This window comes from Cellulomonas sp. URHE0023, assembly GCF_000688475.1.
GTDB lineage: Bacteria > Actinomycetota > Actinomycetes > Actinomycetales > Cellulomonadaceae > Cellulomonas.
The window spans coordinates 1-56,775 of the sequence record NZ_JIAN01000006.1 but is presented as its reverse complement, the minus strand read 5'-3'; the positions used below and the strand labels follow the sequence as shown (position 1 = coordinate 56,775).

The following is a 56,775-nucleotide window of genomic DNA, read 5'->3' as shown; positions in this document are numbered from 1 at the left end:
ACTGCATGAACACGAGGTTCCAGATCTCGAGGTAGCGGTCCTCGTCGACGACCGGGCCGCCCTCCGCCCCGAACTCCGGGCCTCGGTCGACGTAGATCTCCGAGCAAGGACCCGCCGGGCCGCGCGCACCCGTCGACCAGTAGTTGTCCTTCCAGCCACGTCGCTGGATCCGCTCGTCGGGCAGCCCTGCGATCTGCTTCCAGAGCGACGCCGCCTCGTCGTCGTCGTGGAAGACCGTCACCCAGATCGAGTCCGGGTCGAAGCCGTAGCCGCCGTTCTCGGGCGAGCCCGTGACCAGCTCCCAGGCGTAGGTGATCGCGCCTTCCTTGAAGTAGTCGCCGAACGAGAAGTTGCCGTTCATCTGGAAGAACGTGCCGTGCCGCGTGGTCTTGCCGACCTCCTCGATGTCGAGGGTGCGCACGCACTTCTGCACGCTCGTCGCGCGGGGCCACGGCGCGGTCTGCTCACCGAGCATGTACGGGATGAACGGCACCATCCCGGCGATCACGAACAGGGTCGAGGGGTCCGGCGAGATCAGCGGGGCCGACGGCACGACCGTGTGGCCGCGGCCCTCGAAGTAGTCGAGCCAACGCTGGCGGATCTCGGCGGTGCGCATCGTGGTCCATCTCTCGGTGGTGGTTCGGGTCGATCCCGACGGGTCGCGCCGGGCACGTTCCAGCCCAGTGTCCCGCGCGGGTCAGAAGAAGGTGTAACCGTCGTCGTCGTCCGGGTCTTCCGTCGGGCCGTAGTCGGCCGGGTCACGCGGGGGCTTCTGCGACGACCACGTGCGCTTCAGGTCCGCGACACGCTCGGGTCGCTCGGCGCGAAGCGTGTCGAGGTCGACGTCGCCGACGAGGTCGTGCCGCAGCTGCTGCTCCCGCTCAGACATCCCGGCGGCGAACTCGCTGCGTGCGGTCCGCAGCGCGGACCCGAACCGGGCGGCGCTGCTCACGGCGTCGGTCGCTCCGGCGGGCACGTAGGCGTCGAGGACTGCGCGCCCCTTGCGGATGACGACGACCGTGGCGACGACGCCGACGCCGATCCAGACCAGGCGTCGCATCAGCGGCTCTTGCGCGCGCTCGCGCCGAGGCCGCTCAGGGCCCGACGGACACCGTACGAGAACGCCGCGACCTTGATCATCGGCGATCCCACGGTCGCGGCGAACAGCGCGGTCAGCGCCGACACGTTCTCGGAGACCTGGGCGGCCGCCGTGGTCACGGTGTCGATGTTCTCCAGCTGGGTGTTGGAGGACGCCACCAGCGTGGCCGTCTCGTCGAGGACGGGGATCGTGTGGTCGGTGATCTCCTTGACCGACGCCGTCGCCGCATCGAACGTCCGCCCGAGCTTGATCAACGGCACCCCGAGGAAGCCCACGAGCACCAGGAACGCTGCTGCTGCGAGCACTCCCGCGATGTCCCCACCCGACATGTCCTGCCTCCCGGTTCTGGGACCCGTCGACCCCGCGGAAACCCTACCCGCGCACGAACGCCCCGCGTGCGCGCAGGCGCAGCGGGGCGTTCGTGTTGGAGCGGTGGGTCAGCGGGCGTAGTACTCGACGACCAGCTGGACCTCGCAGGTCACGGGGACCTCGGCGCGCTTCGGGTGGCGAACCAGCACCGAGCTGAGCTTCTCCAGCTGCACGTCGATGTAGCCCGGGACGGCCGGCAGGACGTCGCGGTGCGCACCGGCGGCCGCGACCTGGAACGGCACGGTGGCCTGGCTCTTCGGCTTGACCTGCAGCGTCTGACCCGGCTTCACGCGGAAGGAGGGGCGGTCCACGATCTTGCCGTCGACCAGGATGTGGCGGTGCACGACGACCTGGCGGGCCTGGAGGATCGTGCGGGCGAAGCCCGAGCGCAGGACGAGTGCGTCCAGGCGGGTCTCGAGGTTCTCGACGAGCGCCTCACCGGTCAGGCCCGGGGCCTTGCGGGCGTCCTCGTACGCACGGGCCATCTGCTTCTCGCGGAGCGCGTACTGCGCACGCAGACGCTGCTTCTCGCGCAGACGGACCGCGTAGTCCGACTCGGTGCGACGACGGGCGCGGCCGTGCTCACCGGGCGGGTAGGGGCGCTTCTCGAAGTGCTTGACGGCCTTGGGCGTCAGGGCCAGGCCGAGTGCGCGGCTCAGGCGAACCTGGCGGCGCGAACGGGTCACACTGCTCACAGAGATACTTCCTGTCGTTGTAGACGTCACACCCGGATGCGGAGATGTTCCGGCGGGCGTGGGACCGACCATGGATGCGCTGCAGATGGTGCGAGCAGCGCGGCTAGGGCCCCAGGTGGCCGTCCGGACGGCAGATGAGCAGCCACAGCTGCACACCCACTCCTCGGACGACCGCACCACTCTACCCTGCGGCGGACTCGATCCCCCAATTCCGCCGCAACGGCCTGTCCTCCGCGCCCCGCACGGGCCTACGGACGGCCCTGGTCGTCGAGGATCGCGCGGATCCGGTCAAGGCGTTCGGTGACCGACCTCTCGTAGCCGCGATCGGTCGGCTGGTAGTAGCGGGTACCGGTCAGCTCGTCGGGCAGGTACTGCTGCGCAGCCACGCCGTGCGGTTCGTCGTGCGCGTACACATATGCCGTCCCGTGCCCGAGGTCCCGGGCACCCGGGTAGTGCGCGTCGCGCAGATGTGCCGGTACCGAGCCGATCCGGCCCGCCCGCACGTCGGCCAGCGCCCGGTCGATCCCCACGTACGCCGCGTTGGACTTCGGTGCCGTGGCCAGGTGCACCACGGCCTCCGCAAGGATGATCCGAGCCTCCGGCATGCCGATCAGGGCGACGGCCTGCGCGGCCGCGACCGCCGTCTGGAGCGCGCTCGGGTCGGCCATCCCGACGTCCTCGGCGGCCGCGATCACGATGCGCCGCGCGATGAACCGGGGGTCCTCCCCCGCGGCGATCATCCGGGCCAGGTAGTGCAAGGACGCGTCGACGTCGGAGCCGCGCATCGACTTGATGAACGCGCTGATCACGTCGTAGTGCTGGTCGCCGTCACGGTCGTAGCGCACAGCGGCCACGTCGATCGCGCGCTCCATGGTCGCGAGGTCGACGAGCACCGGCTCGACCGCGTCGTCCTCGGAGAGCGCCGCACCGGCCGCCGCCTCGAGGATGGTCAGCGCCTTGCGGGCATCGCCGCCCGACAGGCGGAGCAGGTGGTCCTCGGCGTCGGGGTCGAGCGCGACCGCACCCGCCAGACCGCGCTCGTCCGCGACGGCACGGCGCACGAGCCGTCGGACGTCGTCGGTGCCGAGCGGCTGGAGCGTCAGGAGCAACGAACGAGACAGCAGAGGCGAGTTGACGGAGAACGACGGGTTCTCCGTCGTCGCGGCCACCAGCGTCACCCAGCGGTTCTCGACGCTCGGCAGCAGGGCGTCCTGCTGCGCCTTGGTGAACCGGTGGACCTCGTCGATGAACAGGACGGTCTCGGTCCCACCCGTGGCCAGGCGTCGTCGTGCGTCCTCGATCACTGCCCGGACGTCCTTGACGCCCGCCGTCACCGCGGACAGCTCGACGAACCGTCGGCCCGAGGTCGCCGCGATCAGGTACGCGAGCGTCGTCTTCCCGGTTCCCGGCGGTCCCCACAGGACCACCGAGGTCGGCGCCGCCCGGCGGGCCGCGTCGTTCGACGGCTCCACGAGCCTGCGCAGCGGCGAGCCCCCGACGAGCAGGTGCTCCTGCCCCGCGACCTCCTCGAGGGAGCGCGGCCGCATGCGCACCGCGAGCGGCGCGCCGTCGCCGACCGACGGGAGTCCCGCAGTCGTCGACGTCACCGCATCGAACAGGTCCATCCGGGCAGGGTACGCATGCCCACCGACGGACGCGGCACGCGGGCACGACCACGTCGTGCGGGTTGTCGCGTCCACCTGCGACGATGGCGGACGTGTTCGTCCAAATCGGTCGTATCGTCGCCCACCGCCCGCGCCTCACGGTCTCCGTGTGGCTCGTGCTCGTCGTGCTCGGCTACGGCTTTGCCGTCGTCGGCGTGCACGGAGAGAACCTGTTCGACCGGCTCACCACCGGTGCTCCCGAGGTGCCGGGCTCGCAGAGCGCGCAGGGCCGCGCCATCCTCGACGACGCCGACGAGAGCGGCGCGTCACTGACCCTGGCGCTGCAGGGTGTCGACCCGGCCGACGCGGACGTGGCCACCGCGATGGAGCCTGTGCGCGCCGAGCTTGCCGCGATCGACGGCGTCGTCGCGGTGATCGACCCGCTCGGACTGCCCGGAGGTGCGACGAACCCCGCCGCCGCCCCGCTCGTGGCCAACGATGGCGACGGGTTCCTGGTCGTCGTCGAGCTGGATCCTGACCTGACCGACGCGGAGCAGGCCGACGCGCTGACCGCGGTGCACACCCGACTGAACCAGGTGCCCGAGGACCTGCAGGACGCAGCGCCGGGCGTGACGGGCCTCGTCGGGGGCACAGCACTGATCATCGACGCGATCACAGAGCAGGTGGAGACCGACCTGCGCACCGGCGAGGCCATCGCGCTGCCTATCGCACTCATCATCATGGTGTTCGTCTTCGGTGGCTTCCTTGCCGCGTCGATGCCGATGGCCGGTGCCATCGCGTCGATCGCCGGCGGGCTCGCGTCACTGCTCGGCTTCTCCTACTGGATCGACCTCGACTCGTCTGTCGTCAACATCGTCACCGTGCTGGGGCTGGGCCTCTCGATCGACTACGGCCTGCTCATGGTGTCCCGGTTCCGCGAGGAGCTCCACAAGCTCGTCGACGAGGACGACGGACGCTCCAGCCGACGGCGTCGCGGCGACGGAGCGGTGCTGACCGCGATCGAGCACACGATGGCGACCGCCGGGCGCACCGTCACCTTCTCCGCGCTGACCGTGGCCATCTCGATCGCCGGGCTCCTGGTCTTCGAGCCACCGATCCTGCGCGCCTTCGGCCTGGCCGGTGTCGCCGTCATCGTCGTGGCGGTCCTCTCTGCCCTCACGCTCATGCCGGCCCTCCTGGCCCTCGCGGGCCGGCGGCTGATCCGTCCGAGCATCCTCGACCGGGTGCCCGGCCTGCGGACTGTGCTGGCGCGCACGGCGGACGTCCAGACCGAGGAAGGGGTCTTCTCGCGGCTGACCGGGCGAGTGCAGCGACGGCCCTGGTGGGTGCTCGGCGGGACGCTCGTGCTCCTCGGTGTCCTGGCCGTGCCGCTGGCGCACCTCGAGCTGCGCAACTCGACGACCGAGCTCTTGCCCGCCGGGAGCACGCAGCGCGAGTTCGTGGAGCTGCTGGCCAGCGACTACACGGCTGCCTCGACGCCGGCCGTCACGGTCGTCGCCCAGAGCTCGCTCGAGGAGGCCACCGCGTGGGCCGCGACTCTCGAGGAACTGGACGGCGTCGACTCCGTGGACGCCCCGACTCCGGTCGGCTCGTACGTCACGATCGGCGTGCGCCCGGCGAGCGACGACCCCGGTGACGCGACGTCACGGCAGGTCGTCCAGGAGATCCGTGACCTCGACGCCCCCTTCCCCACCTGGGTCGTGGGCCAGGCGGCCGCCCAGATCGACTTCACGGACGCAGTCGTCGCGCGTGCCCCGTTCGCGGTCGCGATCGTCGCGCTGGCCACCTTCGTCCTGCTGTTCCTCATGACCGGCTCGGTCGTCGTCCCGGTCAAGGCGCTGGTCACGAGCGCGCTGTCGCTGGCGGCGTCGCTGGGCGTGATGGTGTGGGTGTTCCAGGACGGCCACCTGACCGGCTTGCTGGACTTCACGCCGACAGGCGGCATCGAGACGTACGTCGTGGTCCTCGTGATCGCGTTCGGCTTCGGCCTGGCCATGGACTACGAGGTGTTCCTGCTGTCCCGGATCAAGGAGCTGGTGGACGCAGGAGTCCCCAACGACGACGCCGTCCGGCTCGGCATGCAGCGCTCTGGTCGGATCATCACCTCGGCGGCCCTGATCGTCATCGTCGTCTTCGCCGGGTTCGTCGCGGGCAAGCTCCTCGTGATCAAGGAGGTCGGCTTCTCGCTCGCGTTCGCGGTGCTGATCGACGCCACCATCGTCCGGCTCCTCCTGGTTCCGGCGACCATGACCGTCCTGGGCGCCCGGAACTGGTGGGCCCCGCGATTCCTGAGCCGGCTGCACGAGCGGCTCGGCATCATCCACTGACCAGTTGGCTCGTCCCCTGGACGGGGCCGGTCGGGTGACTCCCCTGCCCCGGCCAGCTCGTCGTTGCTACGGTGCCCGAACACTCGGACAGCGGGGGCTTCGTGGCCTGGCATGGCACAGCAGGACCGGACGGCCCACGGAGGCGTCAGCTGTCCGGACGCGTCCTCCTGGCCGCACTGGCGACGGCCGCTGTCGTAGGGCCGCTGCTCGTGCTGACCGTCCTCCTGTGCGTGGCCGTCGGGATCGGCTGGACCGGGCTGCTCGTTGCCGCCGCCGCGCTCTTCGTCTGGATCGCAGAGAAGTGGTGGGTCGTACTGGATCCTCAGAACCCGCTCATCTGGCTCCGGTTCCTCCCCGGCATCTGGCGCTGGGCGCACGAGGACGAGACCGCACCCCCGATGGATGCACGTCCCCACCCGGCCTTCACCCGAGTGACTCCTCCGGACTGAGTCCGCAGGACCCGTCTCGAGCGGCGAGCTCCGGCGTCGTCACCCCGTACTGCAGCGGTCCGCTCGCCGGCGGGCGAGCGGACCGCCGGCCGACAGCCGTGGAGGCGGCCGTTGTCAGGCCGCCGGCGGAGCCTTCGGCGTGAAGTCGACGCCTGCCTCGCGGCGCTGCTCCGGCGTGATCGGGCCCGGCGCAGCAGTCAGCGGGTCGTAGCCGCCTCCCGACTTCGGGAACGCGATGACGTCGCGGATCGACTCCGACCCGGTCAGCAGCGCGAGGATGCGGTCCCAGCCGAACGCGATCCCGCCGTGCGGCGGGGCACCGAACTGGAAGGCGTCGAGCAGGAAGCCGAACTTCTCCTGCGCCTCCTCCGGACCGATCCCCATGATGTCGAAGACGCGCTCCTGGACATCGCGGCGGTGGATACGAATGGATCCGCCGCCGATCTCGTTGCCGTTGCAGACGATGTCGTAGGCGTACGCCAGCGCGGCGCCCGGGTCCTGCTCGAACGTGTCGATCCACTCCGGCGTCGGGGACGTGAACGCGTGGTGCACCGCAGTCCATGCGCCGCCACCGACCGCGACGTCGTCGTCCTCACCCGTGGGCTTGAACAGCGGTGCGTCGACCACCCACACGAACTTCCAGTCGTTCTCGTCGACCAGGCCACCACGGCGGCCGATCTCGAGGCGGGCAGCGCCGAGCAGGGCGCGCGCCTCGCTCGTCTTGCCGGCGGCGAAGAAGACGGCATCGCCGGGGTTGGCGCCCACGGCGGCGACGAGGCCCGCACGTTCGGCGTCAGAGAGGTTCTTGGCGACCGGGCCCCCGAGCTCGCCGTCCTCACCGACGGTGACGTAGGCGAGGCCCTTGGCGCCGCGCTGCTTCGCCCACTCCTGCCAGGCGTCGAAGCCACGACGTGGCGTCGCACCACCGCCCGGCTGGACGACGGCACCGACGTACGGCGCCTGGAAGACCCGGAACGGGGTGTCGACGAAGTACTCGGTCAGCTCCACGAGCTCGAGCCCGAAGCGCAGGTCCGGCTTGTCGTTGCCGTAGCGGGCCATCGACTCCGCGAACGTGATGCGCGGGATGGGCGTCGGGATGGTCACGCCGATCAGGCCCCACAGCGCAACAAGGATCTGCTCCCCGAGCGCGATGACGTCGTCCTGCTCGACGAAGCTCATCTCGACATCGAGCTGCGTGAACTCCGGCTGGCGGTCCGCCCGGAAGTCCTCGTCCCGGTAGCAGCGGGCGATCTGGTAGTACCGCTCGAGCCCACCGACCATGAGGAGCTGCTTGAACAGCTGGGGCGACTGCGGAAGCGCGTACCAGGACCCCGGGCTCAGGCGGGCCGGCACCAGGAAGTCTCGTGCACCCTCGGGCGTCGAGCGCGTCAGCGTCGGCGTCTCCACCTCGACGAAGTCCTGGGCGTCGAGCACACGCCTCGCGGCCTGGTTGGCCTTGGCTCGCAGCCGCATGGCCGCGGCCGGTGCCGGCCGGCGCAGGTCGAGGTAGCGGTACTTGAGACGCGCCTCCTCGCCGACAGTCTCGTCGAGGGAGGACGACACCTGGAAGGGCAGCGCCGCGGACTCGTTGAGCACGACGACGTCTGCGGCGACGAGCTCGATCTCACCCGTCGCCAGGTTCGGGTTCTCGTTGCCGGCGGGACGCCGACCGACCTCACCGGTGACCTGCAGCACGAACTCTGCGCGCAGGCCGTGCGCGACGGCCTCGTCGCGGATGACCACCTGGGAGATGCCCGAGGCGTCACGCAGGTCCACGAACGCGACGCCGCCGTGATCACGCCGCCGGTCCACCCAACCCGTGAGGGTGACGGTGGTGCCGATGTGCTCGGCTCGCAGAGAGCCGGCCGTGTGGGTGCGGAGCACGGGTCGTCCTTCGTTCCGGGGTGCAGGGAACCCTCGCGGGCACGGACGATCCTAGTGGGGTCCGGTCCTTGCTGCGGTCCTGGTGCCTGCGATGCCGAGGCCCGTCGACGACCTCGCGGCGGTGCTCCGGGGCGAGGCGTGCGCCTCGGGGATCCGGCGGCTCAGAAGAGAACCGGCTGGACCGAGGCGACGGTCGGCTCGAGGACCGGAGCCTCAGCGATGCTGCCGGTCGGGTACGAGCCCTCTGCGTCGGCGGGCCGCCTGCCCGTCCGGTGCCCCGCGCGGTCGGCGAACCCGTGCCGCAGGAGCAGCGGCCGGACGCGATCGTCGAGCCACTGCGCGTACTCGCGAGGCACGTACGCGCCGCGCCCGTACAGGTTCTCGTAGCGACGGACCAGGGCGGGTGCGTGCTGCGCCAGCCACGCGAGGAACAAGGGCTTGACCGCGCCCCGCAGGTGCAGGGGCAGGATCGTCACACCCGTGGCTCCCACCTCCGCCAGCTCGCTCAACAGCTCGTCGAGCTCAGCGCGTCCGTCCGTGAGCCACGGCAGCACGGGCGCGACCATCACGCCGCACGGCAGCCCTGCCTCCCGGACTGCGCGGATCAGCGCCAGTCGCGCCCGTGGGGTCGGGGTTCCCGGTTCGACCGCCTGCTGAAGCGCTTCGTCACCGACGGCCAACGAGATCCCGATCCCGACCCGGACATGCTGCGCCGCCTCGGCGAGCTGGGGCAGGTCGCGACGCAGCAGGGTGCCCTTGGTCAGGATCGACAGCGGAGTACCGGAGTGCACGAGGGCGTCGATGATCCCCGGCATGAACGCGTACCGGCCCTCGACCCGCTGGTACGGGTCGGTGTTGGTCCCGAGCGCCACCGCCTCCCGCTTCCAGGACGCGCGGCCGAGCTCCGCCCGCAGGACGTCGACGACGTTGGTCTTGACGACGATCTGGGTCTCGAAGTCCCGGCCCGCCCCCAGGTCGAGGTACTCGTGCGTGGGACGGGCGAAACAGTACGTGCACGCGTGCAGGCACCCCCGGGTCGGGTTCACCGTCCAACGGAAGGGCATCCGCGAGGCGTCCGGAACCTTGTTCAGAGCGCTCTTGCAGGTGACCTCGTGGAACGTGACGCCCGCGAACTCGGGCGTCCGCACGCTCCGCACGAGCCCGGCCAGCGCGAGGCCCGGGAGCGCAGCGTCATCCGCCGCCAGCTTCTGCCCGTCCCATCGCATGCATCGATTCGAACATGTGTTCTATACCATGTCAAGAAGAGGTAGCACTCCGCTGGGACGCGGCTCCCCGAGGTCACGGGCCACGCGATCGGTCGTTCAGCCCGCGGGCACCACGCGCGGCCAGAGGTCCGCCTCGTCGGGTGCCCACGTGGATGCGTCGGCCTCCACCTGGTCGCCGGAGCGGATGTCCTTGACCTGGTCGGGCGCACCGTCCTCGCCCGCGAACCACACGAACGGGATCCCCCGCCGATCCGCGTGCCGGATCTGCTTGCCGAACTTGGCCGCCGACGGCGCCACCTCGACCGGGATGCCGCGGAGGCGGAGCTGGGCCGCAACCTCGTCGGAACGCTCCCGGTCGTCCTCCGACGAGACGGCGACCAGCACCGCACTGGGCACCGACCGCGTCGCCCGGACCAGACCAGCCCCGAGGAGGCGGGAGACCAGCCGCGAGACGCCGATCGACAGCCCCACGCCGGGGTAGGTGTTCGCCCCGTCCGAGGCCAGCGTGTCGTAGCGACCGCCCGAGCAGATCGAGCCGAGCTGTTCGTGGCCGACCAGCACCGTCTCGTACACCGAGCCTGTGTAGTAGTCGAGCCCACGCGCGATCTTCAGGTCCGCGACGACGACGCCCGGTGCCCGCACCGAGGCCGCACGGATCAGCGCACCGAGCTCGCCCAGACCCTCCTCGAGCAGCTCGCTGACCACGCCATGGCTGCTCGCGAGGGCGCGTACGGCGGCGATGACGCTGTCGTCCGACCCGCTGATCGCCGCCAGCGACAGGCACGCGCGCGCCTGTGCCTCATCAGCACCGGCCTCAGCGACGAGCAGGGCCGCCACCTTGTCCGGACCGATCTTGTCGAGCTTGTCGATGTTGCGCAGGACCGCCTCGACGTCACCCAGGCCCAGGCCCCGGTAGAAGCCTTCGGCGACCTTCCGGTTGTTCACCAGGATCCGTACCGGCGGCACGCCGATCTCCTGCAGGGCCCCGAGCGCCGCAGCCATGACGAGCGGCAGCTCCACCTCGTAGTGGTACGGCAGTGCACCGGCGCCGACGACGTCGATGTCGGCCTGCACGAACTCTCGGAAGCGGCCGTCCTGGGGACGCTCGCCGCGCCAGACCTTCTGGATCTGGTAGCGGCGGAACGGGAACGCCAGATGACCGGCGTTCTCCAGCACGTAGCGCGCGAACGGCACCGTGAGGTCGAAGTGCAGACCGAGCCCCGCCGTCCGGTCCGCCTCCTCCTGCAGCCGGCTCAGGACGTAGACCTCCTTGGAGGTCTCCCCCTTGCGCAGCAGCTGGTCGAGCGGCTCGACGGCCCGCGTCTCGATACCGGCGAACCCGTGCAGCTCGAAGGTGCGGCGAAAGACGTCGAGCACGTGCTGCTCGACGAGGCGCCCGTCGGGCAGCCACTCAGGAAATCCGGACAGGGGGGTGGGTCGCGCCATGGGGCCCGATCCTTCCAGACGTGTCAGCCGTTCAAGAACGGGTTGTGCGCCAGCTCGGCGGCGACCGTGCTCGTCGGACCGTGGCCCGGCACGACGACCGTCTCGGGCGGAAGGTGGGCGACGACCTCGAGGAGCGTCCGCTCCATCGTCTCGTGATCTCCCCCGGGGAGGTCGGTGCGACCGATCGTGCCAGCGAACAGGACGTCTCCAGTGAATGCGAGCCGGTCCTCGTCGGACCCGACCAGGTACAGCGTCGAGCCCTCGGTGTGCCCGGGCGCGTGCCGTGCCACGATGCGCAGCCCACCGAGCTCGAGCGCCACGTCGGGGCTGCGTCGGTCGGCGGCGGCCCCGAACGTCTCCACCCGGCTGGGCGCGACGTAGGTCGACGGGTCCACACCCGCCGCGGCAAGAGCCTGCGCGAGCGGACCGTGCGGGTCATGCACGGCATGGCCGAGGACACCGAGGGTGCCGAACGGGTCGGCGAGCCGGTATGCGTCGGCCGCGTGCAGGACGACGGGCACGTCGAACGCGTTCGAGAGGTGCGCGGCATCCCAGGTGTGGTCGACGTGACCGTGGGTGGCCAGGACAGCCGCAGGTCGCAGTCGACGCGCCGCGACGAGCTCGAGGACGTCGTCGGCCACCCCCGCTCCCGCGTCGATGACGACGCACGAGCCGTCGTCATGGACGAGGACGCTGCATCGAGCGCCGAACACAGGGGCGACGACCGTGATCACCTGCATGCGACGCACCGTAGCCCGGTCCACGGCCCACCGGGTGGCCACGATGGCGGCACGCGCCCCCGCCTTGCCTAGACTGTCCCGGGTTGCTTCGTGCAGTGCGGCAGGTGAGGTGCCTGTCGTCGACGCACCACGACGCGAGGAGTTGGCGTGACCATCAAGCGCGAGCGCGAGTACGAGCGCCGCCGTTACGAGAAGTGGCAGCAACGGCAGGCGCAGGCGAAGGCGCGCAGGACCCGCCAGCGCTGGATCGCCGGCAGCATCGTCGCCGCTCTCGTCCTCGTGATCGGGGTCAGCGCGCTCGTCCTCCTCAACGAGGACGACAGCACGCCGGACGCCTCGGCCACGCCCTCGGCAACGGATCCGGCCACCAACTCCGCCGAGGTGCCGGACCCGTCCCTGGCACAGGGCCGCACCTGGACCGGGGGCATCACCCTGACGCAGGGCGACCTCGGCATCGAGCTCGACGGTGCCGCCGCACCGCAGGCCGTCGCCAACTTCGTCACGCTGGCGGGCGACGGTTTCTTCGACCAGACGAAGTGCCACCGCCTCACCACCGAGGGCATCTTCGTGCTCCAGTGCGGCGATCCCGAGGGAACCGGCAGCGGCGGTCCGGGCTACTCCTGGGGACCGATCGAGAACGCACCCGCCGACAACGTCTACCCCGCCGGAACCATCGCCATGGCCCGCCAGGGTGGCAACGGCTCCTCCATGGGCAGCCAGTTCTTCATCGTCTACGAGGACTCAACGATCCCCGCGGACACCGCGGGCGGCTACACCGTGTTCGGCCACCTCACGTCCGGTCTGGACGTGGTGCAGGCCATCGCCGACGCGGGCACCACCGAGGGGACCGAGTCCCCGGTGTCCGACGTCATCATCGAGGGAGTGAACATCCAGTGACTCAGACCCCGACGCCCGGATCCGAGCCCGACGACGCTGTGGTGACCCCCGGGTCCGAACCGCTCGACGTGCCGGCAGAGGCTGCCGCCGTGTCCGACGCTCCCGAGGACTCCGAGACGGAACCGGAGGGCGTCGCTGACGACACGGCTCCGGACGAGACGGCCCCGGCCGAGGAGACGGTCGCCGACGACCCCGTCGCCGAGACGCCATCCGAGGCTCCGCTCGACGAGACGCCATCCGAGGCTCCGCACGATCCGACGCCATCCGAGGCTCCGCTCGGTGAAGCCGTCACCGACGATGCCGGCCCCGGCGATGCGGTCGCGGACGACGCCGTGACCGTCGGTGCGGTCTCCGCCGACCAGACGCCCGTGCCTGCCGCCCCTGCACCGCGGCCGACGCCGACCCCGCGCCCGCGCCCCGTCCCCCACCCACCGGCGCACCCGGCGCCGACCGCCGCGACGGCGGCCCCTGCTCCGGTCGCTCCCCCGCAGGACGCCGCCGAGGCTGCGATCGCTGCGACGTTCGGCAGCGTCGACGAGGAGGGCACGGTGTCCGTGCGCGAGGCGGCCGGCGAGCGGGTGGTCGGGCAGTTCCCCGGCGCGACCAAGGACGAGGCGCTTGCGCTCTACGTGCGACGGTTCCTCGATCTCCAGGCCAAGGTGGCCCTGTTCGAGGCCCGTCTCGGTGCCGCCGACCTCTCCGTCAAGGAGATCGACCAGACGCTCGCCAAGCTGACCGAGGAGGTCGCCGAGCCGGCAGCCGTCGGCGATCTCGACGGTCTGCGCAACCGGCTCGAGGCCCTGCGGGCGCACGCCGCCGAGCGCCGGGCAGTCGCCGAGGCCGAGCGGGCCGCCGCCCGGGAGGCTGCCGTCGTCGCACGGACCGAGATCGTCGAGCAGGCCGAGAAGATCGCGGGCACAGACCCGTCGCGCATCCAGTGGCGGCCGGCGGGCGAGCAGCTGCGCACGCTGCTCGACCAGTGGAAGGAAGCGCAGCGCTCGGGTCCGCGGCTCGACCGTCCCACCGAGGAGTCCTTGTGGAAGCGGTTCAGCCACGCACGGACGACGTTCGACCGTGAACGCCGACACTTCTTCGCCGAGCTCGAGAGCCGGAACGCCTCGTCGAAGCAGGTCAAGGAGTCCCTGGTCGCCGAGGCCGAGCGTCTCCAGACCAGCACCGACTGGGGTGCGACCGCCGGGGTCTTCCGGGACCTGATGGTCCAGTGGAAGGCAGCCGGCCGTGCAAGCCGCGCCGACGACGATGCCCTGTGGGCCCGGTTCCGTGCCGCCCAGGACGCGTTCTTCGCCGCCCGCGACGCGCAGTCCGCCGCGACCGACGAGGAGTTCCGAGCGAACCTCGAGGTCAAGGAGGCACTGCTGGTCGAGGCGGAGGCGCTCCTGCCGGTCACCAACCTGGCTGCCGCTAAGCAGAGCCTGAACCGGATCCAGGACCGCTGGGAAGCAGCCGGCAAGGTGCCTCGTGGTGACGTCCAGCGCATCGAGGCGCGCCTTCGGGCGGTCGAGACCGCCGTCCGGGACAGCGACCAGGCACAGTGGCGGCGCACCAACCCCGAGACGCGCGCACGCGCCGAGGGCGCCGCTGCTCAGCTCGAGCAGGCGATCGCCGGCCTCGAGGCCGACCTCGAGAAGGCGAAGTCCGTCGGGGACGCCCGCAAGATCGCCGACGCGCAGGCAGCGCTCGACGCACGTCGCGCGTGGCTGGAGCAGGTTCAGCGAGCGGCACAGGACGCGCGCGGCTGACACAGCGGGGTCGTGATCGTCGCAGGGACCGGGCCCGTCGGCTCGGTCCCTGCGTCGTTGGCGCCGCGCCGCCCGAACCCGTCGGCTGCCGTTGTCCACAGTTCCCGCCGAGGTCCCCACCAGCACCTCGGTGCCGTGATGCTCGTCGGATGGACGTCCTTGCTCCGTATCGTGCCCGCACCGTCGAGCTCCCTGAGACGCTCAGGCGGGCGGACGTCGGAGCGGCCGCATGGTGGCGCCTCCTCGATGACGGCGTCGTCCGGTCGCTGTGGGGCGACGTGGCCATCGCTGCCGATCTGGAGGAGACGCCGGCCCGACGGTCGGGCGCGATCGCCGAGCTCGTGCCGGCGCGAGGTGTCGTCGGGCGCCGGAGCGCGGTGTGGCTGCACACAGGGCAGTGCCCGCCGCGACGGATCGATGTACTCGTGCCAACCCGCACGCGACGCGCAGATCCGCACCCGTTGCGGGTGACGGCCGAGTCGACGTTTGCCGCGGACGACGTGATCCAGGTCGGTTCCGTGCGCGCCACGACGGTTCAGCGCACCGGCCTCGACATCTGCCGCCACCTGCCGCTCGCTCAGGCACTGGAACTGCTGGAACCGCTCCTCGCCGCGGGGTTCGATCCCGCGCTCGCTCGCACCCAGCTCGAGCAGCTCGGCGGCCATCGGGGCATCCTGGGCGCGAGGGAGGTACTCCGACACCTGACCGACCCACCCGAACCGGCACCCCGCGCCCAGGTCGCGGCACCTTCCCGCGCTGCGAACGTCGACGAAGTCGTCAGGCGCGCATGACCGGGCCGTCGGCCGTGCGCGCGCCCGTGACACGGTAGACGTCGAAGACGCCCTCCACCTTGCGGACCGCGGCGAGCACGGACGCCAGGTGCGAGGGTTCGGCCATCTCGAAGACGAACCGGGACAGCGCGACGCGGTCCCGTGACGTCGACACCGAAGCCGACAGGATGTTGACGTGCGAGTCGGACAGCACACGGGTCACGTCCGACAGGAGCCTGCTGCGGTCGAGGGCCTCGACCTGGATCTGCACCAGGAAGAGCGACGAGCTCGTCTGGCTCCACTGCACGTCCACCATGCGCTCGGGCTCGGTCCGAAGGCTCGCGACGTTGATGCAGTCGGACCGGTGGACACTGACGCCGGCGCCCCGGGTGACGAAGCCGACGATGTCGTCGCCAGGCACGGGCGTACAGCACTTCGCGAGCTTGACCCAGATGTCGTCGACACCCTTGACGATGACCCCCGGGTCGCCCGTGCGTACGCGGCGCTGCGTCGACCCCGGCCGGGCGACCTCGGCGAGGTCCTCCTCATTGGCGCTCTCGCCGCCCATCGACTGGACGAGACGCTGGACGACGGTCGCAGCGGACACCTGACCCTCGCCGATCGCGGCGTACAGCGACGACACGTCCGCGTAACGCATCTCGTTGGCGACCGCGACGAGCGACTCGTGCGACAGCAGGCGCTGGATGGGCAGGTTCTGCTTGCGCATCGCCTTCGCGATCGCGTCCTTGCCGTGCTCGATCGCCTCTTCGCGACGTTCCTTGGAGAACCACTGGCGGATCTTGTTCCGGGCGCGCGGACTCTTGACGAAACCCAGCCAGTCCCGTGACGGGCCGGCGGTCTCTGACTTGGAGGTGAAGACGTCGACGACGTCCCCGTTCTCGAGCGAGGAGTCGAGCGGCACGAGCCGGCCGTTCACGCGGGCGCCCATCGTGCGGTGGCCGACCTCGGTGTGCACCGCGTAGGCGAAGTCGACGGGGGTAGAGCCGGACGGGAGCCCGATGACATCGCCCTTGGGCGTGAACACGTAGACCTCGGACCCGGCGATCTCGAACCGCAGGGAGTCCAGGAACTCGCTGGGGTCGGCGGTCTCCTTCTGCCAGTCGACGAGCTGCCGGAGCCACTGCATGTCGTTGCCGGCAGCATCCGGCACCGCACCCTTGGTGCTCTCCTTGTACTTCCAGTGCGCTGCGACGCCGTACTCCGCGCGACGGTGCATGTCATGCGTGCGGATCTGGATCTCGACGGGCTTGCCCTCGGGACCGATGACCGTGGTGTGCAACGACTGGTACAGGTTGAACTTCGGCATCGCGATGTAGTCCTTGAACCGGCCAGGGACCGGGTTCCATCGCGCGTGCAGAGCACCGAGCGCCGCATAGCAGTCGCGGACCGTGTCGACCAGGACGCGGACACCGACGAGGTCGTAGATGTCTGCGAAGTCGCGGCCGCGGACGATCATCTTCTGGTAGATCGAGTAGTAGTGCTTCGGGCGGCCCGTGACCGTGGCCTTAATCTTGGCCTTGCCCAGGTCGTCTCCCACCTGGTCCCGGACGATCGCCAGGTACTCCTCGCGAGCCGGCGCACGTTCCGCGACCAGGTGCACGATCTCGTCGTAGACCTTGGGGTAGAGCGTGGCGAACGAGAGGTCCTCGAGCTCCCACTTGATCGTGTTCATACCGAGGCGATGCGCCAGCGGTGCGTAGATCTCGAGGGTCTCGCGGGCCTTCTTCTCCGCGGACGCGGCCGCGACGAACTTCCAGGTGCGGGCGTTGTGCAGGCGGTCCGCGAGCTTGATGACCAGCACGCGGATGTCGCGCGACATGGCCACGACCATCTTGCGGACGGTCTCGGCCTGTGCGGCGTCACCGTAGGTGACCTTGTCGAGCTTGGTCACACCGTCGACGAGCATCGCGATCTCAGGCCCGAACTCACGGCGCAGCTGGTCCAGCGAGTAGTCGGTGTCCTCGACCGTGTCGTGCATGAGGGCGGCGGCCAGCGTGGACGGCGTCATGCCCAGCTCAGCCAGGATCGTCGCGACGGCGACGGGGTGAGTGATGTACGGGTCGCCGCTCTTGCGCAGCTGGCCCCGGTGCGCCTTCTCCGCGACGACGTACGCCTGCTCGACGACGGAGAGGTCAGCCTTGGGGTGGTTCGTGCGGGCGGCCTGCAGCACGGGCTCGAGCGCGGGGAACGCCGCGCCGCTGCGTGCACCGAACCGTCCGAGGCGTGACCGCATCCGGCTCGACGACGAACCGGGGGGTGCGTCGGGGCCGTCGATACCGGTCTCTGGCGTGCGGACGTCCTCGGTCATCGCCCCCCTTCCCACGGTCGAGGCGTCAGTCTACGACCGCGGCGGCACCGACAACGCACCTAGGGCATCTCAGGGGACGGTGACCAGCACGTCGATCGGGTGCCCCCCGAGCTGTTCACGACCGCGCAGTGCCTCCAGCTCCACGAGGAACGCGAGCCCGACGACGACCGCACCGCACCGCTCGAGCAGCTCGACCGTCGCGGCCGCGGTACCTCCGGTGGCCAGGACGTCGTCGATCACGAGGACGCGCGCGCCCGCCGGGATCGTGTCCGGGTGGACCTCGATCGTGGCGGTGCCGTACTCGAGGGCGTAGGACTGCGAGGCCGTCGGGCCGGGAAGCTTTCCTGCCTTGCGCACCGGCAGCACACCGGCGCCCAGCGCGAGCGCGACGGGGGCTGCGAACAGGAAGCCTCGCGCCTCCATGCCGGCGACCAGGTCGACAGGCCCGTCGACGGCGGCCGCGATCGCGTCGATGACGGCGGCGAACGCCGGGGCGTCGGCCAGCAGCGGAGTGATGTCCCGGAAGAGGATGCCTGGCTCGGGATAGTCAGGGACGAGCCGGACGAGCTCGTCGATGCGACGCAGCACGTCGGTCCGGGCAAGGAGCGGGCCCGGACGCTCGACCGGGGAGCCCTCTGTCGAGGCGCGTTCGAGATCGGTCACTTCTTGGTCGGCCGTCGCTTCGGCTGGGCTGTGACGCCCTGGTGCGAGCCGGCCTTGAGCGCTCCGGCCGGGACGTACGTCGGCCCAGCTGCGGCCAGGTCGCCCTCGTCGGAGGAGCCGCTGCCGACCGCGGCGCGCCCGGCGTGGATCTTCGCCGTGTGCGCCTTGATGGCCGGCTCGCGCTGACGGAGCACCACCTCGAACGGTGTGGCCAGGAAGACCGAGGAGAACGTGCCGATGAGCATGCCGACGAACAGCGCGAGCGCGATGTCACGCAGCGTTCCTGCACCGAGGACGACCGCGCCGACGAACAGGATGGCGCCGACGGGCAGAAGCGCCACGATCGACGTGTTGATCGACCGGACCAGTGTCTGGTTGACCGCCAGGTTCGCCTTCTCCGCATAGGTCCACCGGGACTGCAGGAGCGTGTCCGCGGTGTTCTCGCGCACCTTGTCGAACACGACCACCGTGTCGTAGATCGAGTACCCGAGGATCGTCAGGAAGCCGATGACGGTCGCGGGCGTGACCTCCCAGCCGACGGCGGCGTAGACCCCGACCGTGATGACCAGGTCGTGGAACAGAGCGATCAGGGCTGCCAGCGCCATCCGCCAGTTCCGGAAGTAGATCGACATCACGACGGTGACCAGGAGCAGGAAGACGATGATGCCGATGACGGCCTTCTGGGAGATGTCCTTGCCCCAGGAGGCACCGATGTACGACGTCGAGATGTTGCCTACAGGGACGTCGTAGGCCTCGGCGAGCGCGGCCTTGACCTCACCGAGCTCTTCGCTCTCGAGCTTGGACGTCTGGATCCGCATGCTGTCTTCACCGATGGTGGTGACGCGCGGCTCCTCGTCGGGCGCGACGCTCTTGACCGTGTCGATGGCCAGCTGCTGGTCCTTGTCCGCGACGTCCGCGACGACGAACTCCGAGCCTCCGCGGAACTCGATGCCCGGGTTGAGGCCGGGCTTGACCAGGAAGATCGCCGACATGATCACGAGGATCGTGGAGATCGTGAACCAGATCTTGCGCCGACCGACGATGTTGTACGAGCGGCGACCGGTGTAGAGGTCGTTGCCCCACTGGGCGAATCCGGCGGCCATCAGTGCTCGTTCCCCTCGGTGCGCCCGGACTCGGGCTCGGACTCAATCGCCGCGCTGTCGACCGGCGCGTCGGTCGGCTCGACCGTGGCCTTCTTCGCCGCCGCACGGCGCTCCGCGATGGTCAGACCCGCCTCGTTCGCCGCACCGACGGCGACGGGAACACGCGGACCGGCTTCGACCTTGTCCGGCTGAGCAGCAGCGTCCTCGGTGCCCGTTCCGGCGGGAGCCACCGCGACCACGCGCCCACGGCCCGCGTACCGGGTGCCCGGAACGCCCAGGCGCCGCGGGTCGAGGCCGGACAGGACGTGGCCCTGACCGAAGAACTTGGTCTTGGACAGCAGCTCCAGGACGGGATGCGTGAACATGAACACCACGACGATGTCAAGGATCGTGGTCAGCCCGAGCGTGAACGCGAAGCCCTTCACGCCACCGACGGCCAGGAGGTACAGCACGACGGCCGCAAGGAGGTTGACCGCGTCGGACGCAAGGATCGTGCGCCTCGCACGCTCCCAGCCCCGTTCCACGGCAGCCACCAGCACGCGGCCCTCACGCAGCTCGTCCCGGATGCGCTCGAAGTACACGATGAACGAGTCCGCGGTGATGCCGATGGCCACGATCAGGCCGGCCACACCGGGCAACGAGAGCCGGTAGCCGTAGAGCCACGACAGCAGGGTGATCACCGCGTAGGTCATCGTCGCCGAGACCAGGAGCGAGCTGACGGTCACGAGACCGAGCGCCCGGTACTGGAACATCGAGTAGACGACGACCAGGAGCAGACCGATCAGACCGGCGATCAGACCCATCCGCAGCTGCTCGGATCCGAGCGTCGCCGAGATCTGCTCCTCACTCTGGACCGTGAAGCTGATGGGCAAGGAGCCGAAGTTCAGCTGGTTGGCGAGGCTGGCAGCCGACTCACGCGTGAAGTTGCCCGAGATCTCCGCCTTGCCGTCGGCGATGATGACGCCGGGCGCAAGGCTCGGTGCCGAGATCACGAGACCGTCCAGGACCATGGCGAACTGGTTCTGCGGCGCGGTCTGGCTCTGCAGGCGCGTGGTGACCTCTGTGAACTGGTCGGTGCCCTTGGAGTCGAACGAGATGTTGACGACCCACTCGTTGCTCGTGCCGCCACCCGACAGCTGCTTGAGGCCGGAGCTCGCGCCGCTGATGCGTGCACCTTCGATCTCGACCGGACCGAGGATGTACTTGGCCGTGCCGTCCTGCTCGCAGGTGACGAACGCCTTCGTCGGGTCACCGGGCACTCCGCCGGTCCGGTTGGCCGGATCCGTGCAGTCCAGTGCGTCGTAGTCGGCCTGGACCTTCGGTGTGACGTAGTACGCGGCGTCGCTCGGCGAGTCCGGGGTCGCCTTCGTCGGCTCGTCGGACGGGGCGGCATCCGTCGGCGTCGGCGTCGGGTCCGGGGCAGCCGCCTCGACCCCGTTCGCGGGGATCGTCGACGACGGGCTGGGCGTGTCCGCGGCCGGCGTGGGAGCACCCTGCACGAGAACGGGACGGAACTCCATCTGCGCAGACGTCCGAACCAGCTCGAGGGTCTCCTCGCTCGGGTGACCCGGCAGGGCGACGACGATGTTGTCGCCCTGGCTCGTGATCTCCGCCTCGGAGACACCCGAGGAGTCCACGCGCTGGCGGATCACCCCGATGGCCTGGTCGATCGTGCCGCTGGGAAGGTCCTCGCCGTCGGTCGCGACCGGTGTCAGGATGATCTGCGTGCCGCCCTCGAGGTCGAGGGCGAGGTTCGGCGTCCAGGACGCGTCGGACCACTTCACGCCGGCGGCGATCGTGCCGAACAGCGCGGCGATGATGATCCCGAGCACGACGAGCGTGCGGACGGGCCTGCGGCGGCGGGTGGGAGGAGCCAACGGAGTTTCTTCTCTCGTGCGCGCACCTCCTGCCGGAGCAGGGGGTGGGGTCAAGGTCCGGGCAGCGTCGCCCGGACCGGTGGCTTACTTGCTGTCTGCGTCCCCGTCCTTGCGGGCAGGGGGAAGGGAGGACAGGTCGTCCGGGACGTCGATGACGTCGTCGTCGGTGCTCTCGATCAGCCTCGCGTCGGTCTCGGCGTCCTCGATCTCGTCGTCGTCCTCCTCGGACTCGTCCTCGACCTCGTCGACCGGCGGCTCGATCTTCTTCGAGATCGCGGCGCGGATCCAACGGCTACGGCTGCCGGGTGTGGACTCGAGCGTGATGACGTCGTCCTCGACGTCGACGACCGTGCCGAGCAGGCCCGAGTGCGTCATGACCTCGTCGCCGGGCGCCAGGTGGTTGCGGAACTCGGAGGCGGCACGCTGCTGCTTCTTCGTCCGGTTCGACATGAACAGCAGGCCGGCCACGGCGATGACGATGAAGATCAGGATGGGGTCCACAGCTCAGTGCTCCGATCAGGGTGGTGTGTCCGCCGCAGTCTAGGCGTAGCGGCTCGCCGCTCCAACGCACGACCACCAACGAGGGTTCCGTGCTGCGTCGCTCGCCCGGGGCGAAGGGCTGTCGAGAGTCCTGAACCTACCCGAACAGTGTCCCGGCGCTCTGCGGCACGTCGAGCCCGAGGTGCGCCCACGCCGCCGGCATGGCGATCCGGCCGCGCGGTGTGCGTCCGACCAGACCCTCGCGCACCAGGAACGGCTCAGCGACCGTCTCCACGGTCTCAGGCTCCTCGCCCACGGCGACCGCCAGGGTGGTCAACCCGACCGGTCCCCCACCGAAGCGCGTGCACAGCGCCGTGAGAACCGCGCGGTCGAGCCGGTCGAGGCCGAGCTCGTCGACCTCGTACACCTCGAGCGCGGCGCGTGCGGCAGCCAGGCTCAGCGTGCCGTCGCCACGGATCTCCGCCCAGTCGCGCACCCGTCGCAGCAGCCGGTTCGAGATCCGGGGTGTCCCCCTCGACCGTGAGGCGATCTCAGCGGCGGCCTCGTGTGCGAGCGGTACGCCCAGCAGGCCGGACGACCGAAGGAGCACGCGCTCCAGCTCGTCGGTCGAGTAGAAGTCGAGGTGGCCCGTGAAGCCGAACCGGTCGCGCAGAGGAGCCGGCAGCAGGCCGGCCCTCGTGGTCGCGCCGACGACGGTGAACGGCGGGAGCGACAGCGGGATCGCGCTCGCACCAGCGCCCTTGCCCACGATCACGTCGACCCGGAAGTCCTCCATCGCGACGTAGAGCAGCTCCTCTGCAGGGCGCGCGAGCCGGTGGATCTCGTCGATGAAGAGGACTTCTCCCTCCTCGAGCGACGACAGCACTGCGGCGAGGTCACCCGCGTGCTGGATGGCCGGCCCGCTCGTGACGCGCAAGGAGGTGGCCAGCTCGGCGGCGATGATCATGGCCAAGGTCGTCTTGCCGAGGCCGGGCGGTCCGGACAGCAGGACGTGATCGGGTGCGCGACCGCGGGCGCGCGCGGCCTGCAGCACGAGCGACAGCTGGTCGCGGACCACACGCTGACCGACGAACTCCCCGAGGTTGCGCGGCCGCAGGGCCGCCTCGGCAGCACGCTCGATGTCGTCGGCGGCAGTACGGACGAGCGACTCCGCTCCGAACCGCTCGGTCACGAGCTCGTCGTCGTCAGGCATGCCCGCCACCCAGTGTCCGAAGGGCGGCACGCAGCACGCCCGCGATCTCGTCCTCGGCGACCGGGCCCTCGGAACCCTCCAGGACCATCGCGACCGCGTCGCCCGCGGCTCGCGCCGTCCAGCCGAGCCCGACGAGCGCCTCGACCACCATGTCACGACGGTCGCCCGGAGCCGCCTGGGCGGGAGCGGACGACACGACGGCCGGGACACCGATCCGGTCCTTGAGCTCGAGGATGATGCGCTGGGCACCCTTGAGGCCGATCCCCGGGACGCGCTGCAGGGCCTTAACATCGGCGTCGAGCACCGCCCGGCGCAGGCCGTCGGGGGTGTGCACGGCGAGCATCGCGAGGGCGAGCCTCGGCCCGACACCGCTGACGGTCTGCACCACCTCGAACACCTCACGCTCGTCCTCGTCGGCGAACCCGAAGAGTGTCAGCGCGTCCTCCCGCACGAGCAGCGACGTCGCGAGCCGGGCCGACGAGCCGACGCGCAGCCCGGCGAGCGTCGCGGGCGTCGCGTGCACCAGGAGCCCGACACCGCCGACCTCGACGACCGCCGCGTCGAGCCGCACCGCCAGCACCGTGCCATGCACCGACGCGATCACCTGGCTGCTCCGTCACGACGGTCGTTGCTCATGCGCCCATGCTGGCACATCGAGACGAACACGTGTACGAGTGACACGCGCCGGGCGCGTGCCCGTGGCGCCCTCAACCGCGGCGCCGAGCCGCCTGCTCGGCCGACGCCCAGGCACGCTGCGCCGGTGTGAGGGATCCGGGCGCGCGCTGCGGCGCACCGAGCGTTCCCGCGGGCCGCCAGATGTGGCAGACGGCGAGCGCCAGGGCGTCGGCGGCGTCCGCCGGACGCGGCAGCTCCTCGAGGCGAAGCAGGCGCTGCACCATCGTCTGGACCTGGGCCTTCTCGGCCCGTCCGCTGCCCGTCACCGCCGCCTTGACCTCGCTGGGGGTGTGCAGGGCGACGGGGATCCGCCGACGCGCCGCCGCCACCATCGCGATGCCCGCGACCTGAGCGGTACCCATGACCGTCCGCAGGTTCTGCTGGGCGAACACGCGCTCGACCGCGACGGCGTCCGGTGCGTGCTCCTCGAGCCACTCCTCGATCTGCTTCTCGATGTGCAGCAGGCGCTGGTCGACGTCCCAGAGCGCGTCGGAGGTGGCGACACCGACCGCGACCATCGCAAGTCGGCGACCGGGCAGACCGTCGACGACGCCCAGGCCGCACCGGGTCAGACCGGGATCGACTCCGAGGACGCGCACCGGGTCATGGTCGCAGCACGACCGGCCGGTTCCCGGGAGGCGCGACGACAGAGGGACCCGGCCGACGTGCGGCGGGTCCCTCTGTCAGGAACGGAGATCGGGCGACCTCAGTCGTCCTCGAGCTCGGCCATGACCTCGTCCGAGGCGTCGAAGTTCGCGTAGACGTTCTGCACGTCGTCGGAGTCCTCGAGCGCGTCGATGAGCCGCAGGATCTTGCGTGCGCCCTCGGCGTCCACCTCGATCTGGGTGGCGGGCCAGAAGACGACGTCGGCCGAGTCGTACTCGATTCCCGCAGCCTGCAAGGCCGTCCGCACGGGAACCAGGTCGGTGGCCTCGGAGAGCACCTCGAACGCCTCGCCGAGGTCGTTCACCTCCTCGCCGCCCGCGTCCAGCACGGCCTCCATCACGGCGTCCTCGTCCGTGCCGTCCTTGGGGACGATGACGACACCCTTGCGCGAGAACAGGTAGGAGACGGAGCCCGGGTCGGCCATCTGACCGCCGTTGCGCGTGAACGCGACGCGCACGTCGGACGCTGCACGGTTGCGGTTGTCCGTCAGGCACTCGACGAGCACGGCGATGCCACCGGCGCCGTAGCCCTCGTACATGATCGTCGCGTAGTCGGCGCCGCCGGCCTCCTGGCCGGACCCACGCTTGACGGCGCGGTTGATGTTGTCGATGGGGACCGACGACTTCTTGGCCTTCTGCACGGCGTCGAACAACGTGGGGTTGCCCGCGAGGTCACCCCCGCCGGTGCGCGCGGCGACCTCGATGTTCTTGATCAGCTTGGCGAAGAGCTTGCTCCGCTTGGCGTCGACGACGGCCTTCTTGTGCTTGGTGGTGGCCCACTTGGAGTGACCCGACATCGCTTCAGCTACCCCTTCGTCTCTGTGCATGCCCGGCACTGGCTACCGCGCCGGGGCGTCACAGGGTGTCGCGGACGATCTGTACGAACAGTTGATGCACCCGGGTGTCTCCCGTGACCTCCGGATGGAACGAGGTCACCAGGAGCGCACCCTGGCGAACGGCAACGATCCTACCGGCGGCCGGACCCGACTCCACTCGCCCCAGCACCGTGGCGGCCGGACCGACCTCCTCGACCCACGGCGCGCGGATGAACACCCCGTGCACCGATCCGTCGACACCCTCGATGTCGAGGTCGGTCTCGAACGACTCGACCTGCCGTCCGAACGCGTTGCGACGGACCGTCACGTCCACTCCGCCGAGGGTCTGCTGCCCTTCGATACTGCCGAGCACGCGGTCGGCGAGCAGGATCATGCCGGCGCACGACCCGTATGCCGGCATGCCCCCGCGCAGCCGCGTTCGGACTGGCTCGAAGAGGTCGAACGCGCGCAGCAGCTTGTCCATGGTCGTGGACTCACCACCCGGCAGCACGAGGGCGTCCACCGCGTCGAGCTCGCTCTCGCGGCGCACAGGTACGGCGGTGGCACCGACGGCGGTCAGGGCGTGCACGTGCTCGCGCACGTCTCCCTGCAGGGCGAGGACTCCGACGGTCACGGTCACGACGCGCGATCCTAGTTCTCGAACACCTCCGGCGACGTGGCGGTCCACGACCGCCGGGCCGGGCACGCCCACCCCGTCGCGGCCCTGGCGGGCGATCCGCTGCTCCGGAGGCAGCTGCCCCAGGCCCGTAGGCTCCGCGATGTGACCGACGACCTCGACCGGCGCGCCGCCGAGCTCGACGACGCCCATGCCGCCACCGACCTGCGGACGCGGTTCCTGCTGCCCGCCGGGGTGATCTACCTGGACGGCAACTCCCTCGGCGCCCTGCCGCGGGCCGTGCCGGACGCGATCGAGCGTGTCGTCCGTGAGCAGTGGGGCTCGGATCTCATCGCGTCCTGGAACAGGCACGGCTGGTGGGACGCACCGGGACGGGTCGGCGACGCGATCGGCCGCCTCGTCGGTGCCGCCCCCGGGCAGGTCGTCGTCGGGGACTCGACAAGCGTCCGGCTCTTTCAGAGCCTGCACGCCGTAGCGGCCCTGCGGCCCGGTGCCTCCGTCGTGGTCACCGAGCCCGACGGCTTCCCCACGGACCGGTACGTCGTCGACGGGGTCGCCGCGCAGGTCGGCTGGCGGGTCGTGCACGCTCGGCCCGACGAGATCCCCGGGCTGCTCGACGAGGACGTGGCCGCCGTCGTCCTGTCCCACGTCGACTACCGCACCGGCGAGCTTCTCGACCTGCCACGCCTCACCGCCGCCACCCGTGCGGCGGGCGCCCTGGCCGTGTGGGACCTGTGCCACTCGGCGGGTGCGGTCCCGGTGGACCTGGACCGGCACGGCGTGGACCTGGCGGTCGGCTGCGGCTACAAGTACCTCAACGGCGGACCGGGTGCACCGGCGTTCGGCTACGTCGCGAGCCGGCACCAGGACCGGTTCGTCAACGTCGTTCCCGGTTGGCACGGGCACGCCCAGCCGTTCGAGATGGCCGACGACTACCAGGGGGCGCCGGGGATCGCGCGCGCCCGCATCGGGACTCCCCCGCTGCTGTCCCTTCTCGCGCTGGAGGCGGCCCTCGACGCGTTCGCCGGCGTGACGGTCGAGGCCGTGCGGGAACGCTCGCTGAGCCTGACCCGCTTCCTGCGGAATTGCATCGACCGGCTCGTCCCCGGGACGGACTTTGCCTCACCGCTGGACGACGCTGCACGTGGTTCACAGGTCGCCGTCCGCCACGAGGCGGCGTACGGGATCGTGCAGGCGCTCGCCGCCCGGGGCGTGGTCGGCGACTTCCGGACACCGGACATCGTGCGTCTGGGTGTGGCAGCCCCGTACCTGACGCACGCCGACCTGGTCACCGCCGCGCGTGCCCTGCGCGAGGTGCTGACCACCGGCGAGCACCTGGACCCGGCCTGGGCGGCACGCAACGCCGTCACGTGAGCGGCTGGATCACTCGCGCGCGAGCCCCAGGTGCACGGTGACCCCGTCCCAGGCGGGTAGGAGCCCGCGTACGAGCGCGACCAGGCTGTCTGGGAACACCTCGATGTCGACCCGTTCCAGGTCGTCCAGCGACCACCAGCGCAGCTCGTCGATGACGTCGTGCTCGAGGTCGGTCCAGCCGGCACGGTTCTCGGCGGCGAACACAGATGCCGGGACCCGGGCAAGGTAGAGCACCTCGTCCTGGCGGCAGTGCTCCGCGAAGAAGTCGAAGATCGCGGACCGTGTGAACACGGGGCCGACGAGGTCGCGGATGTCGAGCACGATGCCGGTCTCCTCGCGCACCTCGCGCACCGCGGCCGCCGCCGAGTCCTCGCCGTCGTCGATGCCGCCACCGACGGTGAACCACCAGCTGCGTTCCGGCTGGTCCACGTCATGGCCGCGGATGAGCAGGACGCGGTCGTCCTCGTCCAGAAGGATCACCCTCGCGGCCTCCCGGAACAGCAGACCGTCGTCACCGCGTCGCCACTCCGGACCGAGGCCGTGCACGGGACCTCCGCCGGCCGACCCGGACCGTGGAGAGACGGCTGAGGCCGCGGACGGGTCGTCCGCGGCCTCCACCAGGGGGTCCTGCGTCACCAGCCGCGCTCGGCCAGACGGTGCGGCTCCGGCACGTCCTCGACGTTGATGCCGACCATGGCCTCGCCCAGGCCGCGCGACACCTTGGCGATGACATCGGGGTCGTCGAAGAACGTGGTCGCCTTGACGATGGCGGCTGCGCGCTCGGCCGGGTTGCCGGACTTGAAGATGCCCGACCCGACGAACACGCCCTCGGCACCGAGCTGCATCATCATCGCCGCGTCCGCGGGGGTCGCGATGCCACCGGCGGTGAACAGCACCACGGGGAGCTTCCCGGCGAGTGCGACCTCCTTGACCAGGTCGTACGGCGCCTGCAGCTCCTTGGCGGCGACGAACAGCTCGTCCTCCGGCAGCGAGGTCAGGCGCCGGATCTGGTCGCGCAGCGTGCGCATGTGGGTCGTCGCGTTCGAGACGTCACCCGTGCCGGCCTCACCCTTGGAGCGGATCATCGCCGCACCCTCGGTGATGCGGCGCAGCGCCTCGCCCAGGTTGGTCGCACCGCACACGAAGGGAACCGTGAAGCCCCACTTGTCGATGTGGTGCGCGTAGTCGGCCGGCGTCAGCACCTCGGACTCGTCGATGTAGTCGACGCCGAGCGACTGGAGCACCTGGGCCTCGACGAAGTGCCCGATGCGCGCCTTCGCCATGACCGGGATCGAGACGGCCTCGATGATGCCGTCGATCAGGTCGGGGTCGCTCATGCGGGCGACACCGCCCTGCGCGCGGATGTCCGCCGGGACCCGCTCGAGCGCCATGACGGCGACGGCGCCGGCGTCCTCGGCGATCTTCGCCTGGTCGGCGGTGACGACGTCCATGATGACGCCGCCCTTGAGCATCTCGGCCATCCCGCGCTTCACGCGGGCGGTGCCGATGACGCCGGCGTGCGTCGCGGTGGTGGGCTGGCTGTTCTCGCTGGTCACGTCGAGCCTCACAGATCGTGTGCAGGTGGCAGGACGGCCGTGGTGGCCGCAGACGTCAATCCTAGACCGTGCGCCGGAACGCCCCAGGTCGTCTCACGGGAGCGCTGACGCCGCGTCTAGCGGCCCTCGGCGCTCGCTGGGGACCGGGAGCCCGGACGACCGAGGTTCTCGGGCCAGGTGTCGTCGAGCTCGAGCGAGTGCGGGACCGGCGCGTGCCCGGCCAGCCGCAGCAGCCGGACGAGAGGGCCACTGCGGGCGTGCACCGTCTGCGCCACTGCCTCGTTGTGGAACCGGCGTGCGAGCTGCACGCGGTACCACGCCGACGCGAGCGCGTCGGCGAGCTCGTTGCCGGTCGGGTCAGCACGCAGGACGGCGACCTCGTCCGGGTCGTCGAGCGCCTCACGGAGTGTGGACGACAGCTCGCTCTCGATCCGGCCGCGGTCGACGGGCGCGGGGCGCCCGTGGGCAGGGTGGTTCTCGGTCGACGGAAGCGCGCCGCGGTCGGACTCCAGCAACCGGCGCAGGTCGGCGGGCAGCGAGCCGTCGTCGGTCACGTCCGGGCCGCCCGCCGACAGCGCAGCCCAGGCAGCCTCCCCGACGAGCACGGAGCTGACGGGGTCGAACAGCCCGGACGTCGCCAGCTCGGCCGCGACCGTCGCGCGGCGGACCAGCTGCGCGTCGACGACAGCCTTGGACGAGAAGACCTTCCGGTGCAGCCGGTCGAGCCTCGATGCGGCGACCCAGACCCACCACAGCGCCAGGCCGAGAACGATCGTGATGTAGACGAAGATCTCCGACCAGCTCATCGGACCTCCGTCCATCCACGCAGCCGTGCACCACGTTGCGACCAGGGGTCCTCGCCCACGGGCTCGCGTGCGTCGGCCACGACCATCTCGTACACCGTCAGCACCTGGTCCGTGACCACGGACCAGTCGTACTGCGGAACCGCCTCCCGCGCGTGGGTGGTCACCGCGGTGCGCAGGGCGGGGTCGTGCAGGACGCGGATCAGGGTGCTCGCGAGGTCGGCGCTGTCACCCGTCGTGAACAGCACGCCGGCGGCGCCGTCGTCGAGCACGCGGGAGAACGCGCCCAGGTCGCTCGCGACGACCGCTGCGCCGGCACTCATCGCCTCGACGAGCACGATGCCGAAGCTCTCGCCTCCGGTCTGCGGTGCGCAGTAGACGTCGACCGACGAGAGCAGCCGCGCCTTCTCCTCGTCGGAGATCCCACCGAGGAACTCGACCGAGGCCGCCGCCTTCTCACCGAGCATCTCGCGGACCTCGTCGGGACCTGTCTCGCCGCGGCCCGCGACGAGGAACCGCGCTCCCGGGACTGCCGCCAGCACACGAGGGACCGCGTCGAGGAGGACCGGGAGCCCCTTGCGGGCCTCGTCGAGACGGCCGAGGAACGCGATCGTCGGGGCCTCCCGGGTCCCCGTCCACCGAGCGTCGGGCTCGGCGTCGATGAACCCCTGGGTGTAGACGCCGTTCGGGATCACGACGGCGTCGCCACCCATGTGCTCGACGAGCGTGCGGCGCGCGTCCTCGGACACGGCGATGCGTGCGGAGATCTTCTCGAGCGACTGGCGCACGAGCGGGTAGGCCATCTGCAGCGGGCGCGAGCGGATGAGCGCCGTGTGGAAGGTGGCGACGATCGGTCCGTCGGCGATCCACAGGGCCAGCATCCCGAGGCTCGGGGTCACGGGCTCGTGCAGGTGCAGGACGTCGAACTCGCCCGCTGCGAGCCACTTGCGGACGCGGGCCGCGGTGACCGGGCCGAACGTCATGCGGGCCACGGCGCCGTTGTAGCGCACGGGGATCGCGCGGCCCGCGGCCGTCATGTAGTCGGGGATCTCGGTGTCGTCGTCCGCCGGGACCAGGACCGACACGGTGTGCCCGCGGGCGATGAGAGCCTCGGCGAGGTCACGGACGTGGAACTGCACACCACCAGGCACGTCGTAGGAGTAGGGGCAGACGATGCCGACCCGCAGCGGACGCACGGCGCCAGGCACGCTCATGCCGGTCGTTCCGCGCGGTCCAGCATGGCTGCGTACCGCGAGGGGTCGAGGTCCTCGACGAACACCTTCTGCAGCATGTGCCAGTCCTGGGGGTTCTGCCGGATGCCCGCGCCGAGCTCGTCGACCCATGCCTGCGTCAGCACCCGCACCTGGTCGGCACGTGCGACGCCCACGGGCACCGGGATGGGCTTGTGGAAGTCGATGACGATCCCCCACGGCGACCCGGCCGCCTTGCGACGAGCGCCGGTGAGCCGCTCGTAGGAGATGACCGTGGTCACGAGCGGCGCACCCGTCGAGATCGCCAGGGCGGCGGGCCCGGCAGCGAATCGAGCACGCAGCCCGAAGAGGTCGGCCTCGACACCCGATGCCGTCAGGTCCCGGTCGGCCAGGAGCGGGATCAGGCCGGGTCCCCCTCGGCCGGCACGCACCAGGCCTCGGAAGACGTCACCCGAGCCGGTGAGCGGGAAGATGGTCAGACCGATGCTCTCGCGGAACGCGAGGAACTCCTGAAAGAGCTCCTCCGGCTCGAGTCGCTCCGCGACGGTGGTCACCGGGGCGATCGCCCGCGTGGCCCAGGCACCCGCCAGGTCCCAGTTGCCCAGGTGACCCAGCGCGAGGACGACCGACTTCCCGTTGTCCGTGTACGGACGCAGGTTCTCGACGCCTACCGCGCGGACGCGCGCGTCGACCTGTGCGCTGCTCAACGAGCCGAGCGTGAACGCCTCGCCGAAGTACCGCATGTACGAGCGCATACCCGCGCGGGTGAGCCGACGCAGCGTGCGCGCATCGAGGTCGGGCCGTGCGCGCGAGAGGTTCTTCTCGAGCTGCACGACGCCGCCCGTGCGCCGCAGCCAGGTGACGTCCGCGACGAGGGTGAACGTGCCGCGCAGCAGTGCTCCGGGGACCTTTCCCGCGACCTTCCAGCCGAAGGCGTAGAGCCGAGCGACGTCCGCCTTCACGGTGTGGTTCCCGCGGCGGCCTGGCGGTAGACCTTGCTCACCCGCTGCACGATGGTGATGGCCGACGCCACCGCCAGCAGGACCAGGATGATCGTGAGCACGACGGTCGGCGCACCCATTCCGACGACCGCCGTGGCCACCAGGACCAGGAGCAGCCGGTCGGCCCGCTCGGCGATCCCGCCCGACGCCGTCATGCCCAGGCCCTCCGCCCGCGCTCGCGCGTACGGGACGATGGAGCCGAGGACCAGGCAGACGAGCGCGAGGACGGCGGTCAGTCGGTCGTCGCCCCCCGCGGTGAACCACAGGACGAGCCCCGCGAAGATCGCACCGTCACCGAACCTGTCCATCGTCGAGTCGAGGAACGCGCCCCACGGTCCCGAGCGTCCGGCCTGCCGCGCCATGACGCCGTCGAGCGAGTCGGTGAGCACGAACACCGTGATGATCAAGGTGCCCAGGAGCAGGTTGCCGGTCGGGAACGCCCACAAGGCGGTCGTGACGACGACGAGCGTGCCGCCGATGGTCACCGCGTCCGGCGAGACGCCCAGACGTAGCAGGAGCGTGGCCAGGGGCGTGAAGAGGCGCGTCATGGCGCCCCGCAGTCCGTTCAGCACGTGCCGATCATCCCTTCGATCCGCCTTGCCAGGCTGCTGCCAGCCGTGCCCGCGTGTCGCCCAGGAGCTCTGGCAGGGCACGGCTGCGGCCCACGATCGGCAGGAAGTTGGAGTCGCCACCCCACCGTGGCACGACGTGCTGGTGCAGGTGGGCGGCGATCCCGGCACCCGCGACGTCACCCTGGTTCATCCCCAGGTTGAACCCGTGCGGCGCCGAGACGGCACGCAGCGTCGACATCGCCGTCCGGGTCAGTGCAGCCACCTCGGACACCTCCGCCTCGGTCAGCTCTGTGTAGTCGGCGACGTGCCGGTACGGGCAGACCATCAGGTGCCCCGAGTTGTACGGGTACAGGTTGAGCACCACGAACGCGACCTCGCCACGGGCGACGATCAGCCCGTCCTCGTCGCTGCGCGTGGGCGCCCGGCAGAACGGGCATCCCGGGCCGGCATCGCTGTCGGTCGGCTTGTCCTGGCCGCCGATGTACGCCATCCGGTGCGGCGTCCACAGCCGCTCGAAGCCGTCAGGAACGCCGGCGAGGTCGTCGGCGGGCTCTGGGTCAGGAGACGGCACGCGTCAGACCTGGACCCGGTCGCGCACGGCGGAGACGATGCGCTCGACCGCCTCAGCGACCGGCACCCCGTTCTCCTGATGCCCGTCCCGGTACCGGAACGAGACTGCGCCGGCTTCGGCGTCCTCACCGCCTGCGATGAGCACGAACGGGATCTTCTGCGTGCTCGCGTTGCGGATCTTCTTGCCGAACCTGTCGTCGGAACGGTCGACCTCCGCCCTGATCCCCTGGGCCCTCAGCTGTGCGACGACCTCGTCGAGGTACGGCTCGAACGGCTCCGCGACCGGCACCGCGAGCACCTGCACGGGAGCGAGCCAGGCCGGGAACGCGCCGCCGTAGTGCTCGGTCAGCACCGCGAAGAACCGCTCGACGGAGCCGAACAGCGCGCGGTGGATCATGACGGGCCGCTGCCGGCTGCCGTCCGAGGCGGTGTACTCGAGCTCGAACCTCTCGGGCAGGTTGAAGTCGAGCTGGATCGTCGACATCTGCCAGGTGCGACCGAGGGCGTCCTTGACCTGCACGGAGATCTTCGGGCCGTAGAACGCGGCGCCGCCCGGGTCGGGTACCAGGTCGAGACCAGAGGCCTCAGCGACCGCGCGCAGGGTCTCGGTGGCCTCTTCCCAGACCTCGTCGGAACCCACCGACTTGTCGGGGTTCTTGGTCGAGAGCTCCAGGTAGTAGTCGTCGAGCCCGTAGTCCTTGAGCAGGTCGAGGACGAACTTCAGCGTCGTGGTGAGCTCGTCCGCCATCTGCTCGCGGGTGCAGTAGATGTGGGCGTCGTCCTGCGTGAACCCGCGGGCGCGCGTCATGCCGTGCACCACGCCGGACTTCTCGTACCGGTAGACGGTGCCGAACTCGAAGAGCCGCAACGGCAGCTCCCGGTAGGACCGGCCACGCGCCGCGAAGATCAGGTTGTGCATCGGGCAGTTCATGGGCTTGAGGTAGTACTGCTGCCCGGCCTTGCGCACGTGGCCCTCGGCGTCGCGCTCCTCGTCGAGCGTCATCGGCGGGTACATGCCCTCGGCGTACCAGTCGAGGTGACCCGAGATCTCGTACAGCTTGCTCTTGGTGATGTGCGGGGTGTTCACGAACTCGTAGCCACCCTGCACGTGGCGCAGGCGGCTGTAGTGCTCCATCTCCATGCGGATCACGCCGCCCTTGGGGTGGAACACCGCCAGGCCCGAGCCGATCTCCTCCGGGAAGGAGAACAGGTCGAGCTCGGTGCCCAGCCGCCGGTGGTCACGACGCTCCGCCTCGGCGATGCGCTCGAGGTACGCGCGCAGCTCGTCCTTCGTCGGCCACGCGGTGCCGTAGACGCGCTGCAGCTGGGGGTTCTTCTCGCTGCCCCGCCAGTACGCCGCCGCCGAACGGGTGAGCTGGAACCCGTTGCCCAGCAGACGCGTGCTCGGGATGTGCGGTCCACGGCACAGGTCCTGCCACACGACCTGCTCGGTCTCGCGGCCGGCGCCGCGAACGTTCTGGTAGATGCTCAGGCCGCCCAGGCCTACCTCGACCGACGCGCCCTCGGCTGCGGCCGGGTCGCCCTTCAGGCCGATGAGCTCGAGCTTGTAGGGCTCGTCGCGCAGCTCGTGGCGCGCCTCGTCCTCGGTGACGTCCCACCGACGGAAGGTCTGGCCCTCCTTGGCGATCCGGCCCATGACCTTCTCGATCGCCTTGAGGTCCTCCGGCGTGAACGGCACGTCCACGTCGAAGTCGTAGTAGAAGCCGTCGGTGATCGGCGGACCGATGCCGAGCTTGGCCGTCGGGACGACCTCCTGTACTGCCTGCGCGAGCACGTGAGCCGCAGAGTGCCGCAGGACCGCGAGACCGTCAGGCTCCTCGATGGTCACGGCCTCGACGACCGCGCCTTCGGTCAGGGGCAGGTGCAGGTCGCGCAGCTCGCCGTCCACGCGGACGACGACGACGTCGCGCCGGGCGGAGAACAGGTCGGTACCCGTCGTCCCCGGCTCCACCGTGGTCGCGATCCCGTCGACGGTGAGGGTGATGAGCTCGGGCACCGGTACTGCCTCCTTCGTGGCGCCCGCCCGGGCGGCAGGCCACTCGATGCTACCGGCGGGAAGGTACCGGTCCGACGGCTTACTCGGCGGCCGGGGACGACAGGAGGGGTCGGCCCGCGGGCCGACCCCTCCTGGTGAACGTGGGCGATACCGGACTCGAACCGATGACCTCCTCGGTGTGAACGAGGCGCTCTACCAACTGAGCCAATCGCCCATCCCCCACATGATGTTCACCGTTGCGACACGCGCGTGTCCTGCGGCGAGCATCACCAGCGGGTGATGTCGAGGGAATGCTACCTGGCAGTCGCCGAGATTCCGAACTGGTGCATCCGTGAGGGCGGCAAAGCGCTGATCAGCGCATGTTCGCGCTCTCATGGCTGAGCTCACGTCCGTCCGGTACCGGGTGCCGACACCCTTCACTCGATCGAGAGCGCGTCCCTCCGGGTGAACTAGGGGGCGGTACCGGTCCAATCCGGCATTCGTCCTGCCATGATGGGACCTCCAGCCCTTGCGAACAGGAGGACCCGATGACGAGCTCGACCTACGACGTCGTCGAGGTCGTCGCCATGCAGCTCATCGGATCCGACGCGAGCGTCATCCCGGTGAGTGCAGAGTTCTCGTTCCGAACCACAGATCCGTACACCGTGCGCGCGGTCTTCACCGGCCCGCACACGATGTCGACCTGGCTCGTGGGACGCGAACTGCTCTCCCTGGGGATGCACGCTACCGCCGAAGCTCCGGCGGGAACGGGCGACGTCCAGGTGTGGCGAGACGAAGACCCCGATTACACCCTCGTGTCGCTCAGTGGCGTCGAGGGCAGCGCGCTCCTCGCGGCGCCCACCGAGCCCATCGAAAGGTTCCTCGCCGGAACCGAGGCACTGGTGCCTCTCGGTACCGAGAGTGACCGCATGGAAGGCGAGATCACGGCCCTGATCGCCGCGCTGCTGACCGCCTGACACCTCTATCTCCGACGACCGGCTCCGCTTCAGCGGGACCGGTCGTCGCTGTGTCAGGGGTCGAGGTCGTCGGAGAGGCGCTTCTGGAACAGGATCTGCGCCTCCAGGGAGATCGGGCCGGCAGGCACAGTCACACCATCCAGGCTGACCACCGGTGAGACGTTGCGGATCGAGCCGCTCATCATCAGCTGCGCCGTGCCACTGACCACATCGTCGAGCACCTCGTAGCGGAGCTCGCCTGGTGAAGCCTCGCGCACGGGCAGCCCCTCGTGCTCAGCCCACTCGAGCAGCAGCTCGCGCGTGATGCCCGCGAGGCATCCGCTGGACAGTGGAGGAGTGACGAGCTCGCCGTCCCGTTCCACGAAGACGTTGGACGCAGTTCCCTCGCACAGCTCGCCGACGGTGTTCGCGAGAACCGCCTCGTCTGCGCCGCGACGGTAGGCCTGCGCGACCGCGACGACGTTCTCGGCATACGACGTCGTCTTCAGGCCCGCCACGGCCGATCGCTCGTTACGGACCCACGGCACACGGACGACGCGGGACACCGCGGTCGGGGCTGCCGGACCCGCGAGCACGAGAAGGTTCTGGCGCTGGTCCTGCAGAGGCAGCCGGTTCGAGCCGAGCGGTCCCGTCCCACCCGTGAGAGTGATCCGCAGGCGCCCGACATCCGGGCCGGCGGCAGCCAGCACGGCCCGGACACCCTCACGGACCACGTCGAGATCGGGCTCCGCCAGGCCGAGGCCCAGGGCCGAGCGCCGCAGGCGCTGCAGGTGACGGCTCAGCGCGAACGCCGTGCCGCCGTAGACGGCACACGTCTCGAACACCCCGTCGCCGACCGTCAGCCCGTGGTCCACTCCGCTGACCAGGGGCTCATCAGGGCCGTACAGACGGCCGTCGGACCAGATCACCACGCTCATCGGGTCAGTCTGACACCGGGCCGACATCGACGTTGGACGCGAGGCCGACGAGCCGAGCCGCCTTGAGCTCCGTCTCCGTCCACTCCCCTGCCGCGTCGCTCCCCCACGTGATCCCCGCCCCCGTGCCGAACCGCAGCACACCGTCGGACCACCAGAACGTCCGGATACCGACCGCCAGCTCGGCGCGGACGGAGCCGTCCGGCGCCACCTCGATCCAACCGACCGCGCCGCAGTACGGCCCGCGTGCCTCTCGCTCGAGCTCCTCGATGATCTGCAGCGCCGACGACTTCGGAGCGCCCGAGACCGAACCCGGCGGGTACGTGGCGTCGAGCAACTGGGCCCACAGGTCGGGCGCCGCCAGCACCGTGGGGTCCAGCACCCCCTGAACGGTCGAGACGAGGTGGACGAGCCCAGGGTGACGTTCCTCACCCAGCAACGTCGTCACCTCGACCGTTCCGGGCGCACAGACGCGCTGGAGGTCGTTGCGGACCAGGTCCGTGATCATGACGTTCTCGGCGCGGTCCTTCGCGGTCAACCCTTCCGCCGTTGCCGCCGTGCCCTTGATCGGCCCCGACGAGACGATCCCGTCGGCCACCCGCAGGAACAGCTCGGGAGACGCCGAGACCACCCAGACGGGATCCCCCGACGCACCGACGGGCACGTGCACGCCGCCGGCGTAGGGCGCAGGGTTGCCCGCGTCGAGCACGGCCGCCAACGCGTGGGCGTCAGGCTCGTCGGGAACCCGCGCGGACAGGACGCGGCAGAGATTCGCCTGGTAGACGTCGCCTTCCTGGATGCGGGACCGCACCGCGTCGACCGCCGACATGTACGTCTCGCGGTCCAGCGACGACGCCCACGCCCCGGCACCCGGACCGTTCCACCGCGCCGCTCGACCAGGCTGAGCAGGCCGCACCGTCGCGAAACGCCAGGCGCGCACCCGACCCTCGAAGTCACCGACGACGGCCCACCAGCCCGCCGTCAGACGCTCGGGCTGCACGCGGACGTCGACGACCTCCACCAGATCGGTCGCCTCGACCCCGGCGAACCACGCGCTCCCGGGGGGTCGGACGGATCGCTCAGGCACCCGCACACGCTACAGACACCCACAGAACGGCTGCAGATCCGCTCAGTCACGCGTCTGCCAGGGGCCAGTTGGACTCTCGCCGAGATCGTCAGTTAGAGTTCGGGACGCACACGGAGCACCGGTGAAAACCGGCGGACGTGCTGTGCGGACGTGGCTCAGTGGTAGAGCATCACCTTGCCAAGGTGAGGGTCGCGGGTTCGAATCCCGTCGTCCGCTCGGAGGCAGACATCCTGATCGGCCTGGCAGCCGCTCTGGACTGCGGTCTCAGGGTGGAGTGGCCGAGAGGCGAGGCAGCGGCCTGCAAAGCCGTATACGTGGGTTCGAATCCCATCTCCACCTCGTAGGACAAGTGCAGTTTGTTGTGCCCCGGTCTCACCACCGGGCGATTGGCGCAGCGGTAGCGCGCTTCCCTGACACGGAAGAGGTCACTGGTTCGATCCCAGTATCGCCCACCAGCATTACTGCAGGTCAGAGGCCGTTTCCGGTTCACCGGAGACGGCCTCTCCTCGTCTGGTGGCGCATCTGAACGGCGGAACGACAGCTCGGGACGAGCTGCGGTGCGCACGAGCATTTTCGTTATTCGTGGCGGGTGCTTTCCATCCCTCCTCGGGCCACACGTGTATGTCGACGAAACGGGCTGCAACGGCGACCCGCCGTGCGAGGCTTGGGGCGTGCACTTGTTCCGTCGCAACACACAACCCTTCCGCCTCGTCGAGGGGTTCGAGGCCGCTGAGGGCCGCGCACTGCAGCGGTCAATCACGGCTGCGCTCCTGACCAGCGAGCGGGCCGACGGGCAGGACGTGCCGGACCTGCTCCAGATCGGCCACGGTTCAGGTGATCGCCTCGTGGTCATCTGGCGCAACCTCGTCGTGGGGCTCGTCCCGCCCGAGTGCGTGAAGCAGTTCGATCAGGTGCTGGCTGACAAGCCCCGCGCCGTGGTCGCCGTCCGGGGCGTCGTGCACCTCAGTGGGGACCTGTGGCGCGTGTGGGTCGGCGATCTGCCCGGCGGGGGTTTCCCGGAATCGACCGCGCACCTGGACACTCTTCCCGCCCCGGAGGACAAGGTCCTCGGCATCCCGATCCGCCGGAAGGGCGACCGAGTCCCGGTCTGGCCGGCTGAGGTCAGCCCGGTCACGGACGACGAGAGCGCTGGGTGACGCCTCGCCGGGTCGTCGGCTTGCCGCAGTCACGGCATTGAGCCGCTCTCGTCCAGGACTTCTCGCCGCGCCTGCCGGGGTCGCGTGCTCGCCTGACCCGGTCAGACGGCTGTGCACGACCGTCCACGGGTACCGGTTCTCCGTGCACCAAAACGGCTCTGCGGGGGCATGGTGCCTGGCCGCGAGCCGAGCGTAGCCTCGACGAGTCAGGCGCGACCCCACGGACGAGAGCGGGCACAGTGCGATGAGCATGATGGCGGACATGATGAAGACGATGCCCATGGCGGGCACGTCCGGTATGGACATGGCGATGATGCAGGGGTGCATCGAGGCGTGCTCGGCGGCGTCTATGGCGGCCACGATGTGCGCCGACGCTGACGGCGGTGAGGGAATGGGCCGATGTGCGTCCATGTGCATGAACACCGCGGACGTAGCCGGCACGATGATGCGGATGATGCTGCGCCCCACGGGCTACGAGATGGGCGTCATGACCTCGATGATGTCCAGCTGCATGGCCATGGGTGAGGCCTGTGCGGCCGAGTGCGAGATGCACGCGTCGATGTCCGAGCACTGCCGCGTCTGCGCAGCGGCCTGCCGTGCCATGGTCGCAGCGTGCTCGACGGCCATGGAGGCCATGCAGTCGGCCTAGCGCGGCGTCTCGTCGAGAATCCGCACCGAGAACCGCACCTCACCGAGGGCGACGAGCCCGGCGACCGGGTGCACGGCCACCGGCTCACCCACCTCGGGTGCGGCCAACGTGCCCAAGGTGACCACCTGACCGTCCAGCAGTGCGACGGTCAGGTGACCCTGGTGCCGCGAGACGACCAGGCCGTCGCGCCATGCGCTCGGTGACGCGTTGGCGACGATCGCCTGGAGAGTGAGGACATCGGTGCGGGTACGGTCGGACACGACTGCTCCATCGGTGATTCTGCGCGAAGTGTGGTGATTCGCACCGGCGCCGGCCGATCGGCTCGGGAGTGCGCACGGTGAGATCTGCGCCGCGTGCGGCGGGAGGCCCTCCCCCGGACCAGGTCGATGACCTGCGGGTCAGCCCCTCAGGGCTGCGAGGACGAGCACGACTGGGTCGTCAGCAACAACACATTCGACAGGCAAGCCGGTGCGTCAACATGGCGTTGACGGATCCCGCAGAACGCGGGACCTCGAGCACGGACCTGGCGATGGACATGCTCCGAGTTTCCGCGTCCGTCCACATGCTGTCAAGGCGTCTCACGCCTTGGCGGCCGGGATTCTGGCGCGGTCAGGCATCGGACCGGTCACCGGAGACAAGCTCCTGCGCGGGTCGCTCGAGCCTGGCCGCAGAGGCCTGCGATGGCTCGCCAGGGACCATGACTGCCCGGACGGCCGGCCGGGACCTCGTCGCGAGAGCAAGACCGACCGTCGACACCGCCACGACCAAGGCGGCCGGCACCGGCAGCGCCTCGGTGCCCAGCTGGTCGACGACGACGCTGCCGAGGGCGGCACCCAGGGCGATCCCACCGTTGAAGACGACCGGGATGACCGAGCCGGCCGTGCTCCGGTGCTCCGGTCCGGCGCTCCGCATGATGAGCGTCTGGGCGAGCGGAGGCAGCGTGCCCGTTGCGAGGCCCCACACGACGAGCACCACCATGCCCGCGGCCGGACGACCACCGGCGACGACGAGCGCGAGCAGTGACAACGCGACCAGCGCTGTCGTTGCGACGAGCGCCGCAGCGGTCCGCCTGTCCCCCACCCGCCCGACGAGCACCAGACCGACGGCCGAGGACGCCCCGAACACGAGCAGCGCTCCGCTCACACCACCCGGGAGGTCTGCGGCCGCGTCCGCGACGAGCCGGGTGACGAACGTGAAGGCGGCGAAGTGCCCGACGAGCGCGAGCCCGACCAGCCCTGAGACGACGAGCACCGGACGCATCCGCCCAGGCGCCTCGACGTGCTCGTCACGCCGTGCTGCCGCATCAGCCGCGCGCGCCGGGACGACGAGCCCCGCGGCCTTCGTCGCCACGACCGTCCGGACGAGCACCGCTGCGACCACGCCGAGCAGCCCCAGCGCGCCGAACGCCACCCGCCAGTCCCAGCCGCGGGCCACGAGGCTGGCGAGCGGGACACCGACAACCGTGCCCACCGTCGCCCCACCCAGCACCACCGACACGGCCGTACCGAGGTGCTGCGACGGCACGATGTCGGCGGTGTGCGCGTTGACGGTCGCCCACAGGAGCCCGCACACGGCGGCGCCGAGCAGCCGTCCGCCGGCGGCGATCTCGTACGTGGGGGCGACGGCGGTGACGACGGACGCGGCGCCGAACACGATCAGCGCCGCGGAGGCGACGCTCCGCCGGTCCCAGCGGCGAGTGAGCCGCACCAGGGGGAACGTCGCGAGGACCACGGTCGCGGCCCAGAAGGAGACGAGCAGGCCTGTGCGCGCCTGCGTGACGTCGAGGTCGGCGCTCATCTGCGGCAGCACGGCTGTCGGCAGCATCTCGCCGGTCACCATGACGAACGTGGCGCCGCCGAGCACGGCGAGGCTCGGCCACGGCAGCTCGGTGCGACGGTTCGTCGATACGGCCCGCGAGTTTTCCATGTCTGCGACGCTAGACTTTGACATTGGTGTGAAGGTCAAGCGGACGGGGATCGTCGTGAAGATCGGTGAGCTGTCCCGCCGCACGGGGGTCTCGACCCGGCTGCTGCGGTACTACGAGGAGCAGGGACTCATCGCCCCTGCACGTACGACCAACACGTATCGGACCTACGACGACGCGGACGTCGCGCGCGTCGTGCAGGTGGTCGGGCTCGTGCGGGCTGGTGTGCCGACCCGGCTCACGAAGGTGCTGCTCGACCTGGAAGAGACCCAGGCGGATGACCTCGCCGCCGCCTGCCCGCGGCAGGTCGCCGAGATGCTCGCCGAGGAGCTGACCGGGCTCGACGAGCGGATCGCCTGCCTGACGAGGAGCCGCCAGACGCTGAACGACTACCTGCAACGAACCGAGCATGCGGCGGCCATCCTGGAAGGCGCGCTCGCCAGGTCACCAGATCGGGCCGCTGCGACGCCGTCGATGGCGGACCACTGAGGATAGGCAAACCTGCATAAGTGCAGGTCAGGGCAGGCTTTGCTTCGATGACACCGGCACAACTACGTGCTTATCGTGGCTCCGTGACCATCCTGATGAACCCGTTGGCCCGCCGCGCTGACTCCCCCGCGCCCCTGTCAGGGGCCCGCCTCAACAGCCTCCGAGCGGGAGTCCTCGGCGCCAACGACGGCATCGTCTCGGTCGCGGCGATCGTCGTCGGAGTTGCGGGCGCGTCGTCGTCGCGGAACGCCGTCGTTGCCGCAGGTGTCGCGGGCCTGGTCGCCGGAGCACTGTCCATGGCCGCCGGCGAGTACGTCTCCGTCAGCTCGCAGCGCGACGCCGAGCAGGCCGCAGACGTCCCCGCCGACGCGCAGACCAACCCGTGGCACGCGGCGGGGGCGTCGCTGACCGCGTTCCTCGTCGGCGGGATCATGCCGCTCCTCGTCGTCCTGGTTCCCTGGCCGAGCGCGCTCACCGTTCCCGTGGTCGTCATGGCCGTGGTCCTGGCGCTCGTGGCGACCGGCTGGTTGAGTGCGCGCGTCGGTGGCGCCTCTCCCCGCCGAGCGGTGGTGCGCAACGTGCTCGGCGGCGCGCTCGCCATGGCGGTCACCTTCGGCGTCGGCACGCTGATGGGTCTGGCCGCCTGAGGCCTGGCTCCCTCACCGGCAGGCGGGACATGCGGCCCTGTCTGCGCATTGTTCGTTCCCAGGCCGTCACGCGGGACGACCGCGCACGGCTGGCTAGCCCTCCTTGAGGGCCTTGACGTCGTAGGTGAAGTGGACCCCGACATCGAGCGAGCCGTCTGGACGCTGCGCCTTGTACTCGAGGTCGACCTTCCCGAAGGCGAGCGTGACACTTTCGCTCGTGGCGTCGCTGTCGACACTGGCACTCATCGAGACGCTCGTCACGAGGACGTCCGTCATCGTGATGACGAGGTAGTCGTGCTGGTCCTCGCCCGCCTTGCGGACGCTGATCGTCGCGTCCTTGACGTGCTGGCCCGTGGCGCACGCCTTCATCAGGAGCGGCGACGCCTTGTCGATCTGATGCGTGAAGACGAGGTCGTGGACGGTCGCCTTGCCCGCGCCGCCACCTCCCCCGCGCCCCACCGAGCCTGACTGGGACACACCCCACGACCATGACAGGACGTCGATCGCGTCCTTGTGCTCGGCATCCTGCGACTCACCGCTGATCGTGCCGATGCGGGCGAAGATCGACAGTGCCATGACAGCGTCCTACCCGGGCTCGGTTGGCGGATACCCCCAACCTCGTCCTGCTCGGGACCGGTGTCAACCTCGTGCGCGACGGGTGCGGCTGCGGCGTTCACAGGCCCGCCTGTGACACCCTCCACACGACCCGAGCTCGCGACGGCGTGAGCGCGTGATCGGAAGCGCCGTTGGCCGCCGCGTCACGGGGTGGGCAGGTTCGCGGACGTCCGCACCGCTGGCTACCGTGGCGCCCATGGCCTACCTCCTGAAGTGGACCGAGAACGCGGACGGCACGTTCAGCGCAGAGACGCACAACGCCAAGACGTACCGCGTCGAGCGCATCGACGGCTCCTGGTGGGCACTGACGCCCGACGACACTCGCGGTGGTCCGCACGACTCGTCGATCACTGCCCGATACGCGTGCGACGCGCTTGCGCTCGACCTCGAGGGCTCGGAGAACGTGCTCTAGCAGCCCGCGTCGCACTCCTGGGTCTGAGCACAGCAGGGCGCGAGCGCTACCTCCTGACCGGCCGGTCGACTCGCCGCGCCGCCCACCGACGTGCGTCACCCGGTAAATCCCTCCTGGGTCCGTCGGGATTTGACACCGCCGAAGTAGTCAGTTTGACTGCGGCACGGCACGAGGACCTCTCCTCGATGCCCTCCCACCTGGCCAGACAGCCGGTGGTCGACGGCCATGAGCCGACGAACGGACGAAAGGTCACATCGATGGACACGCGCGTCAGCCGCACCGGGACGATCGAGGCAATGCGCCCGGTCGCCATGTGTGCCGCGCTGGTGTGTCCGTCGGGCTGCATGCTCTGACCTCCTGAGCGCTCGCCCTCTCCGTTCCCGCTGAGCCCTGCTCGGCTCCTGCCTGCGCGGTTCGTTCCGCAGGCTACGCACAAGCCCATCACCACGGTCGCTCACGAGGCGGCCCGCACCAAGGAGATCCCATGTCCGATTCTGTGCCCGTCCTCCCACCCAAGAACACGTCCAACCGACGCACCGGACTCATCGTCGGCGCGATCATCGTCGTCCTGGCTGTCGTCGGTGCGATCGTCTTCTTCGGCACCCGCAGCAGCTCCGACGACGCCGCGACCGCGACCGGTTCGGGCGCGCCGACCGTCGTGAAGCTCGGCACCACCGACGTGTCGCAGCCGCACTGGGAGATCCTCAAGGGCCTTGCCGCGAAGGAGGGGATCGACCTCCAGATCGTCGGGTTCTCCGAGTACACGCAGCCGAACCCTGCCCTCAAGGACGGCGAGATCGACCTCAACGCCTTCCAGCACATCCTGTATCTGGCGGACCACAACAACAACACCGGCGACGACCTGCAGCCCATCGGCTCGACGCTGATCGTGCCGCTCCCGCTGTACTCGGACAAGCACAAGGACGTCAGCGAGTTCACCAAGGGTGAGCAGGTGGCGATCCCGAACGACGCCACCAACCAGGCGCGCGCGCTGTTCGTCCTGGAGGGCGCGGGGCTCATCACGTTCACGAACGACCCCAAGGTCCCGACGCCGGACGACATCGACGCCGACGCCTCGACCGTCGTCGTGCGCCCGGTCGAGGCTTCGCAGACCGCCGGCCTGATCGGCGACGCGGACATCGCGGGCGTCGTCGTCAACAACAACTTCGCCACGGATGCGGGCTTCGACCTGGACGGCTACGTGTACGCCGACGACCCCACCTCGACCGGCGCGCAGCCCTACATCAACGTCATCGCCGCTCGCCCCGAGGACGTCGACAACCCGACGTACAAGAAGATCGTCGAGCTCTACCACGACCCGGCCGTCGTCAAGTCGGTCGTGGAGTCCTCCGGTGGAACGGCCGTGATCGTCGAGGGCTACGACGCGGCAAAGCTGAAGACCGTGCTCGCCGACACCGAGGCGAACCTCAAGGCCGCCGGCTGACGTCGACCGCACTTCGGCAGGGGGCGTCGCTCGTGGCGCCCCCTGCCGCCCTTCCCGAGAGGCTCGCGTGTCCCCCATCATCGAGTTCCGTGACGTCGCCAAGGTGTTCCCGTCCCCGTCGGGACCGATCCGCGCGGTGGACGGCGTCGACCTGACCATCGAGGCCGGCGAGGTCTTCGGGGTGATCGGGTACTCCGGCGCCGGAAAGAGCACGCTGGTCCGGCTGATCAACGGCCTGGAGCGCGTGACGTCGGGGCAGCTGATCGTCGACGGTGACGACGTCGCCGCGTTGACGGAACGGCAGCTGGAGATCAAGCGCCGCGACGTGGGCATGATCTTCCAGCAGTTCAACCTCTTCGCGTCACGGACCGTCGCCGGCAACGTCGCCTTTCCGCTCAAGGTCGCCGGCTGGCGCAAACCGGACCGTGAGCGCCGGGTCGCAGAGCTGCTCGACTTCGTCGGGCTCCTCGACCGCGCACACTCCTACCCCGACCAGCTTTCCGGTGGCCAGAAGCAGCGCGTCGGCATCGCCCGTGCGCTCGCGGCGTCCCCCAAGATCCTCCTCGCCGACGAGGCGACGAGCGCGCTCGACCCGCAGACGACGCAGGACGTCCTGCGGCTGCTGAAGAAGGTCAACACCGAGCTCGGCATCACGATCGTGGTCATCACCCACGAGCTCGAGGTGGTCCGGGCGATCGCGGACCGCGTCGCCGTCCTCGAGAACGGAAGCGTCGCCGAGCAGGGCACCGTCTTCGACATCTTCACGCGGCCGCAGGCACCGGTCACCCAGCGGTTCGTGTCGACGGTCATCCACGACCGGCCCCGCGGGGCGAACCTGGAACGGCTGCGGCAGTCGCACGACGGCCGGATCGTCACCGCCACGATCGCGGACGGGAGTCGTCTCGGTGCGGTCCTGGCGTCGGCCGGGAGCCTCGGCGTGACGTTCGAGATCGTCTACGGCGGCATCGGGACCTTGCAGGACCAGTCCTTCGGGTCCCTGACGCTGGCCCTGGACGGACCGCCCGAGGCCGTCGAGACGGTGGTCGCGAGGCTCCGTGAGGTCACGACGATCGAGGAGGCACGATGAGCCCGATGCGGCTGCCCGCGGAGAACAGCTTCGACTGGTCCTTCTACGGACCCAAGCTCGTCGAGGCCCTGGGCCAGACGGTTTACATGGTGATGGCGACGCTCGTCATCGGCGGCATCCTGGGGATGGGGCTGGGGCTGGCGCTCTACACGACGCGGCGCGGCGGGCTGCTGGCCAACCGGGTCGTCTTCGGGATCGCCAACCTCCTGGTGAACGTCTTCAGGCCGATCCCCTTCCTGATCCTCCTGATGGTCATCGCTCCCGTCACGAAGGCGCTGATCGGCACCCGCCTGGGCAGCACCGCCATGATCGTTCCGCTGTCGTTCGCCGCGACGTTCGGGGTCTCCCGGATCGTCGAGCAGAACCTCGTGGCGATCGATCCTGGGGTGATCGAGGCGGCTCGCGCGACCGGAGCGAGCCGCTGGCGGATCGTGACGACCCTGGTCGTCCCCGAGGCGCTGGGCCCGCTGATCCTCGGCTACACGTTCGTCTTCGTCGCGATCGTCGACATGTCCGCCCTTGCCGGGACGATCGACGGCGGCGGGCTCGGGGCCTTCGCGCTCGACTACGGCTACAAACGGTGGAACTTCGCGGTGGTCTGGATCACCGTTTTCGTCATCATCCTGCTCGTCCAGGCCGCGCAGGCGATCGGCAACCGCCTGTCGAGGAGAGTGCTGCGGCGCTGACCTGCACCCGTCCTGTCTCTGGGGCGACCCTGTTCCGCGGTACCGCGGCAGCTCAGGCGTCGACGTCGTGCTGCCGCGGCTCGTGCCCTGTGTCCGCGGACGGGCGGCGCCCTTCGCCACGCAGCAGCACGACGACGCCCAGGGCCGAGACCAGAAGCAGGGCCGTACCCACGAGCTGCGTGACCTGGAACGCCGCGCCGAACGCGGAGTGCGCCATCCTGACGAGGTCGTCGCCCGCCGCGCCGGGCAGGTCGCGTGCGGCAGCGACAGCGCGTCCGAGCGTTCCGCGAGCCTCCTGCCACGCGTCGGCAGGGATGCTGGCTGTGGTGCGCATCCGAGACCTGAAGACGGCACCAGCGACGCTCCCCAGCACCGCGATCCCGTACGCACCTCCCAGGTTGGTGCACGCCTCGAGCAGGGCAGATGCGACACCGGCACGGCGCTCGGGGGCAGCCGCCACCGCGAGCCCGGTGGCGATGACGTACACGGGCGCGAGCCCGATGGACAGCACCACCGACGCCACGACGTACAGCCCGAGACCCCCGCCGTCCGGCACCGGGACGAGCAGGGCGAACCCCGCGGCCGCGACCAGCAGACTCACGCACAAGGCCGCACCGGCGGCCAGGCGTCGAGCGAGCCACGGAGCCAGGAGCGACCCCACGAGGTAGCCGAGCGCCGACGGGATCGTCCACACACCGGCCGCCAGAGGCGTGAGACCGAGGACGAGCTGCAGGTACTGCGCGAGCAGGAACTGCATCCCGTACAGCACGAAGAACGCGAGCGCGTTGGTGGCGACGGGGAACACGAAGGTGCGCCGGCGGAACAGCTCGAGCCCGAAGGTCGGGTGCCGACGCTGTCGGACGAGAAAACCCGCCCCGAGGGCCGTCCCGAGGAGCAGTGCCCCCAGTGCGGACGCGTCAGTGCCGCTCTCGGCCAGGCGCGTGATCGAGTACACGATCAGCAGGACCGCTGCCAGCGACAGCCCCGCGCTGGCCGCGTCGACGGGTGACGCGTCGGGGTCTCGGTGCTCCGGCAGCAGGCGCGGCCCGAGTGCGAGGAGCAGGAGCATCACGGGCGGCGCGATCAGGAACACCGAGCCCCACCAGAAGGCGTCGAGCAGCAGGCCGCCGACGAGGGGGCCGAGCACGCCTCCGAGCGCGAAGCTCGCGGTCCAGACCCCGAGGGCGCTGGTGCGTTGTCGAGGGTCGGCGAACATCGACCGGATCAGCGACAACGTCGACGGCATGAGCGTGGCGCCTGCGACGCCGAGCAGCATGCGCGCCGCGATCAGACTCTCCGGCGACGTCGACAGGGCGGCGGCCAGCGACAGCGCTCCGTACGCGCCGCCACCGAGCAGGAGCAGCCGTCGACGCCCGATCCGGTCCGCGACAGCACCCATCGTCAGCAGTGAGCCGGCGAGGAGGAACACGTAGCCGTCGACGATCCACACCAGCTGCTCGTTGGTCGGCGCCAGCGCTTCGGACATCGCCGGCAGGGCGAGATGCAGCACGTTCGACCCCATCGACACCACCAGGCACGGCAGCACGAGCACGGTCAGTCCCGCCCACTCGCGCGTGCCGGCACGGTTCTCGATCTCCGTCGTCCCCATGACACCAGTAAACGTGTTTTATCGGTGTGACACCACTCATACATCTATGCTGGTGTGATGCGTGACGTCGGCAGTGCAGATGCGACAGCCAGGGCGGCGATCCCGGACGCCGCCCTGCTCATCAAGGACTTCGTCAACACCGTCGATCGTGCGGCCCAGACCGAGACCTTCACGTCGGCCCCAGCGCTGCGTGCGTGGCTGGAGGCGCACGATCTTGCCCACCAGGCCAAGCCGCTGACGGAGGACGACCTGACCCGCGCGCGTGCGGTACGAGAAGGACTGCGTCAGCTCCTGCTCGTCAATGCCGGCCACGCCCCGGACGTCGGCGCGCTCGAACGCTTCAACTCCGTGCTCGGTGCGACGGCCGTGACAGTCCGGTTCGATGCGACCGGCCGACGGCTCCTCGATGCCGCCGAGTCCGCGCCCTTGGACGCGGCGATCGCCGCGCTGCTCGCCGCCGTCGACGAGCTGCGCGCCGCACACGTCTGGGAGCGGCTGAAGGTCTGTGCTCGTGACGAGTGCAGGTGGGCCTACTACGACGCCTCCCGAAACCGGTCCGGCCGCTGGTGCTCGATGACCGACTGCGGGAACCGGGTCAAGATGCGGCGCGCGTACGCGGCACGGACGCACGGCTCCGACGCCTGAGCAGGCCACGGCGGCCCGCGTCACGCCGTGACGGCGGCCCCGCCGCGACCCCCAACCACCTCTCCCGACGCATCGTCGGCGTCGAACTGCGACGCCGGTGGTCGACGCGTCGGGAGAGCTCTGGTCGGGCCGTCGTCACAGGGAGCGGGCGACGCCCGCACGCCAGACCGTGCGCAGTGCCAGCGTGTCGGAGATGTCGGTGGTCGGGTCGCCGTCCACGAGCAGGAGATCCGCACGCAGGCCGAGAGCGATGCGTCCACGGTCGTCGAGCCCGAACCGACGAGCGGGCACCGAGGTGGCGGCCCGCAGCGCCTCGACCGGGGTGAGGCCGGCGCGGACGAGGAGCTGGAGCTCGTGGTGCACGCTCGCGCCGTGGGCGACGCCGCCGAGGTACGGCACCGGAACGGACGCGTCCGAGCCGACCAGGAGGTCGACGCCCGCCCGGTGCAGCGCGGCCACGGTCGCCAGGACGTCGTCGAGCCTCCCCGCGGGGTAGCGGGCGATGCTCGACCTCAGCGCTGCGAGCCAGGCCGGGTCGAGGCGCGACGACACGCGGACGTCCTCGGCGAACGCCTCGCCCGTGAGCCCCATCATCGATGCGTCGAGCACGATGCACGGCACGACGAACGCCTTCGCGTCGGCCAGAGCGGCGATGATCTCCGGGGTGTGCGGCCGGTCCATGAAGACGTGGGTCAGGCCGTCCACGCCCGCCTGCACCGCGGACGCCGTCGCGTCGACCGTGAGCGCGTGCGCGACGACGATCCGGCCGAGCCGGTGCGCCTCGATGACGGCCGCGTCGAGGGTCGGCTGGTCGAGGTACGGCAGACCCGGGTGCCCCTCGACCGTGCCGTCGTCGACCATGACCTTGATGTAGTCCGAGCCCGCCTCGACCAGGCGAGGGATCCAGGTGACAGCCTCCTCGGGCGTCGTCACGAAGGGCATCACCGGGGCGGGCCCGTCGCCACGCGGCGGGCCGCCGGGGCGCTCGCCGGCGGGGAACAGCTCGGACGGGTGTCCTCCCGGCGGCGTGAGTGCGAAGCCCGAGGAGCGGACGTCCGCGATGTCCGAGTTCTCGCTCGCACGCCGTTGGGCGTCGCCGGTCATGGCGCCCTGCATCTCGAGCTCGGTGGTGACACCGAACCGGAGAGCCTGCGCGAGGGCCGGTACCGAGGTGTGGACGTGGGCGTCGATGAGGCCGGGCAGCAGGGTGGCGCCGCGGGCGTCCACGACTTCGGCATGTGCAGGGGCAGGGCCCCCGATGTCGACGATGCGGTCGCCCTCGATGGTCACGGTGGTCGAGTCGAGCACGTGCTGGCCGTCGAAGATCCGGGCGTTGATGATGGTGGTGGTCATGGCTGCCTCCTGGGTAGATGCATGACAATATGCATACATGTGCAGAATTGCAAGTATCGCGGTATCGTCCTGCCATGGAGAGCGACCGAGACGTGGACGAGACCGCCCAGCCGGACCAGTGGGACGAGGACCAGCTTCTGGACGAGGTGGGCGCGGCCTTCTCGCGCCTGCGCCGGCGGACCACCCAGGTCAACGTCGACCCGGCGCCCAGCCGCAAGGACCTCAACCGCAACCTCGTGCTCAACATCGTCGACGAGGGAACCGGCGAGATGACGGTCGGAGGTCTGGCCGAGCAGCTGGGCATCGACCCGTCCGCCGCCAGCAGGGCCGTCTCGGACTGCATCGGTGCAGGCCTGCTCGAGCGACGCGCGTCGCAGCTCGACGGCCGACGCACCGTCCTGTCGATCACACCCGAAGGGCACGCCCTGCGTGCGCGGTTCCGGCACCAGCAGCGTGCAGCGTTCGTCCACATCACCAGCAGCTGGTCCGACGAGGACCGCCTGACGTTCGCTCGTCTGCTCGTGCGGTACGACCGGGCGACGGCGCGCCTGACCGACTGACCCTCCCGCGCTGATCTGGGCACGCGGAGCGGCACGCCCTCCCCCGTGTTGCGCCTACGAGCGGGGCGGACGATGCTGCTGGGACCCGGTGCCCGCCGTTGTGCACCCAACCGCAGCGGTGCTGGCTCCTCCATGCGTGTCGAGGAGGACACGATGGTCCAGACGAGTGCCCGATCGACCCGCAGGAGCGCACACGGCGTCTCGCTGGCGGTGACCGTCTCCTTCCTCGCCTCTGGGCTCGCCGTCGGTGCCGCGGCCCCTGCGGCGGCCCATGGACGCCAACCCGTGCTCGAGTCACGCAGCGTGCCGATCATCACGGTGGACCGGCGACAGTTCCGCGACCTGGACCGTGACGGTCAGCTCACCCCGTATGAGGACTGGCGGCTGGACCCGCAGGAGCGCGCCGACGATCTCGTCGGGCGCATGAGCCTGGAGCAGCGCGCCGGCCTCATGGTGCACGGAACGCTTCCCGTCGCCGGGTCGCCGATCGGCGCGGGCACCGAGTACGACCTCGCCGCCCTCACCCCGATCCTCGCCGACCGGCACGTCACCACGTTCATCACGCGACTGTCGACCTCACCCGACGCGATGGCCGAGCAGAGCAACCGCGTGCAGGAGCTCGCCGAGGCCCAACCGCTCGGAATCCCCGCGCTCATCAGCACCGACCCCCGCAACGGGTTCTCGGTCACCGCCGGCCAGACGGTCTCGCGCGTCGGGACGACCGCGATGCCGGACTTCCCCGGCATGGCTGCGACACGCGACCCTCGCCTGACCGAGCGACTGGCGGACATCGTGCGCCAGGAGTACCGGGCGATGGGCATCCAGATGAGCCTCTCGCCCCAGGCGGACATCGCGACGGAACCGCGGTGGACCCGGATCAACGGCACGTTCGGATCCGACCCGCAGACCGTCCGCGCGCACGTCAAGGCCTACGTCGAAGGGCTGCAGGACGGCGACGAGGGCCTGACCGGCTCCAGCGTCGCGACCGTCACGAAGCACTGGGTCGGGTACGGCGCACAGGAGAACGGCTACGACAGCCACTACTACTACGGGCGTTACGCGGTGTTCCCCGGGAACCGGTTCGCCGACCACATCGTCCCGTTCGAGGGAGCGTTCGAGGCGGGGACCTCCGGGATCATGCCGACCTACTCGATCCTCAAGGACCTGCAGTACCAGGGACAGCAGGTCGAGCAGGTCGGGGCCGGCTTCAACGCGTTCCTCCTCCAGGACCTCCTGCGGGGCCAGTACCGATTCGACGGCGTGATCCTGTCCGACTGGGCGATCACGGGCGACTGCCCCGTCGAGTGCCAGGAGAACCGCCCGCCCGCGTTCTTCGTCGGCCCGTGGGGTGTGGGCATGCCGTGGGGCGTCGAGGACCTCACGGTGACCGAGCGCTTCGCCAAGGCGATCCAGGCCGGCGTCGACCAGATCGGTGGTTCGGATGACCCGTCCCACGTCGTGGACGCCGTGCAGCAGGGCCTGCTGAGCGAGGAGCGGGTGGCGGACGCCGCCCGCCGGGTCCTCGTCCAGAAGTTCCAGCTCGGCCTCTTCGAGGACCCGTACGTGGACCCCGCCGCCGCAGCACAGCTCGCGGGCAACGCGAGGTTCGCTCGCATCGGAGACGACGCGCAGGCGAGGTCCCTGACGCTCCTGACGAACGAGGACCGCACGCTGCCGGTTCGCAACCGGTCGGTCCACACCGTGTTCCTGTCCGGAGTGTCACCGGAGGCAGCGCAGGCACGCGGGCTCACGGTCGTGTCCGACCCTGCCGCCGCGGATCTCGCAGTGGTCCGGCTGTCCGACCCGCGCGGCGGACCAGACCTCACCGACCTCTCGTTCACGGGCGCCGAGGCGGACTATGCGGCGTTCCAAGCAGCGGTGAGCGCAGGAGTCACGACCGTCGCCGTGCCCAAGCTGGACCGGCCGTTGGTCCTCACCAACGTCGTCGACCGGGCTGACGCGGTGCTCGCCAACTACGGGGTGTCGGACGAGGTGCTGCTCGAGACGATCTTCGGCGAGCGGGCGCCTCGTGGTCGGCTGCCGTTCGAGCTGCCGTCGTCCGACGCGGCAGTCGCCGCGCAGCTCGAGGACGTCCCCGACGACAGTGCCAACCCGCTGTTCGAGTTCGGCTTCGGCCTGCAGTACGGGGGCCGGGGCCGCTGACCGTACTTGGTCCGGGGGGCCCCGTGGACCGTGCCTCGACCCGCACGACCCACGGCGGCACGTCGACCCGACCGTCGGCGCAGGTCGTGCGCGAGAGCTGCGCACACGGGGCCCGCTGGCCTCGACGTGCCGGGCCGAGCGCCCAGGATTATTCTGGGGATATCCCGTAGAAGGGCGAGGATCACGACCACGGACGTGGACGGACTCGCCCTATGACCCTCCATATCTGCCGATGCGGGACCGCAACCCTCGCCTCCGGCCAGTGCCCCCACTGCGACCGCGCCGCCCGGTGCTACGGGTCTCAGCCGCGCCGCGGGCTCCTCGGAACCATCCCCGAGCCGTGCCGCGCCTGCATCCGGCGAGACTCGGTCTGCGTGATGTGCAAGATGGACCGGGGTTCGGTGGCGGCCGCTGCGGCGTGCGAGCAGATCTGCCGGACGGCCGAGGCTCGGCAGCAGATCTAGAGCGTCGCTCCGGGACGTCAGGCCGTCTCGTGCCCGCGCTGCTCGTCAAGGAGCCGCTGGGCCTGGCCCGCGTCCTGCTCCTGCTCGAGGCCACGCACCGTCTGGTCGACCTTCTCCTGCGGTTGGCGCGGTGCGAGCAGCGGGACGTCGGGGTCGACGACAGCCTCGACAAGCACCGGTCGGTCGGCCGCGAACGCCGCGCGCCACGCGGGTGCCACCTCGCTCGGGTCGCTCACCCGGATCCCGGTGAGGCCCAGCAGCTCCGCGTAACCGGCGTAGGGGAATGCAGGGACCCGCTGGGACGTGGGGAAACGGGGGTCCCCCTCCATCTCCCGCTGCTCCCACGAGACCTCCGAGAGGTCACCGTTGTTCAGCACGAGGACGACGAACCTCGGGTCGGCCCAGTCACGCCACCGGTCCGCGACCGTGATGAGCTCGCTGAGCCCGTTCATCTGCATCGCACCGTCGCCCGCCATGGCCACCACGGGCCTGTGGTCGTGCAGGAGCTTGGCCGCAAGGCCGTACGGGACGGCGGAGCCCATCGAGGCCAGGGTGCTGGACAGGTGAGCCGGCACACCGGGCGGGAGGTCGAGGAAGCGGGCGTACCAGTACGTCACCGAACCGACGTCGACCGCTACCTGCACATCGGCCGGGAGGTGCGCGGACAGCTCGCTGACCACGAGCTGAGGGTTGAGGCGGTCGGCGACCTGCGCGACCCGCGTCCGCGCGACGTCCTGCCACCGCGTCGCAAAGCCCTCGACCTCGGTTCGCCAGCCCTGGCGCGGCTGAAGGAGCGGAAGGAGCGCCGCGAGCGTGTCCCGGGCGTCGCCGACGAGCGCGACCTCGACCGGGTACTTGGTTCCGATGTTCCGGGCGGTGATGTCGATCTGGATCGCGCGAGCCTGACCCGGAGCAGGGTAGAACTCGGTCCACGGGTCGTTGCTGCCGACGATCAGCAGGGTGTCGCAGCCCGCCATCAGGTCTGCTGACGCCGTGGTGCCGAGGTGCCCCATGACTCCGCAGTGAACCGGTGAAGGCCGGTTCAGGACGGGCTTGCCCAGCAGCGACGTCGTGACCCCGGCGCCGAGTCGCTCCACCACGGCCATGACCTCGTCCGCGGCGCCGCGCGCACCCTGACCGACCAGGACGGCCACGCGCTGGCCCGCCGTGAGGACGGCTGCCGCCTCCGCCAGGTCGTCGTCACGAGGGAAGGACCGACCACGCGCGAACGCGGTGGAGGTCGGCACCATGCCGTGCCCGTGCAGGTCGTCGGCCAGCTCGGACCGCTGCACGTCGTGCGGCACGATCACGCACACCGGGCTCGACGTGGCCAGGGCGGTGCGGAAGGCGTTGTCCAGCACGAGCGGCAGCTGTTCAGGGGTCACGACGGTCTGCAGGTACTGCGCGCAGACATCCTTGAAGAGGGTCTGCAGGTCGACCTCCTGGAGGTACCCGGAGCCCAGCGCCGTACTCACCACCTGACCGACGATGGCGACCACGGGGACGCGGTCGAGCTTGGCGTCGTACAGCCCATTGAGGAGGTGCACGGCACCGGGACCCTGCGTCGCCAGGCACACCCCGACGCCGCCGCCGTACTTGGCGTGCCCGGTCGCCATGAAGGCAGCCATCTCCTCGTGCCGCGCAGTCACCAGGCGGATACGGTCCTCGCGCCGGTGCAGGGCGGCCAGGATCGGGTCGATCCCGTCACCCGCGTAGCCGAACACGCGGTCGACGCCCCAGTCGGTGAGCCGGTCGACGATCCCGTCCGCGACGGTGGTTGTGCTCACGAGAACTCCCCAGAAGTGGGTCTTGGCTCGGTTCTCGGCGCGTGCCCAGCCTGGCACACCGTCGCCCGGGACGCCCCGGCAACGAAGGTGTCCAGCACGAGCTCACGGTGCGCTGGTCGCGATGGAGCGCGCTCGCTACACCTCTTGGGCTGCCCGGCCTTCTTCGGCGTACTCGAACTCTGCTGGGTCGATGCCCTGCTCCGTGAGGAGCCGGTCGACCTTGGCCTCGAGTCGCTCGTTGCCCTCCTTCGACTGCGAGGAGCCCCAGAAGTAGAAGATCGCCAGTCCGGCGGCCTGCCAGACGAGCTGCAGGAACTCTGACTGCCAGTTCTCGAGCGTCGACGACAGGAACTGCGGCCAGTACTGCGCCCACTCGAACGTCGTCCCGTGCTCGGCCGCGTCGTTGCGCGCCTCGATGAGCTGGAACACGAACTGCCCCAGCCATGAGAACAGGAAGAGTGCGCCCGTGACGATGGCGAAGGAGTAGGCGGTGAAGAAGGGTGGTCGGTTCACACGCGTGGCTGTGGGCTTGTTCATGCTCGAGCCTCCCCGAGCTGAGGCTGGCGTGCCGAGGGGCCGTCCAGCTCGCGGGCCGCACGTCCATCTCCTCGAACGCGCCGGTCCGGCCTGATTCCCATCGTGCCTTCGCACGCTCCGTCGCGCATCAGCGACTCTCGGGACGGACGAGCGACGTCACGGCCTGACGACCAGTTGCGATCGCGTGGCGGCCGGTTACCGTGAAAGTCGGTCAAGCAGCGGGCTGGTATCGAGGGCGCCGCAGCAGCGGTCGGCGTCCCCCACGTCGAGGAGACCACACATGGCCACAGGTGAGACCGGGTTCGACGACGTCACGTTTGACCTCATCTCCGTGCAGTACCACTCCCTCAAAGCAGGGCACGACTACGGCCAGTACGTGCGCGACGCACGCAACGCGGGCAAGGACGACATCGCCTCGTTCTTCGAGCAGGTCATGAGCGAGGACTCCCAGCGCGCCCAGCGCTGCCACGAGTTCCTCTCCGAGCTGACCAAGAACGGGACCTCCGCCACCTCGCCGCGCGACGGCGAGGGCGCCACGAGCAGCGGCGCCCTGCAGGACGTGGCTTCCGCCGAGTGAGACCCCGGGCGGTGGGCACCCCGTGCCCACCGCCCGCTGCCACGCACGACCCCCAGACGAACGGAGCACTCCCGTGACGGAACCAGGACGGCACGACCAGGGCGTCCCGCCGGAGCCGGTGGTGGAGGACCGCCGCGGCGACGCCTCCCCCTCGATCGCCCAGGC

At 70.4% G+C, this 56,775-nt stretch carries 55 protein-coding genes and 4 tRNA genes (1 of these 59 only partly in view); 21 read left to right on the top strand and 38 right to left on the bottom strand.

The genetic code is table 11. The features are described from left to right. The 5 genes from alaS to N553_RS0109455 all read right to left on the bottom strand — a co-directional run. Window positions 1-616, bottom strand: the 5' portion of a protein-coding gene (gene alaS / locus N553_RS0109475) for an alanine--tRNA ligase (protein ID WP_028046313.1). Its footprint begins 2,075 nt before the window's first position; only the first 616 of its 2,691 coding nucleotides appear in the window; it begins with the start codon at window positions 614-616; its stop codon lies off the left edge, out of view. Window positions 617-697: 81 nt separating this feature from the next. After that, window positions 698-1,060 (bottom strand): hypothetical protein, encoded by a 363-nt coding sequence (locus N553_RS22040; protein WP_034621679.1) that lies wholly within the window; start codon window positions 1,058-1,060, stop codon window positions 698-700. Beyond that, window positions 1,060-1,428, bottom strand: a complete 369-nt coding sequence (locus N553_RS0109465) for a DUF948 domain-containing protein (protein WP_028046312.1) — start codon at window positions 1,426-1,428, stop codon at window positions 1,060-1,062. Before N553_RS0109465 ends, N553_RS22040 begins: the two co-directional genes overlap by 1 nt. Window positions 1,429-1,536: 108 nt before the next feature. Continuing rightward, window positions 1,537-2,163: a 30S ribosomal protein S4 gene (gene rpsD, locus N553_RS0109460; RefSeq protein WP_028046311.1), complete on the bottom strand. Its 627-nt coding sequence runs from the start codon at window positions 2,161-2,163 to the stop codon at window positions 1,537-1,539. A 248-nt stretch (window positions 2,164-2,411) separates the two neighbouring features. Continuing rightward, window positions 2,412-3,788, bottom strand: coding sequence for a replication-associated recombination protein A (locus N553_RS0109455; protein WP_028046310.1), 1,377 nt, complete (start codon window positions 3,786-3,788; stop codon window positions 2,412-2,414). An 83-nt stretch (window positions 3,789-3,871) separates the two neighbouring features. Between N553_RS0109455 and N553_RS0109450 the strand changes: the two genes are divergently transcribed. Together N553_RS0109450 and N553_RS0109445 are read left to right on the top strand one after the other, a co-directional pair. Then, window positions 3,872-6,115, top strand: coding sequence for an MMPL family transporter (locus N553_RS0109450; protein ID WP_028046309.1), 2,244 nt, complete (start codon window positions 3,872-3,874; stop codon window positions 6,113-6,115). Window positions 6,116-6,186: 71 nt separating this feature from the next. After that, a complete protein-coding gene (locus tag N553_RS0109445; RefSeq protein WP_028046308.1) occupies window positions 6,187-6,564 on the top strand; it encodes a hypothetical protein in 378 nt (125 codons plus the stop codon). Window positions 6,565-6,678: 114 nt separating this feature from the next. Here the strand turns inward: N553_RS0109445 and aspS are convergent, their stop codons facing one another. The 4 genes from aspS to N553_RS0109425 form a co-directional block, all read right to left on the bottom strand. After that, window positions 6,679-8,448 carry an aspartate--tRNA ligase gene (gene aspS / locus N553_RS0109440; protein ID WP_028046307.1) on the bottom strand — a complete coding sequence of 590 codons (1,770 nt, stop codon included), beginning with the start codon at window positions 8,446-8,448 and terminating at the stop codon, window positions 6,679-6,681. Window positions 8,449-8,609: 161 nt separating this feature from the next. After that, a complete protein-coding gene (locus tag N553_RS0109435) occupies window positions 8,610-9,674 on the bottom strand; it encodes an Rv2578c family radical SAM protein (protein ID WP_028046306.1) in 1,065 nt (354 codons plus the stop codon). A 96-nt stretch (window positions 9,675-9,770) separates the two neighbouring features. Further along, entirely contained in the window at window positions 9,771-11,120 is a 1,350-nt protein-coding gene (gene hisS / locus N553_RS0109430; protein ID WP_028046305.1) for a histidine--tRNA ligase, read from the bottom strand. A gap of 23 nt (window positions 11,121-11,143) precedes the next feature. Beyond that, window positions 11,144-11,860, bottom strand: coding sequence for an MBL fold metallo-hydrolase (locus N553_RS0109425; RefSeq protein WP_028046304.1), 717 nt, complete (start codon window positions 11,858-11,860; stop codon window positions 11,144-11,146). 147 nt (window positions 11,861-12,007) lie between these two features. Between N553_RS0109425 and N553_RS0109420 the strand changes: the two genes are divergently transcribed. The 3 genes from N553_RS0109420 (at window position 12,008) to N553_RS25050 (ending at window position 15,308) form a co-directional block, all read left to right on the top strand. Next, window positions 12,008-12,757: a peptidylprolyl isomerase gene (locus N553_RS0109420; RefSeq protein ID WP_028046303.1), complete on the top strand. Its 750-nt coding sequence runs from the start codon at window positions 12,008-12,010 to the stop codon at window positions 12,755-12,757. Next, a complete protein-coding gene (locus tag N553_RS0109415) occupies window positions 12,754-14,517 on the top strand; it encodes a DUF349 domain-containing protein (RefSeq protein WP_028046302.1) in 1,764 nt (587 codons plus the stop codon). The genes N553_RS0109420 and N553_RS0109415 overlap by 4 nt, the downstream gene beginning before the upstream one ends. A 149-nt stretch (window positions 14,518-14,666) precedes the next feature. After that, window positions 14,667-15,308, top strand: coding sequence for a hypothetical protein (locus tag N553_RS25050; protein ID WP_028046301.1), 642 nt, complete (start codon window positions 14,667-14,669; stop codon window positions 15,306-15,308). On the opposite strand, the gene N553_RS0109405 is transcribed toward N553_RS25050, so the two are convergent. The 10 genes from N553_RS0109405 to pdxT form a co-directional block, all read right to left on the bottom strand. Next, window positions 15,295-17,616, bottom strand: a complete 2,322-nt coding sequence (locus tag N553_RS0109405) for a bifunctional (p)ppGpp synthetase/guanosine-3',5'-bis(diphosphate) 3'-pyrophosphohydrolase (RefSeq protein ID WP_028046300.1) — start codon at window positions 17,614-17,616, stop codon at window positions 15,295-15,297. The genes N553_RS25050 and N553_RS0109405 overlap by 14 nt on opposite strands. 69 nt (window positions 17,617-17,685) lie before the next feature. Continuing rightward, complete coding sequence (locus N553_RS0109400; protein ID WP_197030055.1) at window positions 17,686-18,204, bottom strand: adenine phosphoribosyltransferase; 519 nt, start codon at window positions 18,202-18,204, stop codon at window positions 17,686-17,688. 71 nt (window positions 18,205-18,275) lie between these two features. Beyond that, complete coding sequence (gene secF / locus N553_RS0109395; RefSeq protein WP_028046298.1) at window positions 18,276-19,382, bottom strand: protein translocase subunit SecF; 1,107 nt, start codon at window positions 19,380-19,382, stop codon at window positions 18,276-18,278. After that, window positions 19,382-21,259: a protein translocase subunit SecD gene (gene secD, locus N553_RS0109390; protein WP_028046297.1), complete on the bottom strand. Its 1,878-nt coding sequence runs from the start codon at window positions 21,257-21,259 to the stop codon at window positions 19,382-19,384. Before secD ends, secF begins: the two co-directional genes overlap by 1 nt. A gap of 84 nt (window positions 21,260-21,343) precedes the next feature. Next, entirely contained in the window at window positions 21,344-21,760 is a 417-nt protein-coding gene (yajC, locus tag N553_RS0109385) for a preprotein translocase subunit YajC (RefSeq protein WP_028046296.1), read from the bottom strand. Between the two features lie 136 nt (window positions 21,761-21,896). After that, window positions 21,897-22,952, bottom strand: coding sequence for a Holliday junction branch migration DNA helicase RuvB (gene ruvB / locus N553_RS0109380; protein ID WP_028046295.1), 1,056 nt, complete (start codon window positions 22,950-22,952; stop codon window positions 21,897-21,899). Then, window positions 22,945-23,556, bottom strand: a complete 612-nt coding sequence (gene ruvA, locus N553_RS0109375) for a Holliday junction branch migration protein RuvA (RefSeq protein WP_028046294.1) — start codon at window positions 23,554-23,556, stop codon at window positions 22,945-22,947. Before ruvA ends, ruvB begins: the two co-directional genes overlap by 8 nt. Window positions 23,557-23,659: 103 nt before the next feature. Next, window positions 23,660-24,226: a crossover junction endodeoxyribonuclease RuvC gene (ruvC, locus tag N553_RS0109370; RefSeq protein ID WP_028046293.1), complete on the bottom strand. Its 567-nt coding sequence runs from the start codon at window positions 24,224-24,226 to the stop codon at window positions 23,660-23,662. Between the two features lie 107 nt (window positions 24,227-24,333). Then, complete coding sequence (locus tag N553_RS0109365; protein WP_028046292.1) at window positions 24,334-25,089, bottom strand: YebC/PmpR family DNA-binding transcriptional regulator; 756 nt, start codon at window positions 25,087-25,089, stop codon at window positions 24,334-24,336. Window positions 25,090-25,147: 58 nt separating this feature from the next. After that, window positions 25,148-25,747 (bottom strand): pyridoxal 5'-phosphate synthase glutaminase subunit PdxT, encoded by a 600-nt coding sequence (pdxT, locus tag N553_RS0109360; RefSeq protein ID WP_028046291.1) that lies wholly within the window; start codon window positions 25,745-25,747, stop codon window positions 25,148-25,150. 141 nt (window positions 25,748-25,888) lie between these two features. On the opposite strand from pdxT, the gene N553_RS0109355 reads away from it, so the two are divergent. Further along, window positions 25,889-27,118, top strand: a complete 1,230-nt coding sequence (locus tag N553_RS0109355) for a kynureninase (RefSeq protein WP_028046290.1) — start codon at window positions 25,889-25,891, stop codon at window positions 27,116-27,118. A 9-nt stretch (window positions 27,119-27,127) separates the two neighbouring features. Here the strand turns inward: N553_RS0109355 and N553_RS0109350 are convergent, their stop codons facing one another. The 9 genes from N553_RS0109350 to N553_RS0109310 form a co-directional block, all read right to left on the bottom strand. Beyond that, window positions 27,128-27,754, bottom strand: coding sequence for an NUDIX hydrolase (locus tag N553_RS0109350; protein ID WP_369796698.1), 627 nt, complete (start codon window positions 27,752-27,754; stop codon window positions 27,128-27,130). After that, a complete protein-coding gene (gene pdxS / locus N553_RS0109345) occupies window positions 27,751-28,674 on the bottom strand; it encodes a pyridoxal 5'-phosphate synthase lyase subunit PdxS (protein WP_028046288.1) in 924 nt (307 codons plus the stop codon). Before pdxS ends, N553_RS0109350 begins: the two co-directional genes overlap by 4 nt. Window positions 28,675-28,790: 116 nt before the next feature. Continuing rightward, window positions 28,791-29,480 (bottom strand): hypothetical protein, encoded by a 690-nt coding sequence (locus N553_RS0109340; RefSeq protein WP_028046287.1) that lies wholly within the window; start codon window positions 29,478-29,480, stop codon window positions 28,791-28,793. Continuing rightward, a complete protein-coding gene (locus tag N553_RS0109335) occupies window positions 29,477-30,691 on the bottom strand; it encodes a glycosyltransferase family 4 protein (RefSeq protein ID WP_028046286.1) in 1,215 nt (404 codons plus the stop codon). Before N553_RS0109335 ends, N553_RS0109340 begins: the two co-directional genes overlap by 4 nt. Continuing rightward, window positions 30,688-31,650 carry a phosphatidylinositol mannoside acyltransferase gene (locus tag N553_RS0109330; RefSeq protein WP_028046285.1) on the bottom strand — a complete coding sequence of 321 codons (963 nt, stop codon included), beginning with the start codon at window positions 31,648-31,650 and terminating at the stop codon, window positions 30,688-30,690. The genes N553_RS0109335 and N553_RS0109330 overlap by 4 nt, the downstream gene beginning before the upstream one ends. Then, on the bottom strand, window positions 31,647-32,261 hold the full coding sequence (gene pgsA, locus N553_RS0109325; protein ID WP_028046284.1) for a phosphatidylinositol phosphate synthase: 615 nt from the start codon (window positions 32,259-32,261) through the stop codon (window positions 31,647-31,649). Before pgsA ends, N553_RS0109330 begins: the two co-directional genes overlap by 4 nt. 7 nt (window positions 32,262-32,268) lie before the next feature. Beyond that, window positions 32,269-32,832, bottom strand: coding sequence for an HIT domain-containing protein (locus tag N553_RS0109320; RefSeq protein WP_028046283.1), 564 nt, complete (start codon window positions 32,830-32,832; stop codon window positions 32,269-32,271). 3 nt (window positions 32,833-32,835) lie between these two features. Beyond that, a complete protein-coding gene (gene thrS, locus N553_RS0109315; RefSeq protein ID WP_028046282.1) occupies window positions 32,836-34,848 on the bottom strand; it encodes a threonine--tRNA ligase in 2,013 nt (670 codons plus the stop codon). 141 nt (window positions 34,849-34,989) lie between these two features. Then, a tRNA-Val gene (locus tag N553_RS0109310) sits at window positions 34,990-35,062 on the bottom strand. 313 nt (window positions 35,063-35,375) lie between these two features. Here N553_RS0109310 and N553_RS0109305 point away from each other — a divergent pair. Further along, window positions 35,376-35,804, top strand: a complete 429-nt coding sequence (locus tag N553_RS0109305; RefSeq protein WP_028046281.1) for an SsgA family sporulation/cell division regulator — start codon at window positions 35,376-35,378, stop codon at window positions 35,802-35,804. A 53-nt stretch (window positions 35,805-35,857) separates the two neighbouring features. On the opposite strand, the gene N553_RS0109300 is transcribed toward N553_RS0109305, so the two are convergent. Next, window positions 35,858-36,721, bottom strand: a complete 864-nt coding sequence (locus N553_RS0109300) for an aminotransferase class IV (protein WP_028046280.1) — start codon at window positions 36,719-36,721, stop codon at window positions 35,858-35,860. 4 nt (window positions 36,722-36,725) lie between these two features. Beyond that, complete coding sequence (locus N553_RS0109295; protein WP_028046279.1) at window positions 36,726-37,805, bottom strand: chorismate-binding protein; 1,080 nt, start codon at window positions 37,803-37,805, stop codon at window positions 36,726-36,728. A gap of 144 nt (window positions 37,806-37,949) precedes the next feature. Between N553_RS0109295 and N553_RS0109290 the strand changes: the two genes are divergently transcribed. The 4 genes from N553_RS0109290 (at window position 37,950) to N553_RS22035 (ending at window position 38,962) form a co-directional block, all read left to right on the top strand. Next, window positions 37,950-38,021: transfer RNA gene (locus N553_RS0109290), tRNA-Gly, on the top strand. 52 nt (window positions 38,022-38,073) lie between these two features. After that, window positions 38,074-38,144 (top strand) — tRNA-Cys (locus N553_RS0109285). A gap of 41 nt (window positions 38,145-38,185) precedes the next feature. Then, window positions 38,186-38,260 (top strand) — tRNA-Val (locus N553_RS0109280). A 216-nt stretch (window positions 38,261-38,476) separates the two neighbouring features. Beyond that, on the top strand, window positions 38,477-38,962 hold the full coding sequence (locus N553_RS22035) for a hypothetical protein (RefSeq protein WP_197030002.1): 486 nt from the start codon (window positions 38,477-38,479) through the stop codon (window positions 38,960-38,962). Window positions 38,963-39,433: 471 nt separating this feature from the next. Here N553_RS22035 and N553_RS25045 read toward each other — a convergent pair whose 3' ends face one another. From N553_RS25045 to N553_RS22025, 3 genes are all read right to left on the bottom strand, one after another. After that, entirely contained in the window at window positions 39,434-39,598 is a 165-nt protein-coding gene (locus tag N553_RS25045; RefSeq protein WP_156043792.1) for a hypothetical protein, read from the bottom strand. Between the two features lie 9 nt (window positions 39,599-39,607). Then, entirely contained in the window at window positions 39,608-39,871 is a 264-nt protein-coding gene (locus tag N553_RS22030) for a hypothetical protein (protein ID WP_034621662.1), read from the bottom strand. Window positions 39,872-40,220: 349 nt separating this feature from the next. Further along, window positions 40,221-41,537 (bottom strand): MFS transporter, encoded by a 1,317-nt coding sequence (locus N553_RS22025; protein WP_156043791.1) that lies wholly within the window; start codon window positions 41,535-41,537, stop codon window positions 40,221-40,223. On the opposite strand from N553_RS22025, the gene N553_RS22020 reads away from it, so the two are divergent. Then, window positions 41,500-42,024 (top strand): MerR family transcriptional regulator, encoded by a 525-nt coding sequence (locus tag N553_RS22020; RefSeq protein ID WP_231505225.1) that lies wholly within the window; start codon window positions 41,500-41,502, stop codon window positions 42,022-42,024. The two genes, N553_RS22025 and N553_RS22020, sit on opposite strands and share 38 nt — an antisense overlap. Before the next feature lie 95 nt (window positions 42,025-42,119). Continuing rightward, window positions 42,120-42,671: a VIT1/CCC1 transporter family protein gene (locus N553_RS0109250; RefSeq protein ID WP_051640139.1), complete on the top strand. Its 552-nt coding sequence runs from the start codon at window positions 42,120-42,122 to the stop codon at window positions 42,669-42,671. A gap of 93 nt (window positions 42,672-42,764) precedes the next feature. Here the strand turns inward: N553_RS0109250 and N553_RS0109245 are convergent, their stop codons facing one another. Then, window positions 42,765-43,247 (bottom strand): type VI secretion system tube protein Hcp, encoded by a 483-nt coding sequence (locus N553_RS0109245; protein WP_028046276.1) that lies wholly within the window; start codon window positions 43,245-43,247, stop codon window positions 42,765-42,767. A gap of 235 nt (window positions 43,248-43,482) precedes the next feature. Here N553_RS0109245 and N553_RS0109240 point away from each other — a divergent pair, with 235 nt between their 5' ends. The 4 genes from N553_RS0109240 to N553_RS0109220 all read left to right on the top strand — a co-directional run bounded on the left by N553_RS0109240 (window position 43,483) and on the right by N553_RS0109220 (window position 46,915). After that, on the top strand, window positions 43,483-43,698 hold the full coding sequence (locus tag N553_RS0109240) for a hypothetical protein (protein ID WP_028046275.1): 216 nt from the start codon (window positions 43,483-43,485) through the stop codon (window positions 43,696-43,698). Between the two features lie 484 nt (window positions 43,699-44,182). Next, a complete protein-coding gene (locus N553_RS0109230; RefSeq protein WP_028046274.1) occupies window positions 44,183-45,142 on the top strand; it encodes a MetQ/NlpA family ABC transporter substrate-binding protein in 960 nt (319 codons plus the stop codon). Between the two features lie 67 nt (window positions 45,143-45,209). Beyond that, entirely contained in the window at window positions 45,210-46,229 is a 1,020-nt protein-coding gene (locus N553_RS0109225) for a methionine ABC transporter ATP-binding protein (protein ID WP_028046273.1), read from the top strand. Then, the gene (locus N553_RS0109220; protein WP_081844494.1) at window positions 46,226-46,915 is read left to right on the top strand and encodes a methionine ABC transporter permease; all 690 of its coding nucleotides are present in this window, start codon (window positions 46,226-46,228) and stop codon (window positions 46,913-46,915) included. The genes N553_RS0109225 and N553_RS0109220 overlap by 4 nt, the downstream gene beginning before the upstream one ends. Before the next feature lie 52 nt (window positions 46,916-46,967). Here N553_RS0109220 and N553_RS22015 read toward each other — a convergent pair whose 3' ends face one another. After that, window positions 46,968-48,524: an MFS transporter gene (locus tag N553_RS22015; protein WP_034621655.1), complete on the bottom strand. Its 1,557-nt coding sequence runs from the start codon at window positions 48,522-48,524 to the stop codon at window positions 46,968-46,970. Between the two features lie 57 nt (window positions 48,525-48,581). On the opposite strand from N553_RS22015, the gene N553_RS0109210 reads away from it, so the two are divergent. After that, window positions 48,582-49,169 (top strand): CGNR zinc finger domain-containing protein, encoded by a 588-nt coding sequence (locus tag N553_RS0109210; protein WP_051640045.1) that lies wholly within the window; start codon window positions 48,582-48,584, stop codon window positions 49,167-49,169. Between the two features lie 135 nt (window positions 49,170-49,304). Here the strand turns inward: N553_RS0109210 and N553_RS0109205 are convergent, their stop codons facing one another. Next, window positions 49,305-50,522 (bottom strand): amidohydrolase family protein, encoded by a 1,218-nt coding sequence (locus N553_RS0109205; RefSeq protein ID WP_028046270.1) that lies wholly within the window; start codon window positions 50,520-50,522, stop codon window positions 49,305-49,307. 74 nt (window positions 50,523-50,596) lie between these two features. Here N553_RS0109205 and N553_RS0109200 point away from each other — a divergent pair, with 74 nt between their 5' ends. Together N553_RS0109200 and N553_RS0109195 are read left to right on the top strand one after the other, a co-directional pair. Further along, window positions 50,597-51,082, top strand: a complete 486-nt coding sequence (locus N553_RS0109200) for a MarR family winged helix-turn-helix transcriptional regulator (RefSeq protein WP_034621652.1) — start codon at window positions 50,597-50,599, stop codon at window positions 51,080-51,082. 153 nt (window positions 51,083-51,235) lie between these two features. Continuing rightward, window positions 51,236-53,245, top strand: coding sequence for a glycoside hydrolase family 3 protein (locus N553_RS0109195; RefSeq protein WP_034621917.1), 2,010 nt, complete (start codon window positions 51,236-51,238; stop codon window positions 53,243-53,245). 481 nt (window positions 53,246-53,726) lie between these two features. On the opposite strand, the gene N553_RS0109185 is transcribed toward N553_RS0109195, so the two are convergent. Next, the gene (locus N553_RS0109185) at window positions 53,727-55,496 is read right to left on the bottom strand and encodes a thiamine pyrophosphate-requiring protein (RefSeq protein WP_028046266.1); all 1,770 of its coding nucleotides are present in this window, start codon (window positions 55,494-55,496) and stop codon (window positions 53,727-53,729) included. A 135-nt stretch (window positions 55,497-55,631) separates the two neighbouring features. After that, on the bottom strand, window positions 55,632-56,033 hold the full coding sequence (locus N553_RS22010) for a DUF6766 family protein (RefSeq protein ID WP_156043790.1): 402 nt from the start codon (window positions 56,031-56,033) through the stop codon (window positions 55,632-55,634). Between the two features lie 280 nt (window positions 56,034-56,313). Between N553_RS22010 and N553_RS22005 the strand changes: the two genes are divergently transcribed. Beyond that, entirely contained in the window at window positions 56,314-56,610 is a 297-nt protein-coding gene (locus tag N553_RS22005) for a hypothetical protein (RefSeq protein WP_051640044.1), read from the top strand. The last annotated feature ends 165 nt before the right edge of the window (window positions 56,611-56,775 follow it).

Excerpts from the sequence above, each read along its gene's own strand:
- N553_RS22040 (WP_034621679.1), bottom strand. The coding sequence starts at position 1,060 with ATGCGACGCCTGGTCTGGATCGGCGTCGGCGTCGTCGCCACGGTCGTC.
- N553_RS0109465 (WP_028046312.1), bottom strand. The coding sequence starts at position 1,428 with ATGTCGGGTGGGGACATCGCGGGAGTGCTCGCAGCAGCAGCGTTCCTG.
- N553_RS0109455 (WP_028046310.1), bottom strand. The coding sequence starts at position 3,788 with ATGGACCTGTTCGATGCGGTGACGTCGACGACTGCGGGACTCCCGTCG.
- N553_RS0109450 (WP_028046309.1), top strand. The coding sequence starts at position 3,872 with ATGGCGGACGTGTTCGTCCAAATCGGTCGTATCGTCGCCCACCGCCCG.
- N553_RS0109435 (WP_028046306.1), bottom strand. The coding sequence starts at position 9,674 with ATGCGATGGGACGGGCAGAAGCTGGCGGCGGATGACGCTGCGCTCCCG.
- hisS (WP_028046305.1), bottom strand. The coding sequence starts at position 11,120 with ATGGCGCGACCCACCCCCCTGTCCGGATTTCCTGAGTGGCTGCCCGAC.
- N553_RS0109425 (WP_028046304.1), bottom strand. The coding sequence starts at position 11,860 with ATGCAGGTGATCACGGTCGTCGCCCCTGTGTTCGGCGCTCGATGCAGC.
- N553_RS25050 (WP_028046301.1), top strand. The coding sequence starts at position 14,667 with ATGGACGTCCTTGCTCCGTATCGTGCCCGCACCGTCGAGCTCCCTGAG.
- N553_RS0109405 (WP_028046300.1), bottom strand. The coding sequence starts at position 17,616 with ATGACCGAGGACGTCCGCACGCCAGAGACCGGTATCGACGGCCCCGAC.
- secF (WP_028046298.1), bottom strand. The coding sequence starts at position 19,382 with ATGGCCGCCGGATTCGCCCAGTGGGGCAACGACCTCTACACCGGTCGC.
- ruvB (WP_028046295.1), bottom strand. The coding sequence starts at position 22,952 with ATGCCTGACGACGACGAGCTCGTGACCGAGCGGTTCGGAGCGGAGTCG.
- N553_RS0109365 (WP_028046292.1), bottom strand. The coding sequence starts at position 25,089 with ATGTCGGGTCACTCCAAGTGGGCCACCACCAAGCACAAGAAGGCCGTC.
- N553_RS0109340 (WP_028046287.1), bottom strand. The coding sequence starts at position 29,480 with ATGAGCTGGTCGGAGATCTTCGTCTACATCACGATCGTTCTCGGCCTG.
- N553_RS0109335 (WP_028046286.1), bottom strand. The coding sequence starts at position 30,691 with ATGAGCGTGCCTGGCGCCGTGCGTCCGCTGCGGGTCGGCATCGTCTGC.
- N553_RS0109305 (WP_028046281.1), top strand. The coding sequence starts at position 35,376 with ATGACGAGCTCGACCTACGACGTCGTCGAGGTCGTCGCCATGCAGCTC.
- N553_RS0109300 (WP_028046280.1), bottom strand. The coding sequence starts at position 36,721 with ATGAGCGTGGTGATCTGGTCCGACGGCCGTCTGTACGGCCCTGATGAG.
- N553_RS25045 (WP_156043792.1), bottom strand. The coding sequence starts at position 39,598 with ATGGCCTCCATGGCCGTCGAGCACGCTGCGACCATGGCACGGCAGGCC.
- N553_RS22025 (WP_156043791.1), bottom strand. The coding sequence starts at position 41,537 with ATGGAAAACTCGCGGGCCGTATCGACGAACCGTCGCACCGAGCTGCCG.
- N553_RS0109250 (WP_051640139.1), top strand. The coding sequence starts at position 42,120 with ATGAACCCGTTGGCCCGCCGCGCTGACTCCCCCGCGCCCCTGTCAGGG.
- N553_RS0109245 (WP_028046276.1), bottom strand. The coding sequence starts at position 43,247 with ATGGCACTGTCGATCTTCGCCCGCATCGGCACGATCAGCGGTGAGTCG.
- N553_RS0109240 (WP_028046275.1), top strand. The coding sequence starts at position 43,483 with ATGGCCTACCTCCTGAAGTGGACCGAGAACGCGGACGGCACGTTCAGC.
- N553_RS0109230 (WP_028046274.1), top strand. The coding sequence starts at position 44,183 with ATGTCCGATTCTGTGCCCGTCCTCCCACCCAAGAACACGTCCAACCGA.
- N553_RS0109220 (WP_081844494.1), top strand. The coding sequence starts at position 46,226 with ATGAGCCCGATGCGGCTGCCCGCGGAGAACAGCTTCGACTGGTCCTTC.
- N553_RS22015 (WP_034621655.1), bottom strand. The coding sequence starts at position 48,524 with ATGGGGACGACGGAGATCGAGAACCGTGCCGGCACGCGCGAGTGGGCG.
- N553_RS0109210 (WP_051640045.1), top strand. The coding sequence starts at position 48,582 with ATGCGTGACGTCGGCAGTGCAGATGCGACAGCCAGGGCGGCGATCCCG.
- N553_RS0109205 (WP_028046270.1), bottom strand. The coding sequence starts at position 50,522 with ATGACCACCACCATCATCAACGCCCGGATCTTCGACGGCCAGCACGTG.
- N553_RS0109200 (WP_034621652.1), top strand. The coding sequence starts at position 50,597 with ATGGAGAGCGACCGAGACGTGGACGAGACCGCCCAGCCGGACCAGTGG.
- N553_RS0109195 (WP_034621917.1), top strand. The coding sequence starts at position 51,236 with ATGGTCCAGACGAGTGCCCGATCGACCCGCAGGAGCGCACACGGCGTC.
- N553_RS22010 (WP_156043790.1), bottom strand. The coding sequence starts at position 56,033 with ATGAACAAGCCCACAGCCACGCGTGTGAACCGACCACCCTTCTTCACC.
- N553_RS22005 (WP_051640044.1), top strand. The coding sequence starts at position 56,314 with ATGGCCACAGGTGAGACCGGGTTCGACGACGTCACGTTTGACCTCATC.